The sequence below is a fragment of the Paenibacillus sp. GD4 genome, from assembly GCF_030846225.1.
Classification (GTDB): Bacteria; Bacillota; Bacilli; order Paenibacillales; family NBRC-103111; genus Paenibacillus_G; species Paenibacillus_G silviterrae.
In genome coordinates this window covers 2,262,501-2,320,171 of record NZ_JAVCYK010000001.1, presented here as the reverse complement: position 1 = coordinate 2,320,171, position 57,671 = coordinate 2,262,501, and the positions used below count along the sequence as shown (strand labels likewise).

Sequence of the window (57,671 nt, the reverse complement as noted above, 5' to 3'; positions counted from 1 at the left end):
AATGGGCTCGGGTGCGGACGGAGCGGTGCAATCCACCCATAAGATGCTGACCTCCATGACGATGGGGGCGATGTTACATTTGCAAGGAGATCGGCTGGATCGTAAGGAAGTGGCACGCTACTTAGGTATCCTGCAGAGCTCAAGTCCATCCTATCCCATTATGGCCAGCCTCGATGTATGCCGCATGCAAATGCATGAGCACGGAAGGGAACTTCTGGAGCAGGGGATCCGGCAGATTACTTATCTTAATGAGTGCCTAAGGGGCACAAAGCGTATACAAGCCTATCGGCCCAAATATCTGCCCAACCAGACACAGGATCCGTTTAAAATCTTACTCTATGATGCTGAAGGCCGCTGGACAGGCTTCGAGTTGAAGGAAAGGCTGGAGCAGCTGGGCTGCTACCCTGAAATGGCCGATCCGCGCTATGTCCTGATGGTGTGTACCTTAGCGACTACGAAGGAGGATATGGATGCGCTGCTAACCGCAATAAGACGCATCGAAGAGATAGCCGACACGGCTTCCCAACCACCGGAACCGATCATAAGCAATCTTTTGCAAATGCCATCGCTATCAGAGCCGGTGTTTTTTCATAGAAATATTCGTACACAACAAGACATCACCTACACGCGAATTGTCGAAGCAAAGGGGCGGGTGGCTGCAGAGATGATTATTCCCTACCCGCCGGGAATTCCCCTACTTTATCCCGGGGAGATTATATCAGAACAAGTGATCGCATACCTGGAGCGATTGGCCCGAATGGGCTCCAGATTTCACGGTCATGATGTGGCTGCAACAGGCACGATACCAACCTATACAAGCGCTCAAGTTACCGGAATTGCCGGTGATGTGGTATAGTTAAAGGAATATCATCGAAATAGAGGAGCTGCAAGAAGTGAAACCGGGTTACTTTATAACAATTGAGGGCGGCGAAGGCGCTGGCAAAACGTCGGCCATACGGAAGATCGGCGAGCTTCTGAAGGAAAAGGGCTATGAGGTCATTACTACAAGAGAGCCCGGCGGCATCCCGATTGCCGAGAAGATCCGTGGCGTCGTCCTAGATCCCGTGCATACCTCTATGGATGGCAGAACAGAGGCATTACTCTACGCGGCTGCCCGAAGGCAGCATTTAGTCGAGAAGGTCATTCCTGCTCTGCAAGCTGGAAAGGCCGTCCTATGCGATCGTTTCGTAGACAGCAGCCTGGCTTACCAAGGCCATGCCCGGGGGCTAGGGATCCCTGAGGTGCTTCGCATCAATGAGTTCGCGATCGAAGGCTGGATGCCGGACTTGACCATCCTGATGGATGTATCGCCGGAGGTGGGTCTAGCCAGGATAGACGTTGACCGGGGACGCGAAGTGAATCGGCTCGATATGGAGACGCATGATTTTCACCGGCGGGTCCGGGAGGGCTATTACCGGGTGAAGGACATGTTCCCTGAGCGAATTCGAATAGTGAATGCGGATTTGCCGATGGAACAGGTTTTCGAAAGCTTGGCGATCCTGGTGAACCAAAACCTCCCTTCTAGAGTATAATGAAATAAAGCATCCTATCTTGCATTTTCCATATACATTAATGAAGGAATTTTCAGTAGGCTTGTCTAATTATTACTATAGGGAGTTAGCAACCTTTCATCCCAGACCTCACATATGTTGTAAACGTTTGCTGGCCCGACAGGTAGGATGGATTACTTCCCATATGTAAGGAGGCAGGTTATTATGAAATTAGTCATCGCGGTGGTTCAAGATAAAGACAGCAACCGATTGTCCAATGCACTGATTAAGGAAGGCTTTCGTGCGACGAAGCTGGCGAGTACGGGCGGCTTTCTTCGAGCAGGGAACACGACTTTCATGATCGGTACCGAGAATGAGCGGGTGAACGAGGTTCTCCAAGTCATCAAGGCGAATTGCAAAATCCGCGAGCAAATGGTTACACCGGTATCCCCTATGGGTGGCACGACCGATTCTTACATTCCTTTCCCTGTGGAGGTACAGGTCGGCGGCGCAGCGGTGTTCGTGATGCCGGTAGAGCGGTTCGAGCACTTCTAAGTTTGAATTCAGGAGCGAAGACGCATGAAGATTAATCCGGGTTGGCGGCCGCTCGGCAAGGAACTGATCCGCAGTGACAATACGCATGCCCAGCAGACACAGCAAAAATCGTTCTCGGATATGATGAACCATCACCATGAACGGGCAAGCATGGAACAGCTGAAGCAGATCCTGCAGCAGATTGACAACCAAGGCCAGCGGCTGGCCAAGTCGATGACGGTGCGTGAGCTTCGCCAGTACAAGCTGCTGGTAAAGCAGTTTCTGGAGGAGACGGCCAGACGCGGCGTTCAGCTTCGCGATACGCGCGGCTGGGACCGCCGCGGCCGTTCCAAGCGGTACAAGCTGCTGGAGGAGATTGATCAGGAACTGCTGACCTTGGCGGATGAGATGCTGCTGAGTGAGCAGGGACGCATTGATTTATTGCATAAAATCGGTGAAATCCGGGGCATGTTAATTAATCTTGCCTTTTAACAAGAGCCGTCGGACAAGCCGGGTAAGGTAGGAGCAAGGAAAGCTATGTCTTTTAGGCAGGTAGAAGGTCAAGAGCGGGTCAAACGAATTTTGCAAAACAGCTTACGGGCGGACAAAGTGTCCCATGCTTATATATTTACGGGTCCGGCGGGCACAGGAAGGCAAGCGATGGCGCTGGCGTTCGCCCAAGCGATTTATTGCAAGGTGCTGCCTGATGACGCATGCGGGGAATGCCTCGATTGCAGAAAGGTCGAGCACGGAAACCATCCAGATCTTCACACGGTTATGCCGGACGGCGCCTCCATTAAGATCGATCAAATCCGCGAGCTGCAGAAGCAGTTCTCGTACCGTGCCAGCGCCTCCGGCGTGAAGATGTATATTATTCATGAGGCGGAGAAAATGACCGTACAGGCTGCCAATAGCCTGCTCAAGTTTCTGGAGGAGCCGACGTCGCAGATCGTTGCCATACTGATAACGGAGAATGGGAATGCTCTGCTGCCGACCATTCGTTCCAGAGCCCAATGGATATCATTCCTTCCCATGAGCCGGTCTCAAATGACACAGCAGCTGCTGGAGGAGGGCTTGCCGCCGGCATTGGTGAAGGTGGCCGTGCACATGGCTGCCGGACCTGCAGCTGCACGGGCACGGATTCAAACAAATGGGTTTGCAGAAGTCCGAAATCTAGTGATACAATTAACAAGAGAGAGTTTTTCTCGGCTTCCGACGGCGCTGCTCACCGCGCAGCAGAAGCTGACGAAGGGCGAGCTCGCGGAGGAGCTGCCTGCTTTCATGGACATGCTCATCTTATGGCTCAAGGATATGGTCCAGCTGCATCTGGGCAATCGGGAGGCGTTGGTTTACGCCGATCAAGCCGAATGGATGGCTCCGCAGGCTCTGACGTATCCCTTAGAGCATTGGATTGCGTGTCTGGAGCAGACCATCGACACGCAGAAGAAGCTGCGATTTCATGCTAATCCCCAGCTCATGCTGGAAACGATATTAATGCAGCTTAAGGGGGTGTAACGTTGTTTTCCGTTGTGGGGGTTCGATTCAAAAAGGCGGGTAAAATTTATTACTTCGATCCCAGCGACTTTCCTGTAGAGCAGGACAGCAGCGTCATTGTAGAGACAGCAAGGGGCATCGAATACGGGAAGGTCGTCATCGGACGCCGGACCGTTGGAGAAGCCGATGTCGTGCTTCCGCTCAAGAAGGTCATCCGGATTGCGGATACGCAAGACGCTCAGCTGGTAGAAGATAATAAGGCGGCGGCCAAGAACGCGTTTACCATATGCCAGGACAAGATTAAGGACCATCAGCTTCGGATGAAGCTGGTGGACGTTGAATATACATTTGACCGGAACAAAATTATTTTCTACTTCACCGCAGAAGGCCGCGTTGATTTTCGTGAGCTGGTGAAGGATTTGGCCAGTATTTTCCGAACACGGATTGAGCTCAGGCAAATCGGCGTACGCGATGAAGCGAAGATGCTGGGAGGAATCGGCCCATGCGGCCGCATTCTGTGCTGCTCCTCGTTTCTGGGGGACTTTGAGCCGGTATCCATCAAGATGGCCAAGGACCAGAACCTGTCGCTGAATCCGACGAAAATTTCCGGTTTGTGCGGAAGATTAATGTGCTGCCTGAAATATGAGCATGATAATTATGAAAGCGCGAAGGATGAGCTTCCACGAGTGGGCAGTGAGGTCGTTACCTCCTACGGGAACGGACGCTTGATTTCCTTGAATGTAAGCGAGCGCTTGGCCAAAGTACAAATTTTCGAATTGAAAAAGGTAATGGATCTTCCATTGGATGATGTAGTGGAACAGCACTAATGTTCTGTTGCTGCGGCCCTGAGGTGAAAGCGTGGATAAAAGAGACATTTTCGTGCAAATCGAGCAGATGGAAGAGCAAGTCGGTGCCTTTTATACCGAGCTTGGTCAAATGAAGAAGCAAATCATCGAGCTGTTGGAAGAAAACAAACGGCTTAGTATAGAAAACGGACAGCTGCGCAAGCTGTTAAAAAAGGATGCCGATCCCGTTCCTTCTCCGGATGAGGAGGAGGCGCAGGATCAATCCCCTTCGGTCAAAGAAGCGACAACCGGGGAAGGCTTGGACAATCTGGCCCGCATTTATCAAGAGGGCTTTCATATTTGTAATGTCTACTACGGACATTTGAGAACGGAAGGCGATTGCCTGTTCTGCTTATCATTTTTAAATAAATAAAGACCAGCCGTAGAGAGCTTCTCGCTCCTACGGCTTTTTTGGAGAAAGAGGAGTCGTGTGTTGGAGAACGGGAAGATCACCTTGCAGCCTACGGAACGGATCGATGATTTACTTACGCATGATTTACGAATCATTCAGAGCGATGAGGTGTTCAGCTTCTCACTGGATGCCGTATTGCTGGCCAGGTTTTGTTATGTACCCCCTAGGGGAAAAATTGTCGATCTCTGTTCAGGCAATGGAGTCATTCCGCTGCTGCTGACGACGAGAACGAAAGCTCATATTACCGGTGTCGAGATCCAAGATCGGCTTGCCGATATAGCACGGCGCAATATCCGGCTGAATGGGCTGGAGGATCGGATTCATATGATTCACGGCGATCTCCGGGATCCCGCGGCGGAGCTGGGCAACGGAGCCTTTGATGTGGTTACCGTCAATCCCCCCTATTTGCCGGTTCCGAACGGGGATCAGAATATGAACCCGCATTTTGCCGCGGCGCGGCATGAGGTGTATGCGACATTGGAGGATGTGGTACGGGCCAGCGCACGGCTGGTAAGAAGCGGAGGACGTGTAGCGATGGTTCATCGGCCGAGCCGGCTGGTGGAAATATTCTGCACGATGAGGCAGTACCGTCTAGAGCCGAAGCGAATCCGGTTTGTGCATCCGCGGGCCGATCTCGAGGCGAATATGGTGCTAATCGAAGCGCTGCGTGACGGCAAGCCGGAAGTTAGGATGCTGCCTCCGTTAATCGTATACAAGAATAAGACGGAATACAGTGATGAGCTGATGGAGGTTTATTACGGCCGGAGCGAATCGCTCGCCCACAGTGATATCGGGCAACATACCAGTACATAACCAAGGCGGGGAACCGATGAACATACAAAAAAGCTACGCGGAAGAAAAGGGTTACGGGAAGCTATACCTGGTAGCTACGCCGATCGGCAATCTGGAGGATATGACGTTTCGAGCTGTACGTACCCTCCGGGAAGTGGCGTGGATTGCCGCAGAAGATACGAGGCAAACCCGTAAGCTGCTGACCCATTTTGAAATCAACACCCGTTTGGTCAGCTACCATGAGCACAACAAACACGCAAGCGGGCCGGAGCTGATTCGTATTCTGCTCACCGGAGAATCCATTGCCTTAGTCAGCGATGCGGGCTTGCCGGCGATTTGCGATCCTGGCGCCGATCTGGCAAGAATGGCGATTGATGCAGGAATCGATGTCGTTCCCATTCCCGGGGCTAATGCCGCGCTTTCCGCATTAATCATGTCTGGTTTCTCGACCGAACGATTCCTGTTCCTTGGCTTCCTCCCGCGGGACAAGAAGCCGCTCGAGCAGGAGCTGACCCAGCTGCGCCGAGAAACCGGCACCATCCTCTGCTACGAATCGCCGCATCGGGTGGTAAAGACACTTACAGCGATTGCAGCTGTGCTGGGAGCGGATCGGGACATTAGCTTGATACGAGAGCTGACAAAGCGGTACGAAGAAGCGGTAAGGGGGACCGTGACCGAATGTTTGGAGCATTTGGAGGCGAACCCGCCGCAGGGCGAGTATGTTCTTGTCATTCGAGGCACCGACCCGGAAGCAGCAGCAGCGGAGGCCCCTGCGGACTGGTGGTCTTCGCTCTCACCCGAGGAGCATGTGTTACATTATGAGAGGGAAGGGCTTGACCCTAAGGAGGCTCTGAAGCGTGCAGCTCAAGATCGGGGTGTTCCCAAACGTGAGCTGTACCAGCTGCTTCGGGTGAAGGAGTAAAAAGAACTGCGCAGACTAAGGCTGCCTGAGCTCCAGGAGCCTGGTCTGTGAAAAAAAAGAATCCCTAATTCGTTGATACGAACTAGGGACATAGAGGAGATATGAAAAAGGTTAGAATTACCATTAGTTAAGTTACTGCCTATATCTTATTATAACCTATTTTTTTTATTTTGTCACAGGTATTGGCATTTCCGTTAAACATTCATTGCATACAATTTTTCCCTTAAAGTAAGAAACGTTCTCGGCATTGCCGCAGAAGATGCAAGCAGGCTCATATTTTTTCAGCATAATGCGCTCGCCGTCCACGTAAATTTCCAAAGCATCCTTCTCACCAATACCCAACGTGCGGCGCAGTTCGATCGGGATAACAACGCGACCCAGCTCATCAACTTTACGCACGATACCTGTAGATTTCATCATAATAAAAATTCCCCTCTCCCGGAAGTGAAAATTGAGAAATTAATCGTCATCTTTCGACATAATTCTTAATTCCTATGATACCAACCATTCCCAAAATAGTCAACCTCAAATTACTAGTTTTCTATGTTAATTATTGGAGGCGAATGTAGGTAATTCAATTCTTTTGTGATACGATAAGAAAAAATGCTTAAAAACCGGTGTTTTTTCGCATAGAATGATGGATTGGCCTTAAAAGCAACTCGAAAAAATTAGAATAAAATACCAAAAAGCATATAAATCAATGGAAGTCTGCAATGACATGTTTCGACATATGTCTCGACATTGCTCAACATTTATGTCGAAATAAAAGACGAAAAGAAAAAAGGAGATGTCCCATGGCGAGCCCGAGTCCCTTAAAGGAAGAAAAGGTTTTTAAAGACCCGGTACATAAATACATATACGTTCAGGATGAAACCGTGTGGGATCTCATCAACACCAAAGAATTTCAAAGATTACGCCGGATCCGGCAGCTGGGCACCTGCTTTCTGACGTTTCATGGAGCGGAGCACAGCCGTTTCTCCCATTCCCTCGGCGTGTACGAGATCACAAGAAAAATCATCAGTCAGTTTGAACGGAACCGATACGAGGATTGGCCCAAGGAAGAACGCTTGCTCTGCCTATGCGCTGCTTTGCTGCATGATGTCGGTCACGGCCCGTTCTCCCACTCCATAGAAAAAACATTCGGAACGAATCACGAAAATTGGTCCTGCCGCATTGTCCTTGAAGAGGATACGGAGGTGAACCAGGTTCTCAGACGGGTCGCGCCTGACTTTCCCGAGAGGGTTGCCGGCGTGATCGCCAAAACCTATCATAAAGAAATTGTGGTTAGTCTCGTATCAAGTCAGCTGGATGCGGACCGAATGGATTATTTGCTTAGGGATGCGTATTTTACCGGAGTGAATTACGGCACCTTCGACCTGGAAAGAATTCTTCGTGTCATGCGGCCTTACCGCGGGCATATGGTGGTGAAGGAAAGCGGAATGCATGCGGTGGAGGACTATCTGATGTCCCGTTACCAAATGTACTGGCAGGTTTATTTTCACCCGGTTACCCGCAGTGCTGAGGTGGTTCTTCACAAAGTTTTCCAAAGGGCCAAACAGCTCTACGAAGAGGGATATCGCTTCCGATTCATGGTTTCCCCGCTGCTACGGCTGTTCCGTCAAGAGCTGACGGTGGCTGATTACCACATGCTGGATGAAGCGCTGATGCAAGCGGTTCTCATGCAATGGACGTTTGAAGAGGACGGCATCCTTGCGGATCTTTCCTCACGGTTCCTGAGCCGCAACCTGTTCAAGTATGTGACGTTGGAACGCATGGATGCTTCATTAGTAGAGGCATTGCGGACACAGATGCAGCAGCTTGGCGTGGATCCTGCCTATTACCTTGAGATTGACTTCCCATCCGACCAATCCTATGATATTTATCGGCCGGGTGAGCAGGACGAAAAGCTTCCGATTCTTCTCTTGGACGAGAATGACAACCTGACGGAAATTTCCAGAAAATCCGAAATTGTTCGCTCCATCAGCGGAATCCAGATGGGGAAATACCATCTTTATTACCCGCAGGAGCTATTGCTGAATCACAGCCAGGCTCTGCAGCCCTCATTGAGGAAGCTCTTTGATTTGGAGTAATATCCATTATATAGAAAATACAAAAACAAGAACACAATGTGGCTGAACAGCCCCATGGGGAACGCCGGACTGGAATACACCTATATTGTAGAAACGTGAAGGAGAACTTTATGCTTACAGACACACATGCTCACTTGAACGCACCACAGTTCGATGAGGATCGACAAGAGGTGATCGGCCGCGCATTAGCAAATGGCGTCACCCGTATAATCAATATCGGCTTTAACCGTGAGACGATTCCGACTTCCCTTGCGTTGGCGGAGCAATATGACTTCATCTATACAGCGGTCGGCTGGCATCCGACGGATGCGGCGGACATGCAGCCAGGCGATCTTGAATGGATTGAGGAGCTTTGCCGGCACCCTAAGGTAGTAGCAATCGGTGAAATCGGACTGGATTACTATTGGGATAAGAGCACGAAGGATATTCAGCTTCGCATCTTTCGCGATCAAATAAGATTGGCACGCAAAGTGGGAAAGCCCATTGTGATCCATAACCGGGATGCGCATCAGGATGTCGTTCAGGTGCTTCGTGAGGAAAAAGCTGCGGAGGTAGGGGGCGTGATGCACTGTTATTCCGGCAGCTGGGAAATCGCCAAGGAGTGCCTGGATATGAATTTTTATATCTCGTTCGGAGGGCCGGTCACCTTCAAAAATGCCAAGCAGCCGAAGGAGGTGCTCGAGAAAGTTCCGCTCGAACGTCTGCTCATTGAGACGGATGCTCCTTACCTCACTCCGCACCCGTTTCGGGGCAAACGGAACGAATCGGCATATGTCCGGTACGTTGCCGAGGCCGCGGCGGAAATCAAGGGAATTAGTACGGAGGACCTAGGAAGGATAACATCCGACAATGCGTCCAAGCTTTTTAGACTAACCTAGATTAGGTGCACATTCGGCCACGCCCTTTTTTGTCGAAATAGGGATAAATGGAGCAAATTCGTGAAATCAAGAGATTTACGAAGAGGAAAGTATGTTTATTTGCAAAATACGGCTATAATAGCGAAAATCGGGTGAAATTAACCCTAATTTCACGAGTTTGTATACTTTACAACTCAGCCGTACCATCGTAAACTCAATATTAACTTAATACAAATTACCAAATTTCCAACATCGCTGAGTTTCCGTAAGGGAAACGGGGGAACCGCATCGCGTTATGCAGCAGCTAGTCCATATGACTGCAGACGCATTTTCAGGGGTGAATCTTAGAAGCCTCAGCAGCTTCTGAGTAGGGCAACTCTCATGTCCGAATCCGTCAGCTAACCTCGTAAGCGTTAAGAGAGAGGTAACAATTGTCGTGTGCTGCTTTTTCATTTTAGATTAAAATGAGAACAAGTCACGGGAAGGTTCCTCTTCTCTGGCTTGTTTTTTGTTGTCCACTTAGGGATATTCATCCCGGTCGATTCATACAAGTGAATCAAAGGAGGTGGGGACAAGGGCAAGTCTTAAGATCTGATGTTCAGATATAACGGTTGGACCTTGGTAATACCAAATAACCTTAGTCGCGTCAGATGAATCATGCAAAATAGTCGACGGCGGGGCTTTGAAGGAGGACCGAACAAGTGGGCGTTGTGACTCATGAACAAACCCATGTAAGACGATCATCCAGCATGACCTTCGCATTGCGATGGAAGCATGAAAACTTGCGTATGATTTCAGTTGCTGCGTTACTTTCATTCGCTATTGTCTTCATGTTCTTAATGATGTTGTACGGTACGGCCACTAAGCGCGTATCAATCGTTGTAGACGGTCAGGAGCAGACGTTCCAGACAAGGCATTCTGTTCTACAGCGCATACTGGATGAGCAAGGGATAGCCGTAAGCCAGAATGACAAGGTATCTCAGCCGCTGCAGGGTGCGGTCAAGTCGGGAGACCGTGTTGTCATCGAAAAGGCCATACCGGTTCAAGTTACGGCAGATGGAGAAACGAAGACGGTGTACACGGTCGCGAAGACAGTGGAAGCCGCGCTTGCCGAATCGAACATCGCCGTAGGGGAGCTCGATAAGGTGTCGCCGGGATTGGGAGAGCCATTATCGGGCGGTGCAGCCATCGAGATCGTTAGAGTGAAAAAAGAGACGGAAGAAATTACGGAATCGATTGCATTCGAGACCGTGAAGAAGAATGATCCCCAGCTGCTGAAGGGCAAAGAGCAAGTCGTACAGGAAGGTCAAGAGGGCGTTGTTCTGAAAACCAAGGAAAAAGTGTTTGAAGACGGTGTACTCGTAGCAGAGCAAATCGTCGATGAAAAGGTTCAGTCCGAGAGTATCAAGAAAATCGTAGCGGTAGGTACGAAAAACCCGGTGGTTGTGCTGTCGTCCGGCTCCCCCACTGTGGATCAGGTAACCAAAGCAGGCGTTACCTTCGGCTATAAGCAGGTAATCAATAACGTCACCGTAACAGCTTATACCGCCAGTGCCGTATCGACAGGGAAAAGTGCAGAGCACCCTCAATACGGAATAACTTCCTCAGGCACGAAAGTGACAGAAGGCCGAACCATTGCAGTGGATCCGAAGGTGGTTCCCATGGGCTGGTGGGTTTACATTGAAGGTATCGGATTCCGCCGTGCGGAGGATACCGGCAGCGCGATCAAGGGAAATATCATCGATCTTTACTTTGACAGCTTACAGAATGCCCAACGTTTTGGTACGAAACGAGGGTACACAATGTATATCATCGGACCGAAGAAGCCGACAGCAGATTAATTGTGATGGACGGGATCAAACCGCTTGCGTGTATGAGCTCAACAGCGAAAATGAGCGGATAGCCGCCCTGTATGCATTACGGCAGGGCAGGGCAGAATCATGATATAGATAATGTGGGAAAGAAGAGGCAATCGCTTGCGTCCGACAAGGCGCAGGTCCTCTTCTTTTTTCGCTTTTCATGAAAGAGGTTGAAGAAGCGCGTGATCAAGGAAATCATTGTGGTAGAGGGCAAGGATGACACGGTTGCCATCAAACGAGCCGTGGAAGCGGAGACGATCGAAACCGGGGGCTCCGCCATTAACCAAAGCGTCATCAAACGCATTAAGCTGGCCCAGCAAAGGCGCGGTGTGATTGTTTTCACGGATCCGGATCATGCCGGTGAGCGCATTCGCAAGATCATAGCCTCCCGAGTACCTGGCTGCAAGCATGCCTTCCTGACGCAGGAGGACGCAATGAGTAAAGGAGACATCGGTGTGGAGAATGCTTCGGTGGAAGCCATTCGCCGGGCTCTGGATAACGTTCGAACGGATTACGAGAGCAAGGCTACGGAAATTTCGTGGGAGGACCTTATGGACGCCGGGCTGATTGTTCACCCGCAAGCGGCGGACCGTCGCCTGAGGATGGGCAAGCTGTTAGGAATAGGCTACTGTAACGGTAAGCAGTTTTATAACCGGTGCCGGATGTTTCAAATCTCCCAAGAGGAGTTTCAGGCGGCGCTTGAGCAATTTTACAAAGAGACAGGAGAGCTGCAGCAGTGAGCAAAGAAGGACAAGCGGTCGAGGATATCGCTTCACCTAAACGAACGAAGGAATTAATGCAGAAATACGGCTTTACTTTAAAGAAAAGCCTGGGACAGAACTTTCTGATCGATCAGAATGTGCTGAATAAAATTGTATCCGCCGCAGAGCTTACAGCGGACAAAGGGGCGCTGGAAATCGGACCCGGAATCGGCGCGCTCACGCAGCAGCTGGCGAAGAGGGCCGGCAAGGTGGTTGCCGTAGAGATCGACCAGCGCCTCTTGCCGATGCTTGCCGAAACGCTGGAACCCTATCCCCATGCGGCTGTAGTGCATGGCGATGTGCTGAAGCTGGATTTGAAGCAGCTGTTTCAGGAGCGGTTTCAGGATGTGGGTCCCGTTAGTGTCGTGGCTAATTTGCCCTACTACGTTACAACTCCGATCATCATGAAGCTTTTGGAGGACAAGCTGCCCCTGGAGAACATCGTTGTTATGATCCAGAAAGAGGTTGCCGATCGAATGGCGGCAAAGCCCGGTGGCAAGGAGTATGGAAGCTTGAGTATTGCGGTCCAATATTATTGCGAACCCGAGATTGTTACCATTGTTCCGCATACTGTGTTTATTCCCCAACCGAATGTGGACTCGGCCGTGATCAAGCTCAAGGTAAGGAAGGAGCCGCCTGTACAGGTAGAAAATGAAGCCTTCTTCTTCGACGTGGTTCAGGCCAGCTTCGTGCAGCGTCGCAAAACGATATATAACAACTTAAGCTCGAAGTATTTTACCAAAGAAACAAAGGATCAGCTGACGGCCGTTCTGGAGGAAGCGGGCATTGAGCCCTCCCGGCGGGGAGAGACGCTTTCCATTGCGGAATATGCCCGTCTTAGCACCATTCTGGCTCGCGTTCTGTGCAGATAAGGCGTTAGAGGGTAACATGTCGTAACGCAATGCACCATTTGCCTAGATCCGCCATACGATACACGAGGAGGCGATGAAGCCATGAAGCAGGGAGACCTGGTCACTCGGAAATCGTATGGCGGCGACGTCATTTTTAAGATTCAGGACATCAAGATGCAGCAAGCGATTCTTCGCGGAGTGGAGCTGCGATTAATGGCGGATGCGCCGATCCTGGATCTTGAGCCTACAACGGCAGAATACACACAAAATCTATCAGGAATGCGGCCGCATTGGGCCGAATCCATGCGCAGGAACCAAGTGGTCCCCGCGATGACTCCAGGCATAACGGGGAAGGGCACATCCGGTTATTTTGAAATGCCGGGTAAGGTGCTGCATCTGGACGGAGACGCATCCTATTTACGCAAATGCATGGCGCTGTACGGTGAGCTGCGGGTACCCGTAGAAGGATACTATGTACCTGAAGCCAATATGGCGGAAGCACTGTACCGGCTGCTCCCACAGGTTCGTCCCGATATCGTCGTCATCACGGGACACGATGGCATTCTGAAGCATAGGAACGGGCAGGACATTTCTCAATTAAGCAGCTATAAAAATTCACATAATTTCGTTAATGCGGTTCGTGTTGCGCGGCAGTATGAGAAAAACCGCGATACCTTGGTTGTGGTTGCAGGGGCCTGCCAATCCCACTTTGAGGCTTTGCTGCAAGCAGGGGCCAATTTCGCGAGCTCTCCGGCACGCGTCTTGATACATGCACTGGACCCGCTATGTATTGCTGCTAAGCTGGCTTTTACACCGATTCAGGAAACCGTAAACCTGGTGGACGTGATTAGCTTGACGCATAGCGGACTTGAAGGGCTCGGAGGGTTGGAAACCAAGGGGAGCTACCGCAGAGGTGTGCCCAGAATTACGTATTCTAGTACAAAATAAGCGCCTTAGGGCGTTTTTTTTTTGTAAATATCGACAAATATGTGAACATGGCAAGCCGGAATTTGCCTAAAAACCCGCTGTTACAAGGATTTTTACCGTTGACAACAAGATTGTCATACTGCTATAATTATCGGTTTAAATTGACATACTATATCCATTGGGTTATAATCTTATAGGAAAGAGGTGGTAGTTGACAATGGCAAAAAATGCGCTATTGGAAATCAAACGTAGTTTGGAACCTCATGTCGGACAGAAGATTATGTTAAGAGCTAATGGTGGTCGTCGTAAGACGATCGAACGATCCGGTGTTTTGGAGGAAACCTACCCTTCCGTTTTTATTGTAAAGCTCGATGAAGAGCAGCACGCTTTCAAGCGAGTCTCTTACAGCTATGCAGACATTTTGACGGAGTCCGTTGAGGTCACGGTATGCAACGACAACGGACAAATGCGTATTACGATACAACAATAGCTATATATTTGTGCTATAGGCGACTATCCGGCCAGGGATAGTCGCTTTTTCGTTGTTGAGGTGAAGTGAAGTTTGAAGTCAATCGACCTGTACAGGTAATAACCTTTGGAAAAGGTTTGTACCACCCCGGGATGTATAAGTTATCCCAATGGCTTGGACTTTATACGCTATAATATGAGTTTTTGGGAAAAGATGAAAGCTGTGAAGGTGCATGGCTTATCGATGCTTGTACCATACTATGAATTAACTAGAACAAGGAGGATTGATCGATATGTCACGCAGAAATCGCCGCGGTGTAATGTCGGAAGATTTTAAATACGAGCTGGCCAAGGATTTGGGTTTTTATGATACGGTGAAGCAGGAAGGCTGGGGAGGCATCCGTACTAAGGATGCGGGGAACATGGTAAAGCGCGCATTGCAGATCGCGGAGCAATCGATGAAACAGGCGCAGCAGCCTGGTGCCCAGATGCAAGGACAGGCTCGGCCCGTTCAGCAGCCCGTCTCGAGCCAGGTGCAGCAGCCCGTTGTCATGACACTGCCTCCATCGCCGTATGCGCAGCCGCAATCGTTCATTCCGCAGCCGAGACCGCAGCAGGGTGCCGGACAAGCCTTCGGAACACAGCCTTTCACAGGGTACGGCACGATGTATCGCCCGACTTCGGCAGGGCAAGAAGGAAATCCGTACAGACAGTAAAAATCGATAGGAGGAAAAGCTAGAGCGCGCAAGAGGTGGCTTTAGCTTTTTTTGTTGCGCTAAATGGTATAATATAGGGAATATAAACATTTGCCGTAATGAGGCGCAGATTAGACACAGTGCGAAGAAGGTGGCCTGGATGAAAGTATTCGAGAAAGCTCCGGCAAAAATTAATTTGTCATTGGATGTTTTATATAAGCGCGAGGACGGCTACCATGAGGTGGAGATGGTTATGACCATGGTGGACCTGGCCGATCGGATCGAAATGCAGGAGCTGCCGCGGGACACGATTATCATCTCCAGCCAGGCCGGATACATACCGCTGGACGAGAAGAATCTTGCTTTTCAAGCAGCTAGGCTGATTAAGGAACGTTACGAAGTAACGCAGGGAGTCTACATTCATTTGGATAAAAAGATTCCGGTGGCCGCAGGCCTTGCAGGGGGAAGCAGTGATGCAGCTGCCACGCTGAGAGGCTTGAATCGGCTGTGGAAGCTCGGAATCCCGGTGGACGAGCTTCAAAGGCTTGGAGCGGAGCTCGGCTCGGATGTGCCTTTCTGTGTGACCGGGGGGACGGCGGTAGCCAGAGGGCGCGGGGAAAAGCTGGAGCCAATCGAATCGCCTCCGCAATGCTGGGTCGTGTTGGCCAAGCCGCCGATTAATGTGTCCACCTCCGAAATTTACGGAAAGCTGAGGGCAAATGAAATCCGCCGACACCCCTCCACGGCGAACGTGCTCGAAGCGATTCGGTCCAAACGCTTCGACCAGCTCTGCCAAGAGCTTGGCAACGTGCTGGAAGAGGTCACACTGGACCTTTATCCGGAGGTGAAGCAGCTAAAGGATTGCATGATACGGCTTGGAGCGGACGGGGTGCTGATGTCAGGCAGTGGTCCTACGGTGTTCGGCTTGGTCTCCAAGGAGGCCAAGGTGGCGCGGATTTATAACGGATTACGGGGCTTTTGCAAGGATGTTTATGCGGTTCGCCTGCTAACATAACGCTGTGTTATGTTTGTGTTACGTTGATGTGAGACTAATTTTCATGGCTCACTTGAACAAAGGCGTACATGAATGATATATTTTCATTATAATATTCGGAAATTGATAACGATTATGCACACTAACGGGGGTGTACCAATGAAAAAGTTAAAAAGAAGCGCAAGATTGGTCGAGATGACGCAATACTTGCTTTTTCGCCCCCATACCTTAATTCCATTAACGACCTTCGCAGACCGATATAATTCAGCCAAATCCTCTATCAGTGAGGACCTCGCGATCATTAAGGAAGTGTTCGAGGATGAGGGACTTGGAGAGCTGCAAACCTTAGCAGGAGCAGCCGGCGGCGTGAAATTTATTCCGAAAGTGTCGAAGGCGAGCTCGCTGGCCTTCATTCAACAAATTTGCCGTCAGCTGGAACAGCCGGAGCGTATTTTGCCGGGCGGTTACTTGTATATGTCGGATATTATGGGGCAGCCGCTTATTCTTAATGAAGTAGGCCGGATGTTTGCCTCCGTGTTTGCTGCGAAGGACATTGACGTCGTGATGACGGTGGAGACGAAGGGGATTCCGCTTGCTTATGCTACGGCCTCCTTTTTGAACCTGCCGGTTGTCATTGTGCGGCGTGACAATAAGGTAACGGAGGGCTCGGCCGTTAGCATTAACTATGTCTCGGGCTCGAATAAACGAATTCAAACGATGTCTCTTTCCAGACGGGCGCTGAAGGAAGAGTCAAGTGTACTGATCATCGATGATTTTATGCGTGTAGGCGGTACGATTCATGGCATGATGGATCTTCTTCAGGAGTTTAAAGCAACGGTGAAGGGTGTCGGCGTGTTCGTCGAATCGGGAGAAGTCGAGGAGCATTTGGTGGAAAACTACATCTCTCTAGCGAAGCTGTCGGCTGTGGATCCCAAGACGAAGCAAATTTCGGTAGAACCAGGAAACTATTTCACAGAATAGGAGTGAACCCTAATGACATTACACAAAGTTGCAACAGAAGGAGCGCCGGCGGCGATCGGACCTTATTCGCAAGCAATTCGTTTTGGAAATCTGCTGTTCACCTCCGGGCAAATCCCTTTGGGCTTGGACGGACAAGTTATAGAGGGCGGAATAGCAGAGCAAACACATCAGGTATTTCGTAATTTGAAAGCGGTACTCACGGCCGGCGGAGCGGATTTCAAGGATGTTGTGAAGGCTACCGTGTTCATTAAGGATATGAATCAGTTCGGGCAAGTTAATGAAATCTACGCTTCCTATTTCGGAGACCATAAGCCGGCTCGTTCAACAGTGGAAGTAGCGAGACTTCCCAAGGATGTGCTTGTCGAAATAGAGCTTATTGCGGCGGTCACTGTCGAATCCGCGTAAATATATAAAGTATTTATAAAATCGAACGATTTCCAATATTTTGAGCAGGAATTTGCACTAAAATGTGGAATTTATAGCACAAGTCTCTAAGATGGATAATAAGGTGGTGAACACAAGTGCAGATTACTGACGTCAGGCTTCGTAGGGTGAACTCCGAGGGTAGAATGAAAGCCATTGCATCCATTACCATTGATAACGAATTTGTGGTTCACGATATTCGTGTAATCGACGGTAACAACGGTATGTTCGTAGCAATGCCGAGCAAACGTACACCGGATGGCGAATTCCGTGATATCGCCCATCCGATTTCTTCTACAACCCGTGAGAAGATCCAAGCTGCGGTCTTAGCGGAGTACGAGCGGGCCGCTACGGAAGAAGAGGTTATCGAAGAGGGAGCCTAATCGAAACCAAGAGAGAGCCGAACAGGCTCTCTTTTCTTTTTGCCCTATCTCAAGTAAGATAAGGAGTGGGTTTCTACGGAAAGTTTAGAGATGGGGAGTGAAGAGCCGGTGAAATTGTTCGGTATTGTACTGGCGGCAGGTCAAGGAAAACGTATGAAGTCGAAGTTATATAAAGTGCTTCATCCCGTATGCGGCAAACCGATGGTAGGACATGTCGTATCGGCGCTGGAACAGCTCCAGACGTCAAGAACGGTTGTTATTGTCGGTCACGGGGCCGAAGCAGTGAAGGGATATTTGGGAGACCGGGCGGAGTACGCTCTTCAGGCAGAGCAGCTAGGAACGGGCCATGCCGTGCTTCAAGCGAAAGAGCTGCTGGCACGGGAGGAAGGCTTGACGATTGTCATTTGCGGAGATACCCCGCTCGTGTCGGAAGAGACGCTGCGCAGCATGATTCAGCTTCATCAAGAGAAGGGAGCCGCTGCGACCATTCTTACGGCATTGCTGGAGGAGCCTGCGGGCTATGGGCGGATTATCCGCGATGAACGCGGCTTCGTTGCCCGGATCGTGGAGCAGAAGGACTGCTCGGAGCAGGAGCATCTTGTGAAGGAGATCAACACAGGCACCTATGTGTTCGATAACCGTAAGCTGTTCGAGGCGCTTGCTCAAGTGAAGAATGACAATTCGCAGAACGAGTATTACATTACCGATGTGATCGGGATTCTGGTAGCTGCCGGCCACGTGGTGGAGGGCTCGATCCTGAAGGACGAGGTGGAAGCGATCGGCGTCAACGATCGTCTTGCGCTGTCCCAAGCGGAGCAGTTCATGAAGGAGCGCATCAATCGGCGTCATATGCTGAATGGCGTTACCTTCATTGATCCTTCCAGCACCTATATTGAGGCGGATGTACAAATCGGCCCCGATACCGTGCTTCAACCGGGGACGGTGCTGCGAGGTGCGACCGTGATCGGCGAGGACTGCGTCATTGGGCCGCAGACGGAGATCAAGGACAGCCGGATCGGCAACGGCGTCACGATTAAGCACTCGGTGCTGGAAGAAGCGGTAGTCGGTCAAGGCACCGCCGTCGGCCCGTTCGCGTACTTGCGGCCGGGAGCTGATCTTGGCGAAAATGTGAAGATCGGTGACTTCGTAGAGATCAAGAATGCCAAGCTGGCGGACGATGTAAAGGTGTCGCATCTTAGCTACATCGGGGATGCCGTCATCGGTCGCAACGTAAACTTCGGGTGCGGAGCGATCACAGTCAACTATGACGGCTTCAACAAACAGCTGACGGAAGTCGGAGAGGATGCGTTTATCGGCAGCAATGTGAACTTGATTGCTCCGGTGAAGGTGGGACAAGGTGCATATGTGGTGGCGGGGTCCACGATTACGCATGATGTCGAAGCGGGCGACCTGGCGATTGCGCGGGAGCGCCAAGTGAATAAAGCAGGCTACGCGGATAAGCTGAGGGCGAAGTTCGCGGCCAAGAAGAAAGCAAAAACGGAAAAGTCGTAAGCTCGGGTTTTAGAACCTCCTTCATTTGGGCAAAGTAGTAGAAGCTACCTTAAATGGCCTATTCTGAAGGAGGTTTTTCAATATGGCAGTTACTTTACAAGCAGAAGCACGCAATGCCACACCGACGAAGAGTGAACGCAAACAGCTCCGCGCCCAAGGAAAGGTGCCGGCTGTCGTATATGGAAAGAAAGTAACGCAAACATCGATTGCGATCGATCAGAAGGAGCTTCTGGCTCTGCTTCGAACCAGCCCGAATGCAGTCATCGAGATGGATCTGCCTCAGTGGGGCAAGCAGCCGGTGATGATTAACGAGGTGCAGCGTGACCCGATCAGCCGTCAGCTGCTCCATGTCGATTTGCATCAGATCAATATGGATGAGCCGGTGAACACAACGGTCCGCCTGGAGATTGTCGGAGAGCCTGCAGGCGTGCAGGAAGGCGGCATTCTTCAAATTCAAAACCATGAGGTGGACGTGCGCTGTCTGCCGACTCAGATTCCGGCCAGCATCCCGGTTGACGTGTCCGGACTCGCGATCGGCTCCAGCTTTCTGGTCTCCGATCTCGTGCTTCCGGCCGGCATCGAGCTGAAATCTACACCTACCGATGTGATCGCAACCATCCTGGCGCCGCAGAAGGAGCCTGCGGCCGAGCCGGTGGATGACGAACCGGCTGCAGAGAAGGCGGATACGCCTGCGGGTGCCGGAGAAGAGGCGAACGAAGAGGTTAAGGCTGAGGCTTAGTTTTGTGTTTTTGACATTTGCTTAAAGAAGGCTATGGGAAATGCGATTGGGCTCTCCGTTGCTTTTAGCAAAAGTCGATCCCAACCGCATTTCCCTTCGCGGCAAAAGCAAAAAAGCAAAAACACAAAAACTACAGGTATAAGAAGAGACTAAGGCGTCTGCAGGTTTGCAGGTCGCCTTTTCTGCATGGGTGTGTTATTTTGCATAGAATGGGGTAAAGAATGATAAGGATGAAACATGGAAACGCTAGGTAACGATCCTTCATGGGAAGTTTGTGTCGAATTTGGGCTTATCGGGATCAGATGGTATAATAGAGTTGTAGATTGATAGGCTGACGAGGCAGTACCGGAAGGAGCAGGAACGCAAGTGAAATGGTTTGTAGGGCTTGGCAATCCGGGCAAGCAGTACGAAACGACGCGCCATAATATCGGTTTCATGGCGGTTGACCGGTTTGCAGAGAAGCATGGCATTAAGGTTACGCAAAATAAATGCAAGGGCTTGCTCGGTGAAGGGCATGTAGCGGGGGAGAAGGTATACCTTCTGAAGCCGATGACATACATGAATTTATCCGGCGAGTCGATGCGGGCGTTCATGGACTTCTACAAAGCCTCAATCGAGGACTTGGTGGTCATCTATGACGATATGGACACGGCCTTCGGAAGCATTCGCTTGCGCTATCAAGGCAGTGCCGGAGGGCATAACGGGATCAAGTCGACCATTCAGCATCTCGGCACGCAGTCCTTTAACCGGATCCGCATGGGGATTTCCCGTCCGGCCATTCCCGGCTATGATATCGCGGATTATGTATTGAGCCAGTTTACGAAGGAAGAGAAGCAGGGGATGTCACAGGTGCTCGATACGACTTGTGACGCTATGGAATTTGCTCTGCAGCATTCCTTTGAGAAGACGATGGCGAAATTTAACGGTTAGCTGGGGCAGGCAGGCTAATTTTCTCCCGAATTGGTCATAATGAGTAAAAGCGATTGCTGAATTCATTAGTTCGGAGGAGGAACAGCCTGTGTCCGTGAAATACACTTGCCGTCATTGCCAAACGTCGATTGGAGAGATCCAGCAGGATGGGGTTAGCGAGTACCAGCTCGGCTTTCATTTCTTGACCCCTGAAGAGCGGAGAGATATAATATCGTATGACCCGAATGGGGATGTCACCGTCAAAGTGGTTTGTGATTACTGCAAGGAAGCGCTGGAAGCCAATCCGGAGCTGATGCTGCTGGGAAGTCCTCTGCAATAGCCGGAGGAAGGCAGCGCTGCAGTATTTTCTTTCCTAGTAAAACGGCCTGGGCGAACTCGCTCTAGGCTTTTTACGTGTTAGGTACATGTATATAGGAAGCACCTAAACATCGAGATAGAATGAACTTGCATGGTTTACGTGGTGAGAGGGGTGTCTTGTTTGCAAGCTTTAATCCAGGCGTTCTCGGCTGATACGGATTTCCGCAGTGTGGTGGAAGGAGTCCGGGCAGGCATGCGGGAACAGTTGATCGCCGGACTGTCCGGATCCTCACGGCAGGTCATGCTCGCAGCCCTGCAGCAGGAGCTGCAGCAGCCGCTGTTTATCGTAACGCACAATTTATTCGCCGCACAAAAAATGTTCGAGGATCTCGTCGAGCTCGTCCCGCGGGAGCAAGTGCTGCTCTTCCCGGCCCAGGAGCTGCTGGCCGCCGAAGCGGCGATAGCAAGCCCCGAGCTGCTGGCTCGCCGGATTGATGCGCTGACGAAACTCGCGGACGGCTTCCGCGGCATCGTGGTGGCGCCTTATGCCGGTATGCGCCGTATTCTGCCGCATCGGGAATCCATCGCAGCAGCCAAGGTCGAGATTAAGACAGGCGACTCCCTTCAGCTGGAGGAGCTGGTGCACCGATTGGTGGAGCTCGGGTACGAGCGCGTGGAGCGGGTAGAGAACAAAGGGGAGCTAAGCGTGCGAGGAGGAATCATCGACGTATTCCCGCTAACCTCGCCGAACCCCTATCGGATCGAGCTGTTCGATATCGAAGTGGATTCCATACGTTCCTTTGATGCGGCGGATCAGCGCTCTATCGAGAAATTCGAGGAGCTGGTGCTTACGCCGTGCCGCGAGATCGTGGCTGACCGTAACCGTTTACAATCGGCGGCTCAGCATGCTTATGAGCTTCTTCAGCAGCAGCTGGAGAAGATGACGGACCGCACGGTGAAGGACAGACTGCTCGAAGGCATGGGTCATGAAATCGAAATGCTGCGCCAGGGCCAAACGTTCCAAGGCATATTCAAATACGTATCGCTGCTGTATCCGGAACGGCAAACGCTGCTGGATTACATGCCGAAGGATACGGTGCTGCTCCTGGATGAGCCGTCCCGATTGCTGGAGACTGCCAAGCAGCTGGAGAAAGATGAAGCGGAATGGATGACCATGTCGCTCCAAGACGGCAAGTGTCTGCCGTCGCTCGTTCTCTCCAAGCCGTATGAGTCGCTGCTGCATCGTAAGCCGTACCCAACGCTTTACATGTCGATCTTCCTGCGGCAGGTACCGCAAACGCAGCCGCAGAACATCGTGAATTTGACGACAAGGGCGATGCAAAATTTCCACGGGCAGATGAACCTGCTTAAGACGGAGATGGAGCGCTGGAAGAAGGCCGGTACAAAGGTCATCATCCTCGGCAGTGACGAGGAGCGGGCGGACCGGATCCGGCGGGTGCTGAACGATTATCAGATCGAGCCACCGCTTATTGTGGAGGGCAACCTGCAAACCGGCTTCGAGCTGCCGAGCGTCCATTTGGTTGTAATCACCGAAGGGGAAATCTTTACCCAGAAGCAGCGGAAGGCACGCAAGGTCGAGAAGAAGATCGAGAACGCGGAGCGCATCAAAAATTATCAGGAGCTGAAGGTCGGCGACTATGTGGTGCACGTCAACCACGGCATAGGGAAGTTCGTCGGCATCGGCACGTTAGAAATCAACGGCATTCATAAGGATTATTTGCACATTATGTACGCCGGCGGCGACAAGCTGTCGGTGCCGATCGAGCAGATCGATCAAATTCAGAAGTACGTCGGCGCCGAGGAAGGCAAGGAGCCGAAGATTTATAAGCTGGGCGGCACGGATTGGAACCGGGTTAAGAGTAAAGCGCGCTCGGCGGTGCAAGACATCGCAGATGATCTCATTAAGCTGTATGCGGAACGCGAGGCCACCGTCGGTTATGCCTTCTCGCCCGATAACAATTACCAGCAGGAATTCGAAAGCATGTTCCCGTACGAGGAAACGACGGATCAGCTGCGAGCGATAGTGGAGATCAAGAAGGACATGGAGCGTCCGCGCCCGATGGACCGCCTGCTCTGCGGTGACGTAGGCTATGGTAAAACGGAGGTGGCGATCCGTGCGGCCTTCAAGTCGGCTATCGACGGCAAGCAGGTTGCGGTACTGGTTCCGACCACCATTCTAGCCCAGCAGCATTACGAGACGTTCCGCGAGCGATTCTCGGGGTATCCTTTCAACATTCAAGTGCTGAGCCGTTTCCGTTCCAAGAAGGAGCAAACGGAGACGATGAAAGGGGTCAAGAACGGTACGGTTGACGTTGTGATCGGAACGCACCGGCTGCTTTCGGCGGATGTGAAGTTCAAAGATCTAGGCCTGCTGATCGTGGACGAGGAGCAGCGCTTTGGCGTTTCCCACAAAGAGAAGCTGAAACGGTTTAAGACCAATGTGGACGTGCTGACGCTGACAGCAACGCCGATTCCGCGTACCCTGCACATGTCCATGCTGGGGGTTCGCGACCTGTCGGTCATTGAGACGCCGCCGGAGAATCGATTCCCTGTGCAGACGTATGTGCTGGAGCACAGCTTCGCTTTGGTGCGCGAGGCGATCGAGCGCGAGCTGGCGCGGGAGGGCCAAGTGTTTTACCTGTACAACCGGGTTCAAGGCATTCACCAGATGGCGGAGCAAATCTCCATGCTTGTTCCGGATGCGAGGGTTGCGGTAGCTCACGGGCAGATGGGCGAGCAGGAGCTGGAGAAGGTCATTCTCGATTTTCTCGACGGGGAGTTCGATGTGCTGGTCAGCACCAGTATTATTGAAACCGGCGTAGATATCCCGAATGTCAACACACTGATCGTCCATGACGCCGACAAAATGGGGCTGTCCCAGCTGTATCAGCTGCGCGGCCGCGTAGGTCGCTCCAATCGTGTAGCGTACGCTTACTTCACGTACCAGCGCGACAAGGTGCTCACAGAGGTAGCGGAAAAGCGTCTGCAGGCGATAAAAGAGTTTACAGAACTTGGATCAGGGTTTAAAATTGCCATGAGAGACTTGTCCATCCGCGGAGCCGGCAATTTGCTCGGTGCTGAGCAGCACGGCTTTATCGCTTCGGTCGGCTTCGACCTTTACTCGCAGATGCTTGCAGAGGAAATCAAGAAGCGGAAGCGGGAGCTCGAGCTTGGCGGCGAAGCCGTTCATGAGGAAAAGGCCTGGTCGACGCAAATTGATATCCCGATCGATGCATACATCCCGGGAGATTATATTTATGACAGCGTCCAGAAGATCGAGATTTACAAGAAGGTCGCAGCGACTAAGTCATTGGAAGAAATTGCAGAGCTGCATGATGAGCTCGTCGATCGGTTTGGCGATTTGCCTCAGGCGGTGTTCAACCTCCTGACGGTAGCTAAGCTTCGTGTATACGGCAGCGAGTACGCGATTGAGACGATTTCGCAAAAAGGAGCGGATTACGAGCTTCGCATTCATCCAAGCCAGAACGGTAATTTGGACGGACAGAAGCTGTTCCAGCTCGCCGGAGAGTTTGAGAATCGGGTCAAGCTCATTTCAGGCCCTCAAATTATTATCGAACTGAAAGGCAAGGGTCTGAAGCCAGAACAAACCATCGAATTACTCGAAAGGTTTCTGGTACAATACAAGCGTGCGCTGAAATCGAAGGGAGAGCTGCAGAATGTGGCCAAGTAAAAATAAAAAGGTAGCTAAGGGGCTTACCGCCCTGATGGCTGTAGTACTAACGTTTGCTGTAGCAACGGGCTGCGGAAAGAAAGATGAACAGGCGGCGGCTCCGGGTCAGCCGGGCGAAGTCGTCGTAACTTACAAGGATGGCGGACAGGTTACCCGCGCCGAATTTGATAAGTTTTTGGGGATCAACACTTTCTTCTATAAAGATTACGCTCAATTTAAGGAAGACCCTGCGTTTCAGCAGGATATGATGAAGCAGCTCGTTACCTTCAAGGTGCTGTCTTCCCGTGCCGATGATAAGGCGAAAGCGGAAGCCGATAAGAAGACCAAGGAGCAAATGGAGCAGATAAAAACGTTCCTCGACATGCAGGGCGGCATGGACCAGCAGTTGAAGGATGCCAGCCTCACGAAGGAAGACGTGGAGCAGTTCATACTGCGCAGCAATCAGGCCATTGTCTCCATTGAGAGCAAGGTAACGGATCAGCAAATGCAGGATTCCTACAAGAAGCGGCTCGAACAGGATAAAAATGCTTATGATGTAGCGACTGTGAGCCATATTCTGATCGGTACCTCGGATCCGGCTACGGGCCAGGAGAAGCGTACGAAGGAAGAAGCGCTGAAAATTGCGAAGGAAGTACAGGATAAGCTGAAGAAGGGCGGCGACTTCGCTGCGCTGGCCAAGGAGTACTCCGAGGATCCGGGCTCTAAGGATCAGGGCGGCAAGTACGAGAACGTCGAGATTTCCCAATGGGTACCGGCGTTTAAGAAAGCAGCTGCCGAGCTGCCGCTGAATACGGTTAGCGAACCTGTAGAAACGGAGTACGGCTACCACGTGATGAAGGTAGAGTCCCGCAAGACGAAGACGTTCGATGAGGTCAAAGACTCTTTGCGTTCGGAAGCGGCGGAAACGACTGTATACGACTTTGTCGAGAAGGAATTGCCTACGCTTATCGAGAAAAACAACCTGCCGAAGCCGGAGGACAAGCCGGCTACACCGGCTACACCGGCTCCTGCTCAGCAGAAGTAATTACCAAGGCACCCGTTACCGGGTGCCTTGTTTTGTTTTCTTTTTTTTGGACATAATGTAAACAGCGGCGGCAAGTACATAGACCCCAGCGGACACACCGCCCGCTAAGGCAGTACATGCATAAGTTATTGGGAATCGAAGAATACTATGGTTAGTCGAATTCCCTCCATTTGTATACAATGGTTTATCCAGTCGTATCAAACTCTTCAAGGAAAGTGAGGCATCTAGAATTATGAAAGCAACTGGAATCGTTCGTCGTATCGACGATCTTGGCAGGGTCGTAATTCCAAAAGAAATTCGCCGCACACTGCGCATTCGTGAAGGGGATCCGCTTGAAATCTTCGTGGATCGCGATGGAGAAGTGATTCTGAAGAAGTACTCGCCCATCGGGGAGTTGGGGGATTTTGCTAAGGAGTATGCCGAGTCTTTATATGAAAGCACGAACCACATTACGATGATTTCGGACCGGGACACCATTATTGCAATCGCCGGCGGTTCGAAGAAGGATTTCTTGGAAAAACAAATTGGCGCAATCGTCGAGCAGTGCATGGAAAACCGCAAAGCCTCCTTGGAGAGCGGAGCGGGTACTTACGAAATCATTAAGGATGTTAACGAAAACTACAGCTCGTACGTAGTGGCACCGATCGTCGCCGGCGGAGACCCGATTGGATCGGTTATTCTTGTCAACAAAGACGAGAATGTGAAGATGGGGCAAATGGAATTGAAGATGGCCGAGACCGCTGCCGGTTTCTTGGCCAAGCAGATGGAACAATAATGCGACTAAGGGCTTCCTGAATCGATTCCTTTCGCGGGACGAGGTTCGGGAAGCTTTTTTGTGTTTGGGAAATGAGGCGGGCTTGGGGTATAATGAGGCGTTGAAGTAGTGGAAACTAGCGATGCGGAACGCAAAGGGGAAGCGGGATGGAGAGAAGGACGAAGGGGACTCAGCCTGGAGAGACCTTGTTAAAAGGCGCGGCAGTGCTGGGTCTGGCGGCGGTAGCCTCCAAGCTGATCGGAACGCTGCAGAAAATACCGCTGCAAAATATTGCCGGGGATGAAGTGTTTGGCATTTATAATGCCGTGTATCCTCTATACATATTGATTTTATTTATGGCAACGGCCGGATTTCCCCTGGTCGTTGCGAAATTCGTCGCCGATTATGCAGCGGAGGCAAGGTATGGGGAAGCCAGACGGGTACTCAAAGTATCCTTGGTCATGCTGTCGGTCACCGGTTTGGCGGGCTTCGCGGGCTTATACTGGGGAGCGGACCGGATTGCCGGATGGATTGGCGTACCTCAGACGGCGCTCGCCATTCGCAGCGTCTCCTTCGCTCTCTTGCTGGTGCCGTTGCTTTCGGCTCTTCGCGGGTATTATCAAGGCTTCCATGACATGGTGCCGACCGCTTGGTCGCAGGTAGTGGAGCAAACGGTAAGAGTCGCGGCGATGTTCGGGCTTCTGCTCTGGTTTATGCATGCAGGGTATGGGCCGGAGTGGATCGCCGCAGGCGCGACCTTCGGCTCGGTAGCCGGTGGGGTCGGCGGGCTGTTAGTGCTGCTATGGCTGTGGCGCCGGAGCCCTAGGGGAATGGGGGAGCGGGGGGGAGCAAGGCTGCCCTGGAAGGAGCAGCGCCGGCTCGATGTCCGGCTGCTGGGGAGGCTTGTGCTGTATGCCATCCCAATCTGCTTAGGCTCGATTGCGCTCCCCGTATTGACCTTGGTCGATTCCTTTTTGGTTCCGAGAGTGCTGATTCATAGCGGTCTGAGCGAGATGGAGGCGTTATATCAATTCGGTCTTTATAACCATGGGATCCCGCTGGTCAGCCTGGCCGCCATGATTGCCTCCTCCTTGACCGGAGCCTTGGTGCCGGCCATTGCGGAGGCCAAGCGGCGCGGGGATGCTTTGGCGGTCCGGCAGCGTACGGCCATGTCGCTGAAGGTGACGTGGCTCATCGGTTTGGGGGCTTCCGTCGGGCTTGCCATGCTGGCGGAGCCTATGAACATCATGTTCTACGAGGGACCCGAAGGAACGACGGCGATGGTGATCCTGTCGTTCACCGCGGTTTTCTCGGTGATGCATATTATCGCCGGCAGCGTGCTGCAGGGCTTCGGCGCCATCGTGGCGCCGGCGGTGTACCTGCTGCTCGCCGCAGGCGTCAAGATCGCCGCGGGCCTCGCCCTCGTGCCGCGCTACGGCATCGACGGCGCCGCTGTCGCCGCCGTCGCCGCCTACGCGCTCGCGGGCACGCTCGCGCTCGCGCACGCGCGCGCGCCACCGGCGTCCCGGCCGCGGGCGGCCTCACGGCCATGAAGCCGGCTTGCTCGGCATCGGCTTCATGGCGCTCGGCCTGCTGGCCGTGACGCACGGCGCAGCGCCGCTGCTCGCGCGGCTTCCCGCGGCCCTGCCCGGGCGGGCCGTGGCCACGGTCACCACGCTCGGCGGCGTCGCCGTGGGGGCGCTCGCGTATGCGCTCGCCCTACTGAAGCTCGGCGTCATAACGGCCGCCGAGCTTCAGCTCATTCCGCAGCTGGCGGGGAAGCCCCTCGCCCTGCTGCGCAAATTGAAGCTGCTGCGCTAAGGCGGCAGCAGCAAACCAAGGAGGCGATTGCCTATGTCTACCCAGCAACCGCAAATTACGGTCGTCGGCCTCGGTACCGGCGACGAAAGCCAGCTTACGCTCGGCGTCCTGAGCGTGCTGATCAGCGCCGGTCAGCGGTCCGGCACCATCTGGCTGCGCACCCGGGAGCATCCCGTGGTGGCGATGTTCGAGCGGATGCGGATTCCCATCGCATCCTTCGACAAGGTTTACGAAGCGCATGACCGCTTCGAGGAGGTCTACGAGGCCATTGCGGATGCGCTGATCCGCAAGGCAAAGGAGCCTGCCGGCCTGCAAGCCGAGATTGTGCCGAACCCGGCAGCGGAGGCGCTGTCCGCCTATTTGCCTGCCGATGCCGGTACCTCCGGCATCGTGTACGCCGTCCCGGGTCATCCCATGGTGGCGGAACGGACGGTACAGCTGCTCAAAGAGCGCTGCCCTCAGGAAGGCGTAGCCCTCACGATCTTGGGAGGCGAAAGCTTCCTCGATCAAGCGTTCGTACGCCTGGGGCTGGACCCCATCGAAGGGTTCCAGCTATTGGACGCAACCTCGCTGTCGGCGTACACGCTCAATCCGCTTTTACATACGATCATCGGGCAGGTGTACGATACGCTGACGGCTTCAGATCTGAAGCTTACGTTAATGGAGCTGTACCCGGACGACTATGTTGTGACGGTCGGACATGCTCTCGGTGTGCCGGGACAAGAGGAAATTTACGAAGTGCCGTTATATGAGCTCGATCGGGTGAAGGGCTACGGTAACCTGTCGCTAGTCTGGGTTCCTCGAACAGAGCAGGATGCTGTGCGCAACCGGACGTTCGCCCGTTTGCATGAAATCGTTGAGATTCTCCGCAGTCCCGAGGGCTGTCCTTGGGATCGGGAGCAAACGCACCAATCCATTCGTAAAAATCTCATAGAGGAAGCTTACGAGGTCATTGAAACGATTGACGAAGAGGATCCGGATCATATGTGCGAGGAGCTCGGCGATCTCATGCTGCAGATCATGCTGCACAGCCAGATGGAGGCCGAGGAAGGCGTATTCTCGGTATTTGATGTCATTGCAGGCCTGAATGAGAAGCTGATTCGCCGTCATCCTCACGTATTTGGGGAGACGCAGGCGGAGGACGCTGAAGAGGCTCTCGTGAACTGGCAGGCGATTAAGGAAGAAGAAAAACGCAACAAGGGGATCGATCCGAAGGAGCAGTCCGTTCTGGACGGCGTTCCGCGCGAGCTGCCGGGACTGATGCGGGCGTACAAGCTTCAGAAGAAGGCGGCCGAGGTCGGCTTCGATTGGAGCACGCTGGAGGAGGTGCTGCCTGTTGTCGAATCCGAGCTGCAGGAAGTGAAGGATGCGATCGCGCACCAGACGAAGGCAGAGCAGAAGGAGGAGCTTGGCGATCTGTTTTTTGCCGTAGTGAACCTTGCGCGGTTCTTGAAGGTAGAGCCGGAGGAAGCGATGGCTGAGGCCAACCGCAAGTTTTTGACCCGCTTTCAATATATCGAGCAGCAGCTGCGTTTAAAGGGCAAATCTTTTGACCAGACTGATTTATCAGAAATGGAGTCTTTGTGGCAGCAGGCAAAAAAAAATCAGATAAATCGACAAGACTAGCAGGAATTTCCTGAGTCGCAAAGAATACATAGGGTAAGCGCCATATTTAGAGGAGGATATCGAAGAACATGAACAAAACAGATTTGGTCAACAGCATTGCTGAAAAAAGCGGCTTAACTAAAAAAGATGTAGAATCCGTATTGAACAGCTTCCTGGGCGAAGTTACCGACGCGCTGGCGAACGGTGACAAAGTACAACTGATCGGCTTCGGTACATTCGAAACTCGCAAGCGTTCCGGACGTGTAGGACGCAACCCGCAAACAGGCAAAGAAATTTCCATTCCTGAATCCAAGGTTCCGGCATTCAAGGCTGGCAACAAGCTTAAAGAAGCGGTTAAGTAAGGAATGCGTTTAGATAAGTTTCTGAAGCTGTCCCGGCTTATTAAGCGCCGCACGGTGGCGAAGGACGTGTCCGATCAGGGCCGTGTCTGGATCAACGGACGGGACGCCAAGCCCAGCAGCACGGTGAAGGTCGGGGACGAGCTGACGATTCAGTTCGGCCAGAAGAACGTCACCGTCCGCGTAGAGCTTCTGTCGGAGTCGACCCGCAAGGAAGATGCGGCGAAGATGTACACCCTGCTGAAGGAAGAAATGCATAAGAAGGATGACTGGTCCTTGTGACCGGTCCTAGGAGACCGAGCATATGCTCGGTCTCTTTTTATTTGATATGTAAGATGCTCTTTGAAGCGCGAAGCGAACAAAGAACAACATGCGGGAATATCAAAAAAGGCTTTCTTTTTAGCCACGAAAGCATTTCTGTGAAAGGGCTTCGCCAGTAAGTTGAAGATTACCCACTCCTGCCCTTGCTCAAAGACCGTCACGTGTTGGCAAGGAATGAAAAGCTGCTATAGTGCAGAAATCTACGATCCCAAGCGAAGTTCAGAACGGGATTTGTGAGAATAGGCATCTTTAAGAGAGAGCAATGGCTGAGAACGTTATAATTGGCCCAAGAATGTTGTATATACGCAGAAATCCTCTTGTATTTGATTAGTTAGCATTAAAAAAGTTGCATATTCGCAGAATTATGCTAGTTCAAAGATGAGCAGGCCGCGAGCGGTTGCCCCAAACCTATCCCTCCCCATGCACCAGAAGTAGGAAGTCTTTAAAAAAACGTCCGGGCCGGAGGTTTTCTTTTAATATCAGAAATTATAAATTATAAGTTTTGAGCGGAGCCCCAGTAATCTGACGTTTCAAGAAAAGCTTCCTCTTGGCCATGAATGCACTTCTGTGAACGGGCTTCGATAGAAGTTTTTCTTATATTGCCTCGCAAACCCTGCCCCTCCATGTTTGCATTGCAACGAACTGCTGATACTTGGTTCTAAACTCGGACTTGCCCCATATATTTTTACTAAACAAGCTATGCTTGGTTTGGTCTTGAGCCTATTGAGCGCAAGCGTAGAGTCGTGCAGAACACCGTAGAGTTTACGCGCCGCCTTTGAAATCAGGTTCTAACCGCAGTGCGGTTGTTGAGAGAGAAGCTGATTTCAAGAGCGGCAGGAGGGGCTCACGACTCGGGGCTTCCAAGTGAATAGATTCTGTCGCACCAAACCAAGCAAAGCGTATCAAGGAGGCCTCATCCCATGCCAGAGCCGGGCAAAGTCAAACGTCAAGAAATCAAAATGCTCAACCGTAAGCTGCTCGAAGTATCCGGTGTACTCAATGTAGAGAGCTTCGACAGCGAAGAATTTCTCCTCGAGACCGAATGCGGCTTTCTCATGATCCGGGGGCAGAACTTACATATCAAAAACCTAAGCCTTGACCAAGGCTTGGTGGCCATCGAGGGGTATGTCAATGAGCTGGCCTATCTCGACACAAACTCCCAAGGCAAGCCCAAGGGATTTCTGGGTAAGCTGTTTAAGTGACCCTGGATGTCCAATTCCTGACGCTCGGGTCCATGTTCTCGGGGGGGCTTGTGCTGGGAACGCTATACGACCTGTACCGGGTACTGGCCGGCCAGCTGAAAGTACCCTTATGGCTCAAAGCGCCCCTTGACCTCCTGTATTGGATGATCGGTACCGTAGTCGTCTTTTACCTGCTTTATGAAAGCAATCAGGGAGAAGTCCGGCCGTTTGTTTTTCTAGCCATCGGAATTGGGATTTGCTTCTATTTCGGGCTGCTGAGCCGTATCATCATCCGCATCTTCCTTTGGCTGATCCGTGCGGTTATCTCCACTTACCGTTTTATCCTTCGCATGATCGACTTGTTGATTGTGACGCCAATTGTATGGTTATACAGGGTATTTGTGATCTTTTTAGGATTTTTATCCGCGATGGCTATTTTCCTGTATAAAGTTGTGTTACAATTGCTTTATCCTGCGTGGAAATTGCTGTTATGGCTTGTACGCCCGTTGTGGCGTGCGCTGAGAGGCATACCTGTACCCGCATGGATGAAGAGAACCGGTCATGCTTTCTCAGCCTTATGGGGTTGGCTTTTTGACCGTAAGTAGGAGGATTCGATCGTTGCAAGCAACTTCAAAGTCAATCCAGGCGGATATGCAGAGCAAAGGATCAGGTCGAAGAAAGCGGATTCTCCTGATCGGGCTTGCTTGTTTTTTCAGCTGGGCCGGCATTACCCTGTGGAATCAGCACGGGAAAATCGGCGAACGGAGCATGAAGGTAAGCGCACTCGATCAGAAGCTGTCTGAAGTTCAAAAGGTAAACTCCGATTTGAACCGGGATATTCAGCGACTCAATGACCGCGAATACCTCGAGCAGATCATCCAGAGGGATATGAACTACGTGAAGGAGAACCAGATTCTCTTCCATCAGGTCAAGCCTCAGAAGAAGTAGGGCGTGCACCAGTTGACCGCTTTACTTTCGTAAGTTATAATCGGCATTAGCCGGAAACTGGCTTCTTTTTCTCAATTATTTAAGGGAGGAACATTTTACTTTATGGCAATTGAAGTGGGCAGCAAGCTGCAAGGCAAAGTCACAGGGATTACTCACTTTGGGGCGTTTGTTGAGCTTTCTGAGGGGGTTACAGGCCTTGTGCACATCTCGGAGATCGCAGATAATTACGTCAAGGATGTAAACGATCATCTGAAGCTGAACGACATCGTCACTGTCAAAGTGATTAATGTGGACAAAGACGGCAAAATCGGATTATCGATCAAGCAAGCGGTGGATAAGCCGGTGGATGCAGCTCCAACTAGACCTGCTCGTTTCGAACGTCAAGGCGGCGGCGGGGATCGCGGCGGTTTTAACCGTGGCGGAGATCGTGGCGGCCGTGGCGGTGGTAGACCTCCCGGACCGAAGTCAGTTACGTTCGAAGATAAGATGGCCCGTTTCCTAAAGGATAGCGAAGACCGTATTTCTTCTCTGAAGAAGAACACAGAGGGCAAACGTGGTGGACGCGGCGCTCGTCGTGACTAATAGATGGAAGATCGGAAGCCGTTTCGCTTACTGCGGGCGGCTTTTTTTATAACATCAGAATTTATAAGTTTTGAGCGAAGCTCAATGATTCTGATGTTTCAAGAAAAGCTACCTTTCCAGAGGACTCTTGACAGGCACTCCAGCCTATTATATACTCATGTTTGTCTTGGCGGCGTAGCTCAGCTGGCTAGAGCGTACGGTTCATACCCGTAAGGTCGGGGGTTCGATCCCCTCTGCCGCTATACGAAAGACCCTATCCTGCGAGTTCCTTCGCGGATAGGGTCTTCTTTTGTTGTCTTTCCGCCCTCGCATCTTGTCGCAGCGCTCGGCAGAAGACTTCTTTTGTCGTATCGTTACTCCGTGCCCTCCGAATCGACAGGTTGTAACGGAATCAGTGCCGTTCTGCGAAGACTTATACACAAACATACGTTCCGATAAAGGTTTCAAGCTGCTTTGTGGTACCGCTTACAACGTCCGGCCTGACTGCGCTCCACACATTTCGCACACCGAACCGATTTTGTCGGAAAAAACTTTGGAACCGCCAACTCATTCTGACAAACTTCCTGAAGGTTACCCGGTATACTGGGTGACACGAATAAGTTCATAGGCGGTGTATTATACATATGCAAAGAAAACAGGTTTTAGTACAGGTGGAGAAAGTGTGGATCAATTTCTGGAGTAAGCTAGGTCAAGGCACAGCCCGTATTTTCGTAGAGAACCGCATGGTGCAGTCGCTTGTCGCGAAGAAGTGGTCGATCTTGCTGCTGATGATGGGCTTCCTGCTTGGACGGGCCATGATCCTGGACGAGCTGTCTCCCTTTGCAATCGCTTATTTTGCCGCGATGTACTTTTTACGGAAGGAGCTGCTTTACTGGTCGGGGTTGTTCTTAGCCGCAGGCAGCTTGTTCTCGGCCGATCCGAAGCATATGGGCTATCAGGTTTCCACGATGCTTGTGTTCCTCCTTATTCAGAAGGGAGTGGAGCGCTTCGAAAGGTCGGATATCTCTTATGCGCCTGTCATCGTGTTCGCCGCGTCGTTCTTCGTACAGCTGTTCGCTCACTTGGCTGCCGCGGAGCTGTCCTGGTATAACCTGATGATGACCGGCGTAGAGTCGATGTTAAGCTTGATTTTAACGCATATTTTCCTGCAAGCCATTCCGGTGTTCACCTTAACCCGCAGAAATTACAGCTTGAAAAACGAAGAAGTGATTTGCCTGATCATCCTGCTTGCCTCCGTCATGACGGGTACGGTAGGCTGGACCGCGGGCCCGGTAACCGTGGAACACGTTTTGTCACGCTACCTCATTCTCTTGTTCGCCTTGGTAGGCGGCGCTCCCTTGGGTGCTTCCGTGGGAGTGATCACCGGGCTCATTCTAAGTCTCGCGAGCTCAAGTGCGATCTACCAGATGAGCTTGCTTGCTTTTGCCGGTATGCTTGCAGGCTTGCTTAAGGAGGGCCGCAAAATGGCCGTGGCCCTCGGCATGCTGCTCGGTTCCTCGATCTTGTCCATTTATATCGGCAACCAGACCGAGGTGCTCAGCTCCACATGGGAATCGGTTGCTGCGGTAGCGCTGTTTCTTCTGACGCCTCGAAGCGTGATTCAGACACTGGCGAAGTATGTTCCCGGCACTCAAGAGAACCTCAAATCCCAGCATGATTACGCCAAGCGCGTTCGCGATATTACGGCGAGCCGGGTGGAGCAGTTCTCGGAGGTGTTCCGCCAATTGTCCCGCAGCTTTAAGCAAATTACCGCCGAGGCGCAGCCGATGCGAAAGGAAGAGGAAGTCGGCCATTTCATGAACTCCGTGGCGGAGAAATCGTGCTCCTCCTGCTGGAAGCGCAAGCAATGCTGGGATGAGAAGTTTTATCAAACCTATAAATTCATGACCGATATGATGACCGAGGTGGAGCTTCGCGGGGAATTGAGCCGCAAGGACATTTTACCGGAGTGGAAGAAGCTATGCCTTAAGCCCGATCAGGTGCTGGAAGTAATGAAAACCCAGTATGATCTGTACAAGAATGACCAGCATTGGAAAAAGCAAATCATCGATAGCCGCCAGCTCGTAGCCGAGCAGCTTTCCGGTGTGTCTCAGGTCATGGAGGATCTGGCCAAGGAGATCAAGCGGGAGGGGCAGGAGCTGTTCATGCAGGAGGAGCAGATCCGCAGCGCGCTAGAGGAGCTTGGCTTGTCGATCCACAGCATCGACGTCATCAGTCTGGATGAAGGAAATGTTGAGATTGAGATTATTCATCAATATACGAAGGGCTTTGACGAATGCCGCAAAATTATCGCTCCGCTGCTTTCCGAAATCCTAGGAGAGAATATCGCAGTGAAAAATGAGACAGCCCTTGAACGCCGCGAGGGCTACAGCACAGTGCTCTTCGGCTCGGCCAAGGAATTCGAGGTGGAAACCGGGATTGCCGGTGCGGCGAAGGGCGGCGACCTGTTATCCGGAGACAGCTTCAGCACGATCGAGCTGGGCAACGGGAAATTTGCCGTAGCGTTAAGCGACGGGATGGGCAACGGAGAACGGGCCCGCGCGGAGAGCAGCACCGCCTTATCGATTCTGCAGCAGCTGCTGCAGTCCGGCATGGATGAGAAGCTGGCCATCAAATCCGTCAACTCGGTCCTTATGCTGCGCTCCTCCGATGAGGTATATGCTACGGTGGATGTAGCCTTGATCGATCTGTATAGCGCGCAAACGACGTTTATGAAAATCGGCTCGACGCCAAGCTTCATTAAGCGGGGGAATGAGGTGTTCCCGGTAACGGCCAACAATTTGCCGGTCGGCATTTTACATGATATCGACGTGGATCTGGTTAGCCTGCAGCTGCAGGACGGCGACATTCTGATCATGATGACGGACGGCATCTATGATGCGCCGGGGCATGCGGTCAATAAGGAGCTGTGGATGAAGCGCTTGATTTCCGAGGTCGACGCCACGGTGCCGCAGGACATTGCAGATATTTTGCTGGAGCGGGTGGTCCGATATCATCATGGGGACATTTATGACGATATGACGGTGGTTGTAGCCAAGGTGGAAAAGTTCCAGCCGGAATGGGCTACCATCCGCTGGCCGGGCATGCAGCGTATCGAGCGGCCTCGGACGGTAAGCTAGAGAAAAGGATTGTTCTTGTATGCCTGTAGGGGCGCCGGGAACAATCCTTTTTAACGTGTCAGGTTTACACTTATTAACCGTGCTCATGACTGCCCTTCTTCAAGATATAAACGCCCTGTTTACCCTGAGTTTAGAATTCTCTTATCATGGCAAAGCTAGATAATAGAATAGTGGGGGGGAATGGATCGTGAAGCAAATTTTATTGATTACAGACGGCTGCTCGAATGTGGGCCTCAGTCCTGTGATGGCGGCGGCTCATGCCAAAGCGGAAGGCATTGTTGTGAATGTCATCGGAATTACCGACGGGCAGGAGCTTGGGGAACAAGGAGCCGCTGAAATTCAAGAAATCGCTCGGGCCGGAGGCGGAATGAGCCGGATTGTTTCTTCAAGACAGCTTTCCCAAACCGTACAAATGGTGACTCGCAAAACCGTCGTGACTACCATACAACAAGCCGTGAGCAAGGAACTCAAAAGCATTCTGGGTGACAGCAAGCTGGAGGCACTGCCCCCCGAGTCCCGGGGAAGGGTCGTGCATGTGATCGATGAGTTGACGGAAACGAGCCGGATTAAGGTCGCCTTGCTGATCGATACCAGCGCCAGTATGAAGCCGAAGCTGCATGCCGTCAGGGAAGCGATCTACGATCTTCAGCTGAGCTTGCAGGCCAGGAGCGGGGAAAGCTTGATCTCGGTATTTCACTTTCCGGCGAATCTTGCAGGGGATCAGGAAGTGGAGATGGATCTGGATTGGACGGGCGACCTTGCAAATTTAAACCGTTTGTTTTATAAATTAAGCATGAAGGGCACTACCCCGACGGGTCCGGCAATACTGAAAGTAGTTCATTTTATGGCGGACCGAGCCGATGAAATACATAGGACAAGTCGAACGGCGGCAGAGAAGCCGGCTGCCGGCAAGGAAGGGATGCTGAGTGACTACGTCGTTTGAGCCCGCGTTATCCGCGGGGGCGATCGTTCAAGGTAAATGGAACAAGGCTCAGTATCGCGTGGAACGGCTGCTGGGTGAAGGTGCGAATGGTAAGGTTTATTTGGTGCGTTTTGGGAAGCAGCTCTACGCACTCAAGATGGGATATGATGCACTCGACCACCAGTCGGAGGTAAACGCGCTCAAAGCGCTGTCGAAATCACCCACTTCGTTCAGCCAGTACTTATTGGATGTGGATGATTTCCACATGGAGGGCACAGACTATCCCTTCTGCGTAGTGAAATATATTCGCGGTCAGACGCTGGGGGAGTTCCTAAGGCAGAACGGGAGCGATTGGATTCGGCTCGTCGGGCTCAATTTACTGCGCAAGCTGACGGAGCTTCACAGTCAAGGATATATATTCGGGGACCTTAAGCTGGAGAACATGATCGTTACCGGCTATGGGGACGTCGAGCTTATCGACTTTGGAGGCGTCACCGAGAAGGGAAGGTCCGTAAAGCAGTTTACGGAGGTTTATGACCGGGGCTTTTGGGGGGCGGGTTCCCGCAAAGCCGAGGAGTCCTATGACTTGTTTTCTTTCGCCGTACTGCTTCTGGCAAGCGGCGATACGGAACGGAAGCTGCAGCGCTATTCCGGGTTTCTGCCGCAGAACCGGCAGGTGGATCTGCTGCTTGAAATGCTGGGGCGAAGTCCATCCCTTGCCGAAGTCGCTCCCCTGATTCGTCGAATGCTGCAGGGAGAGTACGCAACCTCGAAGCAAGCAATGCAGGATTGGCGTAAAATCAGCTTGGCCGGGAAGCGCACCAAGCTGCGGGGACAGATCGGCAGCTGGCTCAAGATTTGCTTTTTTGCCTCGCTCGCATTGTTTGCAGCCGCTTTGTTTATGGTTTTCCAATAGGAAGTTAAGGCATGGATACGAAAGGTACGTTGATGATGGAATCCGATTTGGCCGTACGCATTGAGCAGCATATTAGCTCTGAGCGATTTTTTGAACGAGGAGAGAGCATCGTGGTGGCGGTTTCCGGAGGTCCGGACTCCGTTGCGCTGCTTCATCTCCTTTTTGTGCTTGCGCCCCGATGGGAGCTTCGGATTGTCGCAGCTCATGTCAATCACGGGTTTCGGGGTGAGGAGTCGGACCGTGAGGCTTTATTTGTCGAGCGGCTTTGCGAGCAATGGGGTATGCCCTGCGAAGTCGGAACGATTCGTGTTCCTTCTTATATAGAAGAAACGGGAGAGAATGCACAGGCGGCTGCCAGAAAGCTGAGGTATGCTTTTCTAGCTGAGGTGGCGGGCCGATATCATGCAACGCGTATAGCGCTGGCACATCATGCCGACGATCAGGCCGAAACGCTGCTCATGCGTATTGTCCGCGGCACATCGCCTTCGGGGCTAGGCGGAATTCCCGCCCGAAGAAAGCTTCGCGAAGGTTTGGAACTTGTGCGCCCCCTTCTACGTATATACAAGGAGGAAATTCTGGGGTATTGTGAGGCCCACGGGCTTTCCTACTGCATCGACAGCAGCAACCTGGAGCAGAAGTATGCACGCAATCAATTCCGGCTCAGCGTGCTTCCTTATCTCAGGCAATATAACGGCAACTTGGAGGAGGCGCTAGTAAGGCTGGCGGAAGTGGCGGCTGCCGAGAATGAATATATGGATCAGCAGGTATTCTCTTTATATAAGCAATACGTAAGAGCAGAAAACGGTTTCTATTCCTGGTCGGCAAAATGGTTTGCGGATGTGCCGCTTGCTTTACAAAGGCGTTTGATTAAACTAATATTAAGTTATCTCTCTGCAGGGACTGATTCCATAGATTTCCTGAATGTAGAGAGGATTCGAACGGACGTTCTGAAGCGTGCCCCTTCCAATTATCGATATCCCATTGCTCAGAACATTGTTCTGACCCGGGAATATGATCGTGTGCTAATTCATAGGATGGTGGTACCACCTTCTCCGTACGCATATCCGCTCCAGTGGGGACAGACGGAGCTGGACATCCCCGAAGCGGGTATACGTCTGCACTGTGTGTGGATGGAGAGAGGCCGCCTGGAGGGATCATCTGAGAATCACATGACAGCTTTTTTCGATGCCGATGCCTTGTCCTTCCCACTTACAGTAAGAAGCAGGCAGCCGGGGGACCGAATGCGGGTTGCCGGACTAAACGGCTCCAAAAAGGTAAAAGATATGTTCATCGACAGCAAAATCCCGCCTTCCGTCCGTGAACGGATTCCTATGATTACGGATGCCTCGGGGGAGCTCGTCTGGGTGCCGGGGGTAAGACGTTCGGCTGCCGCCGCCGTTACGGAACAAACACGCTGTGTATTACGAATGATGCTGCTTATGCCGGGAGGCTTAAACTCCTGATGCAGGCCTTCATATACTATAGTTTTTGATTTCATCACAAGTAGGAGGTTCTCTCTTGCAAAACGACATTCAAGAAGTTCTTTACTCGGAGCAAGTGATTCAAGACAAAGTAAGGGAAATGGGGGAAATGATCAGCCGCGATTTCGCAGGACGCAATCCGCTTGTCATTTGCGTGCTGAAGGGCGCTTTTATTTTCATGTCCGATCTCGTAAAGCAGATTACGGTCCCGCTGGAGATTGATTTTATGGCTGTCTCGAGCTACGGGCAATCGACTAAGTCTTCGGGCGTCGTAAAGATCATTAAAGATCTGGACGTGCCTGTGGAAGGACGACATATTCTGATCGTGGAGGATATTATCGACAGCGGACTGACGCTCAGCTATTTGATTGACGTGCTGGAGCGGCGCAATGCCCTTTCCATCACGGTTGCAGCTTTGTTCGATAAGCCCGCGCGCAGAACGGTGGAGCTAGATGCCGATTACAAGGGCTTCGTAATACCTGATGCCTTCGTCGTCGGATATGGCCTCGATTACGCCGAAAAGTACCGCAATCTGCCGTATGTCGGGATCCTGAAGCCGGAAGTGTACTCCCAATAGCATTTCTTGTGATGGCAAGACTTGCTGTGGTACAATATACAAAGTTGCCGTTTTTTGAGAGGAGGTAGGGGATGAATCGGATTATTCGCAATACAGGCTTTTATCTGCTCATTTTTTTGGTCACGGTGGGTATCGTACATTTCATCAGTCAGCAAAATGATCAGAAGGCCGCTATTAGCTATGACCAGCTTCGTACGGCGCTGATCGAGAAGAATGTCGAGACCATCGTTGTCAAATATGACGCTCAAACTTATTTAGTTCGGGGGAAATTTAAGACTGCCGAACCGGACAAGAAGAACTTTGAGACCCGGGCGCCGTATGATACGACGGAACTGATGGCCTTAATTAACAAGGCCGACATTCCAGTAGGCAGTGTGCACATCGAGAAGATGGAAGGGGACAATGTTTGGATCAGCTTCCTTACCTCCATTATCCCATTCGTCATTATTTTCATCCTGTTCTTCTTTCTATTGAATCAGGCGCAGGGTGGCGGCGGTAAAGTCATGAACTTCGGCAAGAGCCGAGCCAGACTTTATAATGAAGAGAAGAAGCGGGTTACTTTTGAGGATGTTGCGGGTGCCGATGAGGAGAAGCAGGAACTTGTAGAGGTTGTAGAATTCCTGAAGGATCCTCGAAAATTCGCAGCGGTTGGAGCAAGAATTCCTAAAGGGGTTTTGCTTAACGGGCCTCCGGGTACGGGTAAAACACTCCTTGCTCGTGCAGTAGCCGGTGAAGCTGGAGTTCCTTTCTTCAGTATCAGCGGTTCCGACTTCGTAGAGATGTTCGTCGGTGTCGGTGCTTCCCGTGTGCGGGATTTGTTTGAGAACGCTAAGAAGAACGCCCCTTGTATTATTTTTATAGATGAAATCGATGCCGTAGGTCGTCAGCGCGGCGCCGGACTAGGCGGCGGACATGACGAACGCGAGCAAACGCTAAACCAGCTCCTGGTGGAGATGGACGGCTTTGGCGCGAATGAAGGCATCATTATCGTGGCTGCCACGAATCGTCCGGATATTCTGGACCCTGCTCTCCTTCGTCCGGGCCGATTTGACCGTCAGATTACGGTTGACCGTCCTGATGTAAAGGGGAGAGAAGCCGTCTTGAAGGTGCATGCGCGCAATAAGCCGCTGGCCAAAGACGTGAAGCTGGATTCGCTGGCTCGTTACACAACCGGGTTCACGGGTGCTGACTTGGAGAACCTCTTGAACGAGGCGGCTCTTATTGCAGCCCGCCGTAACCGGAAGGACATCTCCATGGAGGAGCTGGACGAAGCCTTCGACCGCGTCATTGTCGGTACGCAGAAGAAGAGTCGTGTCATCAGCGAACGGGAGAAGCGAATGGTCGCTTTCCACGAGGCTGGGCACACCATCGTCGGCTATCATGTTGAGAATGCCGAGGCAGTCCACAAAGTGACGATCATCCCGCGCGGACGCGCCGGCGGATATGTCATGATGCTGCCGAAGGAAGGCGAAGACCGAATGATGAATACCAAGTCGGAGCTTCTTGACAAGGTTACCGGTCTTCTTGCAGGGCGTGTAGCGGAGGAGCTGTTTATCGGCGAGATCGGTACGGGCGCTTATAGCGACTTCCAACGTGCGACGTCCATCGTACGGAAAATGATCATGGAATACGGGATGAGCGAGAAGCTCGGACCGATGCAGTTCGGTACCTCTCAAGGTCAGGTATTCCTCGGACGCGATATCGGACACGAGCAAAATTACAGTGATTCCATCGCTTACGAGATCGACCAAGAGATGCAGAGCATTATTCGTAATTGCTATGCTCAAGCTAAGGAAATTCTCACGAAATACAGCGATCAGGTGCGTTTGATTGCCGAGACGCTGATTGAGAAGGAAACGCTGGAGAAGGAACAAATTCGCCAGCTGATCGAGAATGGCAAGCTGGATGGAAACGGTGGAGAAGAAGGCGGCTCCATTACGATTCAGACCGAAGATGTCAAGGTCAACATCCAAGGGCAGGCTCAGGATAAGCAGCCAAACGAGAAGCCATCCGACGAGGATGATAAGGGTAATAAAGAATAATGCATACAGGGGAAAACCGGTTACCGTGAGGTACCGGTTTTTCCTTTTATATACCGGGTAAAATGGCGGCTTCTGCGAGAAACTACATCTAAGAAGTAAGAGTCGGCATGATGCTAAGGATTACACTGAAAATTTAAAGGAATTTCTAGGTATTTAAGCATTGACACCGGGTACTTCTCCGTGTAAATTAGGTGTAAATCTTTAAGATGCTTGTGAACATTTTCACCAAGTCTAAGGGGTTACTTAAAAGGAAGGTGTCCTATGGAAGCATTGGCATTGGAGCGCAAGGCGGAACAAAATAGAGAATTAAAAGAACGCATTGCTCAGCTGAAAAAGGAAAGAAACGCTATTATTCTTGCCCATTATTATCAGCGTGACGAAATACAAGAGGTTGCTGATTTTCGTGGTGACTCTTTCCTGCTGGCGCAGAAAGCGGCAACGACGGATGCCGATGTCATTGTTTTCTGCGGAGTTCATTTTATGGGAGAGAGCGCTAAGATTTTGGCCCCGAACAAGACGGTTCTGATTCCGGATGAGCGGGCAGGCTGTCCGATGGCCGATATGGTCAACGTGGATGGACTGAAAGCACTGAAGGCAAAGCATCCGAATGCCAAAGTCGTTGCCTACATCAATACCTCGGCTGACGTCAAAGCGGAAACGGATATTTGCTGCACCTCCGCCAACGCCATCAAGGTCATCAACTCCGTTGACTCCGACGAAATCATCTGGGTACCGGATAAAAATCTCGGGGATTACGTTTCCAAGTTTACGGACAAGAAGATGATCATCTGGGAAGGCTACTGCAACACCCACGATATGCTTACCGTCAAAGACGTAGAAGAAATGAAGGCTCAATATCCGAACGCCCAGTTTGTCGTTCATCCGGAATGCCGTCCTGAGGTTGTGAAGATGGGTGACTTTGTCGGCAGCACTACCGCTATTATTAAATACTGTAAGGAATCCGATTGTCAGGAATTTATTGTCGGGACGGAAGACGGAACCGGCTATCAGCTTCGGTTAGACAGCCCGAACAAGACGTTTCATTTTGCAACGAAATACTTGGTTTGCCCGAACATGAAGGTAAACAACCTGAAGAAGGTTGTCAAATGCCTGGAGACGATGAAGCCGCAAATTTACGTACCGCCGCACGTAGCTGAGCAAGCCAAAGCATCCCTGGAGCGCATGCTGGAAGTTAAGTAGCATGCGCTACTTCTCTGTTAGACAGGTGGAATTCATATGATACCGCGTTATTTGGTCGACTTCAACATAGGGGAATTGCCCCATGTACATACGGATGTCATCGTGATTGGAGTCGGTATTGCCGGTTTATTCACGTCCTTAAAGGCCGCCGAGAACCATAAGGTCCTCATTATCACGAAGAAGTCGCTGCTGGACAGCAATACCCGCTACGCGCAAGGCGGTATTGCCGCCGTTATCTCCGATGAGGATTCCCCTGCCTATCATCGTCAGGATACCTTGATCGCTGGTGCGGGGCTTTGCTCCTCCGCGGCGGTAGATGTGCTTGTTCATGAAGGACCGGCCGGTGTGAACGATCTGATCAAGCTCGGCACGGAATTCGATATGGAGGACGGGCATTACGCTTTGACGAAGGAGGGCGCCCACAGTCAGCGGCGCATTCTTCATGCACAGGGCGATGCAACGGGCGCTGAGATCGTAAGGGCACTCTCGGAGAAGACGAAACAGGACCCGAACATCGAGATTTGGGATGATCACTTTGTCATTGATTTGATAACCGAGAATGGGGAGTGTCTCGGGGCTCTGGTTCAAAGGCCGGACGGAGGACGAGTGTTCGTCCGGGCCAACGCAACGATTCTATGCACGGGCGGGGCCGGGCAGCTGTACCGTTATACGACAAACCCTGATATTGCAACCGGTGACGGCATTGCCATCGCTTACCGGGCGGGAGCGGATATTCGGGATGTGGAATTCGTTCAATTCCATCCGACCTCCCTATGTTATCCTGGAGCACCCCGATTCCTCATTTCGGAGGCGGTACGCGGCGAAGGGGCGGTGCTCCGTAACATTAACGGAGAGCGCTTTATGGAGAAGTACCATCCCCAGCTCGAGCTTGCCCCGCGGGATATCGTAGCAAGGGCGATCGTCAGCGAGATGGAAAATACGAAGTCAACCTTTGTTTATATTGATTTCACTCATGAGTCGGAGGAAACGGTGAAGCACCGGTTCCCTACGATTTATGAAACATGCCTGCATCATGGGCTGGACTTATCCTCCGATTGGATTCCTGTTGCTCCCGCCGCCCATTACATGATGGGAGGAGTAGAGACCGACCTGTATGGGGAAACGGCGGTAAAGCGCCTTTTTGCTTGCGGGGAGGTATCCTCTACAGGGGTTCATGGTGCCAACCGATTGGCTAGTAATTCACTCTCGGAGGCGATTGTGTTCGGGCGCCGAATTATAGAGCGGATTAACGAATTGCCGCCGCTTGAGAGAGAGCTGGACGTTAGCGGCAGCCAGCCGCGCAAGGACATAGCGCTTACACCGGTGGTAGAAAAGAAGCTGAAGCTGCAGAAGGTGATGCTTCGCTATGTTGGCTTAAAGCGGTCGGAAAGCGGCCTGCTGAAGGGTTATGAAGAGCTGAAGCGGCACCTGCCGTTGCTTGATGCGCATCTGACCAAACGGGAGGAGTACGAATTCGCCAATCTGCTCACCTGTGCCCTGCTGACCACGCAAGCAGCCTTGATTAGAGAAGAGAGCCGCGGGGGACACTATAGGGAAGATTTCCCGGAACGGGATGACTTGGTATGGCGAAAGCATACGGTGTTTAACCGAATCCACGGCATTACGGAGGGACGCATCGACGATGTTGGAGCTGAATAGCAGAACGCTGAACCAAAACCTGCAGCAGTGGCTTGATGAAGATATCGCTATGGGGGACGTTACGACCATGACGACGATCCCTGCCGGTCAGGAGTCAAAAGGAATTATTCATGTGAAAGATCAGGGTATCCTAGCCGGGCTCCCCGTCGCTCAAGCGGTTTTCGCACTGGTGGACCCGAATCTGCAATTTCAGGCGCTGGCTAAAGACGGGGATGCCGTCTCTTACGGTACGGTGATTGCTGAAGTAAGCGGAAGCACTAGAAGTATCCTGCTCGGAGAGCGTCTGGCCCTGAACCTGATGCAGCGCATGTCCGGTGTAGCAACGCGGACACGTCAGTTCGTCGATCGGCTGGAGGGAAGCCCGGTTCGTCTTGTGGATACGCGAAAGACGACTCCCGGACATCGTATGCTGGAGAAGTATGCGGTTCGCGTCGGTGGCGGGCATAACCACCGGTTCGGCTTGTTCGATGCCGTGATGATTAAGGACAATCACATCAAAGGCGCCGGCGGCGTAGCTCAGGCTATTCAGGCGGCAAGAGCTAACATACCTCATACCATGAAGATTGAGGTGGAGGTCGAAAGCTTCGAGCAGCTGGAGCAGGCGTTGTCTGCCGGTGCGGATGTGATCATGCTTGACAATATGGCGCCGCAGCAGATGAAGGAAGCGGTACATCGTATTAAATCCGCCGCTCCGCATATAGTGGTAGAAGCCTCCGGTTCCGTAACGCTGGATACGATTCAGCAAATTGCCGATTCCGGAGTTGATGTGATCTCGGTGGGACGACTGACCTATTCCGTTCAAGCTCTGGACATCAGCTTGGATCTGAATGACCGGAAAGGGGTCCGGCCGTGATTTTAGTTATTGATGTAGGAAATACGAATATCGTTCTAGGTATTTATGAGGGGAAGCAGCTCCTGCATCATTGGAGGCTCAGCACGAATCGTTCGTCAACCGTAGACGAGTACGGCATGACCATCTACAATCTGTTCCATCACGCTAAGATCGGCTTGGAGCAGGTTGAGGGTGTCATCATCTCGTCTGTTGTGCCTCCGCTTATGTTTCAATTGGAAAACTTATGTTCAAAATATTTAAAGAAAACGCCGCTGGTCGTAGGGCCAGGTGTGAAAACCGGGCTCAATATCCGCTATGAGAACCCAAGAGAGGTCGGCGCGGATCGAATCGTGAATGCGGTGGCGGCCATTGAGCTGTACGGTCCCCCTTGCATCGTGGTCGATTTCGGCACAGCCACCACCTTTGACTACGTGGATGAGAACGGACAATACATAGGAGGGGCTGTAGCCCCGGGCATCGGTATTTCCACCGAGGCGCTTTACCAGAGGGCGGCGAAGCTGCCGCGCATCGAATTGATTAAACCGAAGAGCGTCGTCGGGCGCAATACGGTATCCTCTATGCAAGCCGGTATCATTTACGGCTTCGCAGGACAGGTGGACGGGATCGTCGATCGGATCAAACAAGAATTCCCGGGACGTCAGCCCAAAGTGGTTGCGACGGGCGGGCTGGCCGAGCTGATCGCTTCGGAGTCCCGCACCATTGAGCTGGTGAATCCGCTGCTGACGCTGCAGGGGCTCCAAATCATTTATGAACGGAACAGCTAAGAAGCTAAGCTGTGAAACCGTTCAATAGCTTAGAAACGAAAGAGACCATACTGTGGATAGATCAAAGGAGAACATTCCGGTGCAGGACTATTTATTGCGAGCGACAGCGCTCAATGGGAAGGTAAGGGCTTTTGCCATACTAACGAAACAGCTGGTAGAGGAGCTGCGCAGCAGACACCAGACGACTCCGACAGCAACAGCGGCTCTAGGGCGAACGGCCTCGGCTGCGGCGATGATGGGAGCCATGCTTAAAGGAGACGAGCGGCTCACCGTGCAAGTCAAGGGGGGCGGCCCGATCGGTCAAATTGTCGTGGATGCCGATGCTCGGGGCGAGGTACGGGGATATGTGGGTAATCCGGACGTTGACTTGCCGCTCAATGCTGTCGGCAAGCTGGATGTAGCCGGAGCGGTAGGGACCGACGGATTTCTTTATGTGACTAAGGATCTTGGCTTGAAGGAGCCTTACAGCGGCAGTATCCCGATCATTTCCGGGGAGCTGGCGGAGGATTTCACCTATTACTTCGCCAAGTCGGAGCAAACGCCGTCCGCCGTGGCTTTAGGTGTACTGGTGGACGTGGATTATACAGTGAAAACGGCAGGAGGTTTTATCGTTCAACTGCTTCCGGGTCTTACCGATAAGGAAATTTCGGAGATCGAACAGCAGCTGAGCCAAATTCCTCCGATCACTACGCTTCTGGAACGAGGCGAAGATTTGGAGAGCATCCTTAAGACATTGCTGCCGGATGTGCAAATTTTGGAGCGCCGTGAGGATGTCCGCTTCCAGTGCAAATGCTCGAGAGACCGGGTAGAAAGAACGATGATCAGCTTAGGCCGCGCAGAGCTGGAGAGCCTTCTCGAGGAAGAGGGCCGGGCGGAGCTGGTTTGCCATTTTTGCAATGAGAAATATCAGTTTACAGGCGACGATCTAAGGGAATTAATTCAGCAGCTCTAAGCAGCACCAGCTTGGAAAGCTTGGATCTACGAGGGGAACCGAGGAATGCAAAATCGAACGATTGTATGGGGTATCATTGCGGTATTGCTGATCGCCGTTATCGTCCTTTCCTCCGTATTGTTGTACAATTCCTACAAGCAGCCTGCCGCCGATATGAAGCCGGATCAAAGACAGCCAGAAGGCAATACACGGACCATTGCCACCATTGGAAACCAGACCATTACCTTAAGACAGTTAGAAGAGCAGCTATTGAACAAATATGGCCGGGAACAGTTGAATCAAATCATTGATCATGAAGTCATTCGCTTGGAAGCAAACGCGCAAGGAATTTCCGTACAAGAAAAAGAGGTTCAGCAGGAATTGAAACGGATGCAGCAGGGATATGAGAGCGAATCGCGCTTTTACGAGGCGATGAAGGAGCAGCTTGGCTTGACCCCTGAAGCGATTCAACAGGACATTACGTATCGGCTGCTGGTCGAGAAGCTGACCATTCGGGGCGTAACGATCACGAACGAGGAAGTGGACGCTTATCTCGCGGCCCATCAGGACGAGTTTAAACCGAATATACGGCTGCGTCTGCAGCAAATTGTCGTCAGCAACCGCGAGCAAGCCGCTAAGGTGCTGAATGACGCAGCCAAGGGAATCCCCTTCGAGCAGATCGCTAAGGAACGTTCCTTGGATGATTTTACGAGAGATGCGGGCGGAGACCTCGGTTGGGTAGAGGCGGATGATCCTTTCGTTCCGGGGGCCCTGATGAAGATAGCAAAAGGGATGAAGGCGGGCGAGATCAGCAAGCCGATTGAAGAGAGCGGACAGCTCTATATACTTAAGGTAAAAGAAAGAAAAGAGACATCCAAGGGAAGTCCTGAGGAAATTCGTGAACGAATTCGTAAGGAGCTTGCTTTGAGAGAAGCGCCGCCTATGCAGGAAATGATCAAGGAGCTTCGAAAAAAGTGGAACGTAAGTGTGACGCTTTAGCAGGATAAGTATTGACAACTTATGGGCATGTTGATAATATGAGATTATAATACCTAGCGTTTTACTCGGATATTATTTTTTCATAGTCGAAAGGGGATTGCACAATGGCTAAGCTGGTTCAAAGCGTTACACAACTGATCGGAGATACACCTTTGGTGAAGCTCAACCGTGTCGTGCCGGAAGGCAGCGCGGAAGTTTACGTGAAGCTGGAGTTCCAAAACCCGGGTGCGAGCGTTAAGGACCGGATCGCCATCAGCATGATCGAGGTTGCAGAGCAGGAAGGCCGTATTAAGCCGGGCGATACGATCGTTGAGCCTACCAGCGGTAACACCGGTATCGGTCTTGCCATGGTCGCTGCAGCGAAAGGTTATAAGGCCATTCTCGTTATGCCGGAGACCATGAGTATGGAGCGCCGCAACCTGCTTCGCGCTTACGGTGCTCAGCTGGTGCTGACGCCTGGAGCGGAAGGCATGAAGGGTGCCATTAAGCGTGCGGAAGAGCTGCAAGCAGAAAACCCGAATTACTTTATGCCGCAGCAGTTTAAGAACCAAGCAAACGTAAAAATCCACCGCGAGACGACCGGTCCTGAGATCGTACAGGCGATTCAATCGCATGACGGCAAGCTGGACGCTTTTATCGCAGGTATCGGTACCGGCGGTACGATTACGGGCGCGGGCAGTGTGCTTCGCGAGAACTTCCCGAACATCAAGATTTACGCGGTTGAGCCTGCTGCATCCCCTGTATTGTCAGGAGGCAAGCCAGGTCCTCATAAGATTCAAGGAATCGGCGCAGGCTTCGTTCCGGATATCCTGAATACCGGCATCTATGATGGCGTGATTCCTGTAGAGAACGACGATGCGTTTGAAACATCCCGTCGTGTCGCTAGAGAAGAAGGGATCCTCGGCGGAATTTCGTCGGGTGCTGCTATCTTCGCGGCCTTGAAGGTAGCGAAAGAGCTTGGAGCCGGCAAGCGGGTCGTAGCGATCATCCCAAGCAACGGGGAGCGTTACCTTTCCACACCATTGTATCAATTCGAAGAGCAATAATAGAGAAACCGATACAGACTTCCCCCTCAGGAACAGTTGAGGGGGAAGTCTTTTTCAAGTATACTTATCCCAATATCGCAAGTAAGGGAGAAAGGTGGGCGCGGAGCATGATCCTGACAACATATGAAGACTGGCTTCGGTGGTCGCGGACATATTCCGTGCTGCCTCTAGTGATCAAACACAGCTTACCCCAAGATCGGCTGATTTCCTGGCAGCGGGCTTGGGAGGAAGCATCAACGGAGTCGTTTGTTCTGGAAAGCGGGAAGGGCGGGAGATATACATTCCTCGGATTGAAAGCCTCCTCGGTCATTCGGGGAACGGATCGTCGGGCGGCTATCTCCGACAGTGACGGCACCTTGAGTATGGCGGATGGCAAGCCGCTCGATCTGGTGAAGGAGTGGATGGCACCGTACCGTTCCCCCCGGGTGGAAGGCGCCCCCAAGTGGATAGGCGGCTGCATAGGCTTCTGGGGTTATGACGTCATCCGTACGATCGAGAAGCTTCCGTCGCAGGCGAAGGCGGATCTTCCGGTTCCCGATTATGCTTTTCTCCGGGTTGACGAGCTATGGGTTCTTGATCATCAGGAGAACCAGCTGTACTGCGCGGTTCATCATGCTAATCAGCCTGAGACAGGTCCCGATGAGGAGAGGCTGCGCGGGCAGTATGAACTGGCCTTACAGCAGGCGCAGAGAATGAAAGAGCTCTGGGATCGGCTTGCCGGTATTCAATCTGACAGGGCGGCTCAAGAGGCTTATCAGGATAAGCTGGAGTCCGTTGCTAAGGACCGCATGCAGATCGATGTGGAATCGATCCCGGGGATCGTTCCCGATTTTACGAAGGAAAGCTATATGGCGGCTGTTCGCCGCATACAAGAGTATATTGGCGCGGGTGACGTATTCCAAGTGAACTTATCGGTTCGGCAGCATAAGAAGCTGAGCCAAAGTCCTGAAGAGATCTACGAGTGGCTGCGGGTCGTGAATCCCTCTCCTTATATGGGGCTGCTGCGTTTCGGTGATTTTCATCTCGTGTCGGGCTCACCGGAGCTTCTGGTTCAGCTTGAGCGCGGCAAGGTGCGGACAAGGCCCATTGCGGGTACACGCCCGAGAGGGAGGAACGAAGAAGAAGATAGGGAGCTGGCCAATGAGCTCATCCTTCATGAAAAAGAACGGGCTGAGCATATCATGCTCGTCGATCTTGAGCGCAATGACCTAGGGAGAATTTCGAACTACGGTACGGTTCGTGTGAAGGATTTTATGGTCATCGAGTATTATTCCCATGTGATGCATATCGTCTCCGAGGTCGAAGGGGAGCTGGCGCCGGGCAAGGATGCTTATGATGTCATCGCGGCGACGTTCCCGGGAGGAACCATTACCGGGGCACCCAAGATCCGCACTATGCAAATCATCGAGGAGCTGGAGCCGGTTCGACGGGGACCGTATACCGGCTCTATCGGATGGATTGACTATAACGGCGATATGGAATTTAATATAGTGATACGTACGTTAGTTGCTGCCGGGGATACCGGTTATGTTCAGGCCGGAGCCGGTATCGTCATCGACTCTGTGCCGGAAAGAGAATACATCGAATCCATTAACAAAGCCAAGGCGATGTGGAAGGCGATCCAATACAGCGAGCTGCACAGCTGCGCTACGGGAGGAATGTAATCATGATTTTGGTCATCGACAATTACGATTCGTTTACTTATAACCTGGTGCAGTACTTGGGCGAGCTGGGGGAACAAGTAGTGGTACGCCGTAACGATGAGATTGATCTGGACGGTATCGAGGAATTGAAGCCGGATCATATTCTAATTTCGCCCGGACCATGTACACCGAATGAAGCGGGAATCAGTCTGGCGTTGATTGAGCGGTTTAAGGGAGAAATTCCGATCCTTGGCGTATGCCTCGGCCATCAATCCATCGGACAAGCGTTCGGAGGAGATGTCATTCGTGCCGAGAAGCTGATGCACGGCAAAACCTCTCCGATTCTGCACGACGGGAAGTCCATTTTCGAAGGTCTGCCTTCGCCGTTTACGGCTACGCGTTACCATTCCTTGATTGTGAAGAAAGAGACGCTTCCCGATTGCTTGGAGATCAGCGCGGAAACCCCGGAAGGCGAAATTATGGGACTGCGCCATAGGGAATATCCGATCGAAGGTGTCCAATTCCACCCGGAATCCATCATTACGGACCACGGACATCAGATGCTGCGCAATTTCCTGAAACGGACGGCTGTGGGCAAGGCATGAAGCTTTATGTGAATGGTAACATCATAAACGAAGAGCAAGCCGTGGTCTCGGTATACGATCACGGTTTTCTTTACGGGATGGGCTTGTTTGAGACGTTTCGCACGTACGGCGGCCGCCCGTTCCTATTGGAACGGCATTTGGAGCGATTGGCTGCGGGCTGCAGGGAGCTAGAGATTCAACATGCTCCGAAGTCCTGCGAGGTAAACCGGATCGTTCAAGAACTCCTGGAGGCGAATGGGCTGACAGACGCTTATATTCGGTATACGATCACGGCGGGAACCAATATTCTGGGGTTGCCTACGGACGAATACAAAGAGCCGACAACGATTGTCTATATGAAACCCCTTCCTCAGCCTAACGAAGCTCTCTATGAGAAGGGAAAAGCGCTGCAGCTGCTGAGGCTTCGCCGTAATACACCGGAGGGACCGCTTCGGCAAAAGTCGCTTCACTATATGAACAACATTCTGGCTAAGCGGGAGCTTGCGGGATACCCTTACGCCGCAGGGGCAGAAGGGCTGATGCTGGATGCGGGCGGCCATATCGCTGAAGGTATCGTGAGCAATGTGTTTTATCTGCAGGGGGAGCGGCTTTGTACCCCATCCACCCACACCGGCATTTTGCCCGGCATTACCCGAAGGTTCGTTTTGGAGCTGGCTGCGGATTTGGGTCTGCACCCGGAGGAGGGCTTCTACCGGTGGGAGGAGCTGCGAGCGGCCGACGAAATTTTCATCACCAATTCCATTCAAGAGCTCGTCCCGATCACAACGCTGTATGACATTCAAGGCGAGAGCTTTACCATGAGCGAAGGGAAAACAGGGCCAATTACGAGGCAGCTGCTCGGTAGGTACCGGTCGGCGGCAAAAGGAGGAGTATAGCGACATGACCGTAGGGCGATTGAACTGCAAGCATCAAACGCTATCTCTGAACGAAAGAACCTTGATCATGGGAATTTTGAATGTGACTCCCGATTCGTTCTCGGATGGAGGACGTTATGTGGATATAGATACGGCAGTGGAGCGTGCGCGACTTATGGTTGCAGAGGGCGCAGACATCATTGATATCGGTGGGGAATCCACCAGGCCGGGAGCGGCGATTGTAACGGAAGAGGAAGAGCTTCGGCGTGTTATTCCCGCGATTCGTGCCATTAGAGAAGCGGGTCTTACGACCCCGATTTCGATAGATACGTATAAGGCGGAAGTAGCCCGGCAAGCGCTGGAAGCCGGTGCGGATATCATCAATGATATTTGGGGTTTGCAAAAGGACCGGGCCATGGCGTCCGTCGCGGTGTCCCACAACGCCCCGATTGTGCTTATGCATAATCGGGATGAAGCGGTGTATGCTAACTTTATCCATGACGTAATAAACGACTTGCGGCGCACCGTGGACCGGGCGCATGAAGCGGGAATCCGCGATGACCAGATTATTCTCGATCCCGGGATCGGCTTTGCCAAATCGCATGAGCAAAATCTTCAGCTGATGAACTATTTGGACCGGATTGTGGCTCTCGGGTATCCGGTACTGCTGGGCACCTCCCGCAAGAGGATGATTCACCGTACGCTGGAGCTTCCCCCTGACGAGGTCGTCTTCGGTACGGCGGCCACTGTGGTATACGGCATTGTCCAAGGCTGCCGCATCGTACGCGTGCATGACGTGCAAGCGATGAAGAAAACGGCTGTCATGACGAATGCCATGCTGGCTCAGAAAGAGCTCGAATAGAGGAGAGTGCCCCTGTTGGATAAAATTACAATGTCAGGCATGCAATTTTACGGATACCACGGTGTATTTGCCGAGGAGAACAAGCTGGGAGCGCGCTACGTTGTCGATGTGGAACTTCATCTGCCATTAGATCGGCCGGGGCGTACCGACAGTATTGAGGACACGGTGAACTATGCGGAGGTGCATGAGCTGATCAAGCGGATTGTCGAGGGAAAAACGTTCCGCTTGATTGAGGCATTGGCCGAGCATATTGCATCCGAGGTGCTGCGAACTTATACTAGTATAAATGCGTTGACTGTTCGCGTCGTGAAGCCCCACCCTCCGGTGGCGATTCATTTTGACGGTGTGACAGTAGAAATTCATAGAAAGCGGGCATAACGAACATGGATGACGAAATCGCCCGACCACCAGAGCATACTGCATACATTGGCTTAGGTTCCAACATGGAAGACAGGGAAAGGTATCTACGGGAAGCGATGCGACGGCTGGAGGATCATCCGGCGATACGGATTACCGGACAGTCGGGTATATATGAGACCGATCCTGTCGGTTATACGGAGCAAGACCCGTTTTTGAATATGGTCATAGAAGTTCGTACGTCCTTATCGGCTCAGGCGTTGTTTGGACGTATGGTAAATACGGAACAAGCGTTAGGGCGTCAAAGGGATATCCGCTGGGGTCCGCGCACCATTGATTTGGATCTGCTGTTGTTCGATGATTGCTCTCAAGATGACCCGGCATTGATCCTGCCTCACCCGCGTATGTTGGAACGCGCCTTTGTTCTGGTGCCTCTTCTGGAGGTCATGCAGAAATCCGCCCCCGAGCAAGCAGCTAGATTGAACCCATACGTAGAGCGGGCGGAAGGAAAGGAAGGCGTGAAATTATGGAGAAAAATATAGCGATAGCACAGCGCATTCGCGCATTCCGCAAGCTGAAGGGATTGACACAGAACGAGCTGGCCGACCGGCTCGAAATTTCGATTGCCGTTCTAGGCTCGATTGAGCGGGGAACGCGAAGACCCGATCCCAAAATTATTCGTAAAATTTCGGATGTGCTCGGGATCGACCCGGAAGAGCTTACAGCTACTGTCAATTGAACGCGAAATAAACCGCTCGAAAGGAGTGAAACCATATGACGTTACAAATCGGCAATGTCATTGCCCCGAACAAAGTAGTGCTGGCCCCGATGGCCGGTGTATGCAATCCGGCGTTTCGCCTGATCGCGAAGGAATTCGGCTGCGGCTTGGTTTGTGCGGAGATGGTCAGCGACAAAGCCATTTTGCACGGTAACAAACGATCGATGGAAATGCTGTTCGTCGATGAGCGGGAAAAGCCGCTAAGCCTGCAGATTTTCGGAGGAGATACGGAGACGCTGGTGGAAGCTGCAAAAATTGTCGATCAGCAGACGAACGCCGACATCATCGATATTAACATGGGCTGCCCAGTCCCGAAGATCACCAAGTGCGACGCTGGGGCCCGTTGGCTTCTGGACCCGGGTAAAATCGAACAGATGGTAACCACCGTAGTGAAGGCGGTCAATAAGCCCGTAACGGTGAAAATGCGGATCGGCTGGGATGACGAGCATGTCTATGCCGTTCAGAACGCCAAGGCTGTAGAGAACGGCGGCGGCTCCGCCGTATCGGTCCATGGGCGCACACGCGTACAGATGTATACGGGGAAAGCGAACTGGGATATCATCAAGGAAGTAAAGGAGTCAGTGTCGATCCCGGTTATCGGGAACGGAGACGTATTTACTCCGGAGGACGCGCAGCGCATGCTGGACCATACCGGTGTGGACGGTGTCATGATCGGACGGGCCGCCTTAGGCAATCCTTGGATGCTGTACCGGACCATTCAATATTTAACGAAGGGCGAGCTTCCGCCGGACCCGACGCCGCAGGAGAAAATCCGCATTGCGATTCTGCATATGGATCGGCTCGTTAATCTGAAGGGCGAGCATGTCGCCGTGAAGGAAATGCGCAAGCATATGGCCTGGTATCTTAAAGGGCTGCGTGGAGCGGCACGAATCAAGGACGCCATTATGGAGCAGACTCGGCGCGACGATATGGTTATGCTGTTAGACCGTTTTGTGGAGCAGATGAACGATAGTGGTGATGAAGAAGGCGCTGCCCCTGATGAGATCACGGTTTCCTATCACTGACACTGACCAGAAATTCGGGTGTTTTGGCTTACATTGACATTTGGAAAAGCTTGAAATATAATCAGTCAATAGTAATTTCAAGGCATCGTTCTGAGTCATCAGGGCATGGGTCGTTCATATATTATCATTATCAGTGAATTCATAGCGGGTAATGCAGCTCGAGATATGAAAATCTTTCACACGACGGGAGATATGTAGTAATGAGCGAGAAACAGGTCATCCTAACCCAAGAGGGTCTTAAGAAGCTTGAGGAAGAATTGGAGCATCTGAAATCGGTGAAGCGCCGCGAGGTGGCGGAGCGGATTAAAATCGCGATCGGCTACGGAGATATCAGCGAAAACTCCGAGTATGAAGATGCGAAGAACGAGCAAGCTTTTATCGAAGGCCGCATCATTACACTCGAGAAAATGCTTCGCAACGCGCGCATCATTAATAATGACGAAGTGGACACGGATACCGTAAGTGTGGGCTCTATCGTTACGCTGAAGGACCTTGAATTCGGTGATATCGTGGAATACTCGATTGTAGGTACGGCGGAATCTGATCCTTTCCAAAATAAAATTTCCAACGAAAGCCCGGTGGGTAAGGCGATTTTGGGCAAGCGTAAAGGTTCGACTGTCGATGTGAACGTACCGGCCGGCGTCATTCAGTATGAAATCATAGACATTAAGAAGTAATTTCGAAGAAGCTTCCCTTGGAAGCTTTTTTATCTGTTTGGTACGGAAACCGATTGAAACTAAGAGGAGTGAGTTGAAATGACAGTGGAATTGGAACTGAACGAGCTGCTGCAAATTCGCCGCAACAAATTGGACGAGCTTCGCGGGCTCGGAATTGACCCGTTCGGACAAAAATATGTAAGAACTCATCATGCGGCCGACATTGTGAAGGCGTATGAGGAGAAGAGCAAGGAAGAGCTTGACAGCCTGGAGGTTGAGGTAAGCTTGGCCGGCCGTATTATGCAGAAGCGTGGTATGGGGAAGGCCGGTTTCGCTCATATTCAGGACATTACGGGTAAAATCCAGATTTACGTACGTGAGGACGCCGTAGGCGAAGCTAAGTATCGTGCATTTGATATTTTGGATTTGGGCGATATCGTCGGGGTTAACGGCATTGTGTTCAAAACGAAAACAGGAGAGCTGTCTGTTAAAGCGACCTCGGTTGAAGTGCTTTCCAAGTCCTTGCTGCCGCTTCCGGAGAAATATCATGGCCTGAAGGACGTAGAGCTGCGTTACCGCCAGCGCTATGTGGATTTGATCATGAACCAAGAGGTTCAGCAAACTTTTATCACCCGTTCCAAAATCATTCAAAGCATGCGCCGCTACCTCGATTCCCGGGGCTATTTGGAGGTGGAAACCCCAACCCTGCATGCCATTGCCGGGGGAGCTGCCGCCCGTCCGTTCATTACGCATCATAACGCGCTGGACATGCAGCTTTATATGCGCATCGCTATCGAGCTTCACCTGAAGCGGCTGATC

60 protein-coding genes, 1 tRNA gene, 1 pseudogene and 1 riboswitch (2 of these 63 cut by a window edge) are annotated in these 57,671 nt (G+C 52.0%); of the genes and pseudogenes, 61 read left to right on the top strand and 1 reads right to left on the bottom strand.

Translation table 11 applies throughout. From position 1 onward, the window contains the following. The 9 genes from RAC89_RS10925 to rsmI form a co-directional block, all read left to right on the top strand. On the top strand, positions 1–856 hold the 3' portion of the coding sequence (locus RAC89_RS10925) for an aminotransferase class I/II-fold pyridoxal phosphate-dependent enzyme (protein ID WP_306613460.1). It extends 632 nt beyond the left edge of the window; the window shows 856 of its 1,488 coding nt (coding positions 633–1,488); the start codon falls outside the window, past its left edge; the stop codon is at positions 854–856. 37 nt (positions 857–893) lie between these two features. Then, positions 894–1,532 carry a dTMP kinase gene (gene tmk, locus RAC89_RS10920; RefSeq protein WP_306613458.1) on the top strand — a complete coding sequence of 213 codons (639 nt, stop codon included), beginning with the start codon at positions 894–896 and terminating at the stop codon, positions 1,530–1,532. A gap of 183 nt (positions 1,533–1,715) precedes the next feature. Next, positions 1,716–2,045, top strand: coding sequence for a cyclic-di-AMP receptor (locus tag RAC89_RS10915; protein ID WP_306613456.1), 330 nt, complete (start codon positions 1,716–1,718; stop codon positions 2,043–2,045). A gap of 24 nt (positions 2,046–2,069) precedes the next feature. After that, positions 2,070–2,516, top strand: coding sequence for a YaaR family protein (locus RAC89_RS10910; RefSeq protein WP_306613454.1), 447 nt, complete (start codon positions 2,070–2,072; stop codon positions 2,514–2,516). 45 nt (positions 2,517–2,561) lie between these two features. After that, on the top strand, positions 2,562–3,539 hold the full coding sequence (holB, locus tag RAC89_RS10905) for a DNA polymerase III subunit delta' (RefSeq protein WP_306613452.1): 978 nt from the start codon (positions 2,562–2,564) through the stop codon (positions 3,537–3,539). A 2-nt stretch (positions 3,540–3,541) separates the two neighbouring features. Next, entirely contained in the window at positions 3,542–4,345 is an 804-nt protein-coding gene (locus tag RAC89_RS10900) for a PSP1 domain-containing protein (RefSeq protein ID WP_284642816.1), read from the top strand. A 31-nt stretch (positions 4,346–4,376) separates the two neighbouring features. Next, a complete protein-coding gene (yabA, locus tag RAC89_RS10895; RefSeq protein ID WP_284642815.1) occupies positions 4,377–4,736 on the top strand; it encodes a DNA replication initiation control protein YabA in 360 nt (119 codons plus the stop codon). Positions 4,737–4,796: 60 nt separating this feature from the next. Continuing rightward, positions 4,797–5,588 (top strand): tRNA1(Val) (adenine(37)-N6)-methyltransferase, encoded by a 792-nt coding sequence (locus RAC89_RS10890; RefSeq protein ID WP_306613450.1) that lies wholly within the window; start codon positions 4,797–4,799, stop codon positions 5,586–5,588. A gap of 16 nt (positions 5,589–5,604) precedes the next feature. Further along, positions 5,605–6,489 (top strand): 16S rRNA (cytidine(1402)-2'-O)-methyltransferase, encoded by an 885-nt coding sequence (gene rsmI / locus RAC89_RS10885; protein ID WP_306613448.1) that lies wholly within the window; start codon positions 5,605–5,607, stop codon positions 6,487–6,489. 165 nt (positions 6,490–6,654) lie between these two features. Here the strand turns inward: rsmI and RAC89_RS10880 are convergent, their stop codons facing one another. Then, positions 6,655–6,909: an AbrB/MazE/SpoVT family DNA-binding domain-containing protein gene (locus tag RAC89_RS10880; protein ID WP_284642812.1), complete on the bottom strand. Its 255-nt coding sequence runs from the start codon at positions 6,907–6,909 to the stop codon at positions 6,655–6,657. A gap of 374 nt (positions 6,910–7,283) precedes the next feature. Between RAC89_RS10880 and RAC89_RS10875 the strand changes: the two genes are divergently transcribed. The 52 genes and pseudogenes from RAC89_RS10875 to lysS form a co-directional block, all read left to right on the top strand. Beyond that, positions 7,284–8,579 carry an HD domain-containing protein gene (locus RAC89_RS10875; protein ID WP_306613446.1) on the top strand — a complete coding sequence of 432 codons (1,296 nt, stop codon included), beginning with the start codon at positions 7,284–7,286 and terminating at the stop codon, positions 8,577–8,579. 110 nt (positions 8,580–8,689) lie between these two features. Continuing rightward, on the top strand, positions 8,690–9,457 hold the full coding sequence (locus tag RAC89_RS10870; RefSeq protein ID WP_306613444.1) for a TatD family hydrolase: 768 nt from the start codon (positions 8,690–8,692) through the stop codon (positions 9,455–9,457). A 222-nt stretch (positions 9,458–9,679) separates the two neighbouring features. Further along, a riboswitch (cyclic di-AMP (ydaO/yuaA leader) is annotated at positions 9,680–9,865 on the top strand. Positions 9,866–10,137: 272 nt separating this feature from the next. Further along, entirely contained in the window at positions 10,138–11,277 is a 1,140-nt protein-coding gene (locus RAC89_RS10865) for a resuscitation-promoting factor (protein ID WP_306613442.1), read from the top strand. A 200-nt stretch (positions 11,278–11,477) separates the two neighbouring features. Further along, positions 11,478–12,035, top strand: a complete 558-nt coding sequence (gene rnmV, locus RAC89_RS10860; RefSeq protein ID WP_306616085.1) for a ribonuclease M5 — start codon at positions 11,478–11,480, stop codon at positions 12,033–12,035. A gap of 56 nt (positions 12,036–12,091) precedes the next feature. After that, complete coding sequence (rsmA, locus tag RAC89_RS10855) at positions 12,092–12,928, top strand: 16S rRNA (adenine(1518)-N(6)/adenine(1519)-N(6))-dimethyltransferase RsmA (RefSeq protein ID WP_284644969.1); 837 nt, start codon at positions 12,092–12,094, stop codon at positions 12,926–12,928. A gap of 81 nt (positions 12,929–13,009) precedes the next feature. After that, on the top strand, positions 13,010–13,855 hold the full coding sequence (gene yabG, locus RAC89_RS10850) for a sporulation peptidase YabG (RefSeq protein WP_284642808.1): 846 nt from the start codon (positions 13,010–13,012) through the stop codon (positions 13,853–13,855). Between the two features lie 196 nt (positions 13,856–14,051). Beyond that, the gene (gene veg / locus RAC89_RS10845; RefSeq protein WP_284642807.1) at positions 14,052–14,324 is read left to right on the top strand and encodes a biofilm formation stimulator Veg; all 273 of its coding nucleotides are present in this window, start codon (positions 14,052–14,054) and stop codon (positions 14,322–14,324) included. A 271-nt stretch (positions 14,325–14,595) separates the two neighbouring features. Then, a pseudogene (locus RAC89_RS10840) lies at positions 14,596–14,775 on the top strand (small, acid-soluble spore protein, alpha/beta type); the annotation flags it as partial. Positions 14,776–15,157: 382 nt separating this feature from the next. Next, complete coding sequence (gene ispE / locus RAC89_RS10835; RefSeq protein WP_306613441.1) at positions 15,158–16,012, top strand: 4-(cytidine 5'-diphospho)-2-C-methyl-D-erythritol kinase; 855 nt, start codon at positions 15,158–15,160, stop codon at positions 16,010–16,012. A gap of 138 nt (positions 16,013–16,150) precedes the next feature. Next, on the top strand, positions 16,151–16,972 hold the full coding sequence (gene purR, locus RAC89_RS10830; RefSeq protein WP_284642805.1) for a pur operon repressor: 822 nt from the start codon (positions 16,151–16,153) through the stop codon (positions 16,970–16,972). Positions 16,973–16,984: 12 nt separating this feature from the next. Next, positions 16,985–17,377 carry a RidA family protein gene (locus RAC89_RS10825; RefSeq protein ID WP_306613439.1) on the top strand — a complete coding sequence of 131 codons (393 nt, stop codon included), beginning with the start codon at positions 16,985–16,987 and terminating at the stop codon, positions 17,375–17,377. Positions 17,378–17,493: 116 nt separating this feature from the next. Then, the gene (spoVG, locus tag RAC89_RS10820; protein WP_018759486.1) at positions 17,494–17,778 is read left to right on the top strand and encodes a septation regulator SpoVG; all 285 of its coding nucleotides are present in this window, start codon (positions 17,494–17,496) and stop codon (positions 17,776–17,778) included. A gap of 108 nt (positions 17,779–17,886) precedes the next feature. Next, positions 17,887–19,290, top strand: coding sequence for a bifunctional UDP-N-acetylglucosamine diphosphorylase/glucosamine-1-phosphate N-acetyltransferase GlmU (glmU, locus tag RAC89_RS10815; RefSeq protein WP_306616084.1), 1,404 nt, complete (start codon positions 17,887–17,889; stop codon positions 19,288–19,290). A gap of 82 nt (positions 19,291–19,372) precedes the next feature. Beyond that, positions 19,373–20,029, top strand: coding sequence for a 50S ribosomal protein L25 (locus RAC89_RS10810; protein WP_306613437.1), 657 nt, complete (start codon positions 19,373–19,375; stop codon positions 20,027–20,029). A 366-nt stretch (positions 20,030–20,395) separates the two neighbouring features. Then, complete coding sequence (gene pth, locus RAC89_RS10805) at positions 20,396–20,959, top strand: aminoacyl-tRNA hydrolase (protein WP_306613436.1); 564 nt, start codon at positions 20,396–20,398, stop codon at positions 20,957–20,959. Positions 20,960–21,047: 88 nt separating this feature from the next. Further along, entirely contained in the window at positions 21,048–21,278 is a 231-nt protein-coding gene (fin, locus tag RAC89_RS10800; RefSeq protein ID WP_284642800.1) for an anti-sigma-F factor Fin, read from the top strand. Between the two features lie 159 nt (positions 21,279–21,437). Further along, the gene (gene mfd, locus RAC89_RS10795; protein ID WP_306613435.1) at positions 21,438–24,968 is read left to right on the top strand and encodes a transcription-repair coupling factor; all 3,531 of its coding nucleotides are present in this window, start codon (positions 21,438–21,440) and stop codon (positions 24,966–24,968) included. Beyond that, a complete protein-coding gene (locus RAC89_RS10790) occupies positions 24,955–25,992 on the top strand; it encodes a peptidylprolyl isomerase (protein WP_284642798.1) in 1,038 nt (345 codons plus the stop codon). Before mfd ends, RAC89_RS10790 begins: the two co-directional genes overlap by 14 nt. 232 nt (positions 25,993–26,224) lie before the next feature. Further along, positions 26,225–26,767 carry a stage V sporulation protein T gene (gene spoVT, locus RAC89_RS10785; protein ID WP_284642797.1) on the top strand — a complete coding sequence of 181 codons (543 nt, stop codon included), beginning with the start codon at positions 26,225–26,227 and terminating at the stop codon, positions 26,765–26,767. 146 nt (positions 26,768–26,913) lie between these two features. Continuing rightward, a complete protein-coding gene (locus RAC89_RS10780; protein WP_306613434.1) occupies positions 26,914–28,299 on the top strand; it encodes a polysaccharide biosynthesis protein in 1,386 nt (461 codons plus the stop codon). Positions 28,300–28,306: 7 nt separating this feature from the next. Next, positions 28,307–28,567, top strand: a complete 261-nt coding sequence (locus RAC89_RS10775) for a hypothetical protein (RefSeq protein ID WP_306613432.1) — start codon at positions 28,307–28,309, stop codon at positions 28,565–28,567. Positions 28,568–28,600: 33 nt separating this feature from the next. Further along, entirely contained in the window at positions 28,601–30,193 is a 1,593-nt protein-coding gene (gene yabN / locus RAC89_RS10770) for a bifunctional methyltransferase/pyrophosphohydrolase YabN (protein WP_306613431.1), read from the top strand. A 68-nt stretch (positions 30,194–30,261) separates the two neighbouring features. After that, positions 30,262–30,534 (top strand): HU family DNA-binding protein, encoded by a 273-nt coding sequence (locus RAC89_RS10765; RefSeq protein ID WP_284642794.1) that lies wholly within the window; start codon positions 30,262–30,264, stop codon positions 30,532–30,534. A 3-nt stretch (positions 30,535–30,537) separates the two neighbouring features. Next, positions 30,538–30,813: an RNA-binding S4 domain-containing protein gene (locus RAC89_RS10760; RefSeq protein ID WP_284642792.1), complete on the top strand. Its 276-nt coding sequence runs from the start codon at positions 30,538–30,540 to the stop codon at positions 30,811–30,813. 959 nt (positions 30,814–31,772) lie between these two features. Next, positions 31,773–32,054: a sporulation protein YabP gene (gene yabP, locus RAC89_RS10755; protein WP_284642791.1), complete on the top strand. Its 282-nt coding sequence runs from the start codon at positions 31,773–31,775 to the stop codon at positions 32,052–32,054. After that, positions 32,051–32,638: a spore cortex biosynthesis protein YabQ gene (yabQ, locus tag RAC89_RS10750; RefSeq protein WP_306613430.1), complete on the top strand. Its 588-nt coding sequence runs from the start codon at positions 32,051–32,053 to the stop codon at positions 32,636–32,638. Before yabP ends, yabQ begins: the two co-directional genes overlap by 4 nt. Positions 32,639–32,651: 13 nt before the next feature. Further along, positions 32,652–32,981: an FtsB family cell division protein gene (locus tag RAC89_RS10745; protein ID WP_284642789.1), complete on the top strand. Its 330-nt coding sequence runs from the start codon at positions 32,652–32,654 to the stop codon at positions 32,979–32,981. 102 nt (positions 32,982–33,083) lie between these two features. After that, complete coding sequence (locus tag RAC89_RS10740; RefSeq protein WP_284642787.1) at positions 33,084–33,563, top strand: S1 domain-containing RNA-binding protein; 480 nt, start codon at positions 33,084–33,086, stop codon at positions 33,561–33,563. A gap of 168 nt (positions 33,564–33,731) precedes the next feature. Then, positions 33,732–33,805 (top strand) — tRNA-Met (locus RAC89_RS10735). A gap of 381 nt (positions 33,806–34,186) precedes the next feature. After that, a complete protein-coding gene (gene spoIIE / locus RAC89_RS10730; RefSeq protein ID WP_306613428.1) occupies positions 34,187–36,682 on the top strand; it encodes a stage II sporulation protein E in 2,496 nt (831 codons plus the stop codon). Positions 36,683–36,869: 187 nt separating this feature from the next. Beyond that, positions 36,870–37,625 (top strand): vWA domain-containing protein, encoded by a 756-nt coding sequence (locus RAC89_RS10725; protein WP_306613427.1) that lies wholly within the window; start codon positions 36,870–36,872, stop codon positions 37,623–37,625. Continuing rightward, entirely contained in the window at positions 37,609–38,520 is a 912-nt protein-coding gene (locus tag RAC89_RS10720; protein ID WP_306613426.1) for a protein kinase domain-containing protein, read from the top strand. The genes RAC89_RS10725 and RAC89_RS10720 overlap by 17 nt, the downstream gene beginning before the upstream one ends. Before the next feature lie 11 nt (positions 38,521–38,531). Further along, entirely contained in the window at positions 38,532–39,983 is a 1,452-nt protein-coding gene (gene tilS / locus RAC89_RS10715) for a tRNA lysidine(34) synthetase TilS (RefSeq protein ID WP_306613425.1), read from the top strand. Between the two features lie 55 nt (positions 39,984–40,038). Continuing rightward, positions 40,039–40,578 carry a hypoxanthine phosphoribosyltransferase gene (gene hpt, locus RAC89_RS10710; RefSeq protein WP_284642781.1) on the top strand — a complete coding sequence of 180 codons (540 nt, stop codon included), beginning with the start codon at positions 40,039–40,041 and terminating at the stop codon, positions 40,576–40,578. A gap of 71 nt (positions 40,579–40,649) precedes the next feature. Next, complete coding sequence (gene ftsH, locus RAC89_RS10705; protein WP_306613423.1) at positions 40,650–42,620, top strand: ATP-dependent zinc metalloprotease FtsH; 1,971 nt, start codon at positions 40,650–40,652, stop codon at positions 42,618–42,620. 261 nt (positions 42,621–42,881) lie between these two features. Further along, positions 42,882–43,820: a quinolinate synthase NadA gene (gene nadA, locus RAC89_RS10700; RefSeq protein WP_284642779.1), complete on the top strand. Its 939-nt coding sequence runs from the start codon at positions 42,882–42,884 to the stop codon at positions 43,818–43,820. A gap of 36 nt (positions 43,821–43,856) precedes the next feature. Further along, positions 43,857–45,479, top strand: a complete 1,623-nt coding sequence (gene nadB, locus RAC89_RS10695; RefSeq protein WP_306613421.1) for an L-aspartate oxidase — start codon at positions 43,857–43,859, stop codon at positions 45,477–45,479. Then, entirely contained in the window at positions 45,463–46,332 is an 870-nt protein-coding gene (gene nadC / locus RAC89_RS10690) for a carboxylating nicotinate-nucleotide diphosphorylase (RefSeq protein WP_306613420.1), read from the top strand. The genes nadB and nadC overlap by 17 nt, the downstream gene beginning before the upstream one ends. Continuing rightward, complete coding sequence (locus tag RAC89_RS10685; RefSeq protein ID WP_284642776.1) at positions 46,329–47,096, top strand: type III pantothenate kinase; 768 nt, start codon at positions 46,329–46,331, stop codon at positions 47,094–47,096. The genes nadC and RAC89_RS10685 overlap by 4 nt, the downstream gene beginning before the upstream one ends. 79 nt (positions 47,097–47,175) lie before the next feature. Continuing rightward, positions 47,176–48,048, top strand: coding sequence for an Hsp33 family molecular chaperone HslO (gene hslO / locus RAC89_RS10680; RefSeq protein WP_306616083.1), 873 nt, complete (start codon positions 47,176–47,178; stop codon positions 48,046–48,048). 45 nt (positions 48,049–48,093) lie between these two features. Further along, the gene (locus RAC89_RS10675; protein ID WP_306613419.1) at positions 48,094–49,026 is read left to right on the top strand and encodes a peptidyl-prolyl cis-trans isomerase; all 933 of its coding nucleotides are present in this window, start codon (positions 48,094–48,096) and stop codon (positions 49,024–49,026) included. A 104-nt stretch (positions 49,027–49,130) separates the two neighbouring features. Further along, entirely contained in the window at positions 49,131–50,072 is a 942-nt protein-coding gene (gene cysK, locus RAC89_RS10670) for a cysteine synthase A (protein WP_306613418.1), read from the top strand. 107 nt (positions 50,073–50,179) lie between these two features. Then, positions 50,180–51,736 (top strand): anthranilate synthase component I family protein, encoded by a 1,557-nt coding sequence (locus RAC89_RS10665; protein WP_306613417.1) that lies wholly within the window; start codon positions 50,180–50,182, stop codon positions 51,734–51,736. A 2-nt stretch (positions 51,737–51,738) separates the two neighbouring features. After that, a complete protein-coding gene (gene pabA / locus RAC89_RS10660) occupies positions 51,739–52,320 on the top strand; it encodes an aminodeoxychorismate/anthranilate synthase component II (protein WP_306613415.1) in 582 nt (193 codons plus the stop codon). Then, the gene (gene pabC, locus RAC89_RS10655; protein ID WP_306613414.1) at positions 52,317–53,195 is read left to right on the top strand and encodes an aminodeoxychorismate lyase; all 879 of its coding nucleotides are present in this window, start codon (positions 52,317–52,319) and stop codon (positions 53,193–53,195) included. Before pabA ends, pabC begins: the two co-directional genes overlap by 4 nt. A gap of 4 nt (positions 53,196–53,199) precedes the next feature. After that, entirely contained in the window at positions 53,200–54,036 is an 837-nt protein-coding gene (gene folP, locus RAC89_RS10650; RefSeq protein WP_306613413.1) for a dihydropteroate synthase, read from the top strand. A gap of 15 nt (positions 54,037–54,051) precedes the next feature. Then, positions 54,052–54,414 (top strand): dihydroneopterin aldolase, encoded by a 363-nt coding sequence (gene folB / locus RAC89_RS10645; RefSeq protein ID WP_306613412.1) that lies wholly within the window; start codon positions 54,052–54,054, stop codon positions 54,412–54,414. Positions 54,415–54,419: 5 nt separating this feature from the next. Beyond that, positions 54,420–54,935, top strand: coding sequence for a 2-amino-4-hydroxy-6-hydroxymethyldihydropteridine diphosphokinase (gene folK, locus RAC89_RS10640; protein WP_306613411.1), 516 nt, complete (start codon positions 54,420–54,422; stop codon positions 54,933–54,935). Next, positions 54,920–55,132: a helix-turn-helix domain-containing protein gene (locus RAC89_RS10635; protein WP_284642766.1), complete on the top strand. Its 213-nt coding sequence runs from the start codon at positions 54,920–54,922 to the stop codon at positions 55,130–55,132. The genes folK and RAC89_RS10635 overlap by 16 nt, the downstream gene beginning before the upstream one ends. 35 nt (positions 55,133–55,167) lie before the next feature. Next, entirely contained in the window at positions 55,168–56,196 is a 1,029-nt protein-coding gene (gene dusB / locus RAC89_RS10630) for a tRNA dihydrouridine synthase DusB (protein ID WP_284642764.1), read from the top strand. Positions 56,197–56,396: 200 nt separating this feature from the next. Continuing rightward, positions 56,397–56,873 carry a transcription elongation factor GreA gene (gene greA / locus RAC89_RS10625; RefSeq protein WP_284642763.1) on the top strand — a complete coding sequence of 159 codons (477 nt, stop codon included), beginning with the start codon at positions 56,397–56,399 and terminating at the stop codon, positions 56,871–56,873. Between the two features lie 78 nt (positions 56,874–56,951). Continuing rightward, positions 56,952–57,671, top strand: the 5' portion of a protein-coding gene (gene lysS / locus RAC89_RS10620; protein WP_306613410.1) for a lysine--tRNA ligase. Its footprint extends 777 nt past the window's final position; only the first 720 of its 1,497 coding nucleotides appear in the window; it begins with the start codon at positions 56,952–56,954; the stop codon falls past the right edge of the window.

Bases quoted from the DNA above. Each gene is read 5' to 3' on its own strand.
- RAC89_RS10915 (WP_306613456.1), top strand. From the start codon at position 1,716: ATGAAATTAGTCATCGCGGTGGTTCAAGATAAAGACAGCAACCGATTG.
- RAC89_RS10910 (WP_306613454.1), top strand. From the start codon at position 2,070: ATGAAGATTAATCCGGGTTGGCGGCCGCTCGGCAAGGAACTGATCCGC.
- holB (WP_306613452.1), top strand. From the start codon at position 2,562: ATGTCTTTTAGGCAGGTAGAAGGTCAAGAGCGGGTCAAACGAATTTTG.
- rsmI (WP_306613448.1), top strand. From the start codon at position 5,605: ATGAACATACAAAAAAGCTACGCGGAAGAAAAGGGTTACGGGAAGCTA.
- RAC89_RS10880 (WP_284642812.1), bottom strand. From the start codon at position 6,909: ATGATGAAATCTACAGGTATCGTGCGTAAAGTTGATGAGCTGGGTCGC.
- RAC89_RS10875 (WP_306613446.1), top strand. From the start codon at position 7,284: ATGGCGAGCCCGAGTCCCTTAAAGGAAGAAAAGGTTTTTAAAGACCCG.
- RAC89_RS10870 (WP_306613444.1), top strand. From the start codon at position 8,690: ATGCTTACAGACACACATGCTCACTTGAACGCACCACAGTTCGATGAG.
- rsmA (WP_284644969.1), top strand. From the start codon at position 12,092: ATGCAGAAATACGGCTTTACTTTAAAGAAAAGCCTGGGACAGAACTTT.
- yabG (WP_284642808.1), top strand. From the start codon at position 13,010: ATGAAGCAGGGAGACCTGGTCACTCGGAAATCGTATGGCGGCGACGTC.
- veg (WP_284642807.1), top strand. From the start codon at position 14,052: ATGGCAAAAAATGCGCTATTGGAAATCAAACGTAGTTTGGAACCTCAT.
- ispE (WP_306613441.1), top strand. From the start codon at position 15,158: ATGAAAGTATTCGAGAAAGCTCCGGCAAAAATTAATTTGTCATTGGAT.
- purR (WP_284642805.1), top strand. From the start codon at position 16,151: ATGAAAAAGTTAAAAAGAAGCGCAAGATTGGTCGAGATGACGCAATAC.
- RAC89_RS10825 (WP_306613439.1), top strand. From the start codon at position 16,985: ATGACATTACACAAAGTTGCAACAGAAGGAGCGCCGGCGGCGATCGGA.
- RAC89_RS10810 (WP_306613437.1), top strand. From the start codon at position 19,373: ATGGCAGTTACTTTACAAGCAGAAGCACGCAATGCCACACCGACGAAG.
- RAC89_RS10790 (WP_284642798.1), top strand. From the start codon at position 24,955: ATGTGGCCAAGTAAAAATAAAAAGGTAGCTAAGGGGCTTACCGCCCTG.
- spoVT (WP_284642797.1), top strand. From the start codon at position 26,225: ATGAAAGCAACTGGAATCGTTCGTCGTATCGACGATCTTGGCAGGGTC.
- RAC89_RS10780 (WP_306613434.1), top strand. From the start codon at position 26,914: ATGGAGAGAAGGACGAAGGGGACTCAGCCTGGAGAGACCTTGTTAAAA.
- yabN (WP_306613431.1), top strand. From the start codon at position 28,601: ATGTCTACCCAGCAACCGCAAATTACGGTCGTCGGCCTCGGTACCGGC.
- RAC89_RS10765 (WP_284642794.1), top strand. From the start codon at position 30,262: ATGAACAAAACAGATTTGGTCAACAGCATTGCTGAAAAAAGCGGCTTA.
- RAC89_RS10760 (WP_284642792.1), top strand. From the start codon at position 30,538: ATGCGTTTAGATAAGTTTCTGAAGCTGTCCCGGCTTATTAAGCGCCGC.
- yabP (WP_284642791.1), top strand. From the start codon at position 31,773: ATGCCAGAGCCGGGCAAAGTCAAACGTCAAGAAATCAAAATGCTCAAC.
- RAC89_RS10740 (WP_284642787.1), top strand. From the start codon at position 33,084: ATGGCAATTGAAGTGGGCAGCAAGCTGCAAGGCAAAGTCACAGGGATT.
- spoIIE (WP_306613428.1), top strand. From the start codon at position 34,187: ATGCAAAGAAAACAGGTTTTAGTACAGGTGGAGAAAGTGTGGATCAAT.
- tilS (WP_306613425.1), top strand. From the start codon at position 38,532: ATGGATACGAAAGGTACGTTGATGATGGAATCCGATTTGGCCGTACGC.
- ftsH (WP_306613423.1), top strand. From the start codon at position 40,650: ATGAATCGGATTATTCGCAATACAGGCTTTTATCTGCTCATTTTTTTG.
- nadA (WP_284642779.1), top strand. From the start codon at position 42,882: ATGGAAGCATTGGCATTGGAGCGCAAGGCGGAACAAAATAGAGAATTA.
- nadB (WP_306613421.1), top strand. From the start codon at position 43,857: ATGATACCGCGTTATTTGGTCGACTTCAACATAGGGGAATTGCCCCAT.
- nadC (WP_306613420.1), top strand. From the start codon at position 45,463: ATGTTGGAGCTGAATAGCAGAACGCTGAACCAAAACCTGCAGCAGTGG.
- RAC89_RS10675 (WP_306613419.1), top strand. From the start codon at position 48,094: ATGCAAAATCGAACGATTGTATGGGGTATCATTGCGGTATTGCTGATC.
- cysK (WP_306613418.1), top strand. From the start codon at position 49,131: ATGGCTAAGCTGGTTCAAAGCGTTACACAACTGATCGGAGATACACCT.
- RAC89_RS10665 (WP_306613417.1), top strand. From the start codon at position 50,180: ATGATCCTGACAACATATGAAGACTGGCTTCGGTGGTCGCGGACATAT.
- pabA (WP_306613415.1), top strand. From the start codon at position 51,739: ATGATTTTGGTCATCGACAATTACGATTCGTTTACTTATAACCTGGTG.
- pabC (WP_306613414.1), top strand. From the start codon at position 52,317: ATGAAGCTTTATGTGAATGGTAACATCATAAACGAAGAGCAAGCCGTG.
- folP (WP_306613413.1), top strand. From the start codon at position 53,200: ATGACCGTAGGGCGATTGAACTGCAAGCATCAAACGCTATCTCTGAAC.
- folK (WP_306613411.1), top strand. From the start codon at position 54,420: ATGGATGACGAAATCGCCCGACCACCAGAGCATACTGCATACATTGGC.
- RAC89_RS10635 (WP_284642766.1), top strand. From the start codon at position 54,920: ATGGAGAAAAATATAGCGATAGCACAGCGCATTCGCGCATTCCGCAAG.
- dusB (WP_284642764.1), top strand. From the start codon at position 55,168: ATGACGTTACAAATCGGCAATGTCATTGCCCCGAACAAAGTAGTGCTG.
- greA (WP_284642763.1), top strand. From the start codon at position 56,397: ATGAGCGAGAAACAGGTCATCCTAACCCAAGAGGGTCTTAAGAAGCTT.